We start from the raw sequence: 57004 nt of genomic DNA, 5'->3' as shown, positions 1-57004 counted from the left end.
CAGTGGGCAGTCGGCCGGCAAGTCGTCGTGGCGGCCCGCGGCAGCCGGTCGTGGCGGCGAGGGGCGCCGGCTTCCGCCCGGGAGGCCCCTGGGCTCCATGGCATGGCCCCATGGCCTTGTGCGGGGGGTTCCCGGCCGCACGCAGCGGGGCGCCCCCGGGATCTCCTCCCGGGGGCGCCCCGCTGGCGTTCCTGCCGCTGGTCAGCCGTTCTTGATGCGGTTCGTCAGCTCGGTCACCTGGTTGTAGATGGAGCGCCGCTCGGCCATCAGGGCGCGGATCTTCCGGTCGGCGTGCATGACCGTCGTGTGGTCGCGGCCGCCGAACTGCGCGCCGATCTTCGGCAGCGACAGGTCGGTCAGCTCACGGCAGAGGTACATGGCGATCTGCCGGGCGGTGACCAGCGCGCGGCCGCGCGAGGTGCCGCACAGGTCCTCCACCGTCAGACCGAAGTAGTCGGCGGTGGCCGCCATGATCGCCGGTGCCGTGATCTCCGGAGCGGAGTCCTCGCCGCCGGGGATGAGGTCCTTCAGGACGATCTCGGTCAGCCCCAGGTCCACCGGCTGCCGGTTGAGTGAGGCGAACGCGGTCACCCGGATCAGCGCGCCCTCCAGCTCACGGATGTTGCGCGAGATCCGGGAGGCGATGAACTCCAGGACCTCCGGTGGCGCGTTGAGCTGCTCCTGGACCGCCTTCTTGCGCAGGATCGCGATGCGCGTCTCCAGCTCGGGCGGCTGGACGTCGGTGATCAGGCCCCACTCGAAACGGTTCCGCAGCCGGTCCTCCAGCGTGACGAGCTGCTTGGGCGGCCGGTCGGAGGACAGCACGATCTGCTTGTTGGCGTTGTGGAGCGTGTTGAAGGTGTGGAAGAACTCCTCCTGCGTCGACTCCTTGTCCGCCAGGAACTGGATGTCGTCGACGAGCAGGATGTCCATCTCGCGGTAGCGCTTGCGGAAGCTGTCGCCCTTGCCGTCGCGGATGGAGTTGATGAACTCGTTGGTGAACTCCTCGGAGCTGACGTACCGCACCCGCGTGCCCGGGTAGAGGCTGCGCGCGTAGTGCCCGATGGCGTGCAGCAGATGCGTTTTGCCGAGCCCCGACTCCCCGTAGATGAACAGGGGGTTGTACGCCTTCGCCGGTGCCTCGGCGACGGCCACCGCGGCCGCGTGCGCGAACCGGTTGGAGGCGCCGATGACGAAGGTGTCGAAGAGGTACTTGGGGTTCAGCCGTGCCGTGGGCTCACCGGGGCCGCTCGCCGGCGCGGGCTGCGCGGCCAGCGGGCCGGGGGCACCGCCCGTACCGGCCGGCGGCAGGTCGGGGCGGACCGGGCCGCCGCGGTGCGCCGGGCCGCCGCCCGAGGGCTGATCGGGCAGCTCGCGGCGCACCGGGTCGCGCTGGTCGTAGTCGGCGCGGGGTGTGTCGTAGTCCGGGCGGTCGTAGTCCGGGCGTTCCGGGCGGTCGTACTCCGGGCGTTCCTTGCGCTCGTAGTCCTGCCGGGAGTCGTAGTCCAGGCGGTCGTAGTCGGAGCGGGGGCCGTCGTACTCGCCGCGCTGCTGCTCGTACGCGCGGCGCTCGCGGCCCGGCGCACGGTAGTCCTGCGCCGGCGGACCGTAGCCGTCCTGGGCGGGAGCGCCGTACGGGTCCTGCGGCGAGGAGGCGTAGGGGTCGCGCTCGGGAAAACCGAGCCGCGGCTGCTGCCAGCCGCCGTACTCGTCCCGTGCGGGGCGTGGCCAGGCGCCGGGCTCGGGACGCTGGTACTCGTTGGGATAGGCGGGCCGCGCGGTGGGGAGCTGGTCCGCGCGGGACGGCTGTTCGCCACCCTGCTGCGGATCCGCCGCACGGTGGCGGCCGTAGCCCTCGTACGGTCCGGAGGGCGGCTCGGGCTCGTCGTAGCGCGGCTGGGGCGTGGAGGCCGCCGGGGCCGGGGGCTCGCCCGCGGAGTCGTCGACGGTGATCGCGATGCGGATGGGACGCCCGCACTCGCGGCTGAGGGTCTCGCTCACGATCGGCGCGAGCCGGCCTTCCAGTACGCCCTTCGCGAATTCGTTCGGCACGGCGAGCAGCGCCGTGTCCGCGACCAGCGCGAGCGGCTGGCAGCGCCGGATCCAGTGCTCGTCCTTGCCCTCGACACCCTGTCCCCGGCCCTCTCCGAGGAGCTGCTCCAGTACTCGTGGCCACACTGCGGCAAGATCGGCAGGTACGTCAGCCACAGGGCACGCTCTCTCGCAGGTCCCGCGAACGCGTGGTCCGGGGACGGGTTCGGGATGAAGATCGGGTGGACGGGTGGGGCGATCCCGCACGGGCGGGGACAAAGGAACGAATCGGAGTTCCAGTCACGGTAGTCAGCGCGGCGGGTACGGTTCAAGTTGTTGTCCCCAGCCTGTGGACAGTGTCCCCCCTGGCCCGTGGTTTGACCGAATGGCGCAGTCCCACGTACCGTTACCAGGTCGAGTTGTCGATGGCTGCTGCCGCCTGCCTCCGATGGGCACAGATCACTAGCAGGTGATCGGGAAGCGGTGCACTCGGGCGTGACGCGAGCTACTCGTGGGCGCACGGTGACAGCCAGGACGGCACCCCGCCACTACCGATTCTTTTCTGGAGCCCCCGAGTGAGCAAGCGCACCTTCCAGCCGAACAACCGTCGTCGCGCGAAGACCCACGGCTTCCGGCTGCGTATGCGCACCCGTGCCGGCCGCGCGATTCTCGCGTCCCGCCGTAGCAAGGGTCGCGCCCGCCTGTCCGCCTGATCCCGATCAGGTCATGACGTCGTGCTGCCCACCGAGAACCGGCTGAGGCGGCGCGAGGACTTCGCGACCGCGGTACGACGAGGTCGCCGGGCAGGTCGCCCGACCCTCGTCGTCCACCTTCGTAGCGGTGCCACGGACCCGCACGCGCCTGGGGAGAGCGCTTCCCTGACGCGTGCGGGTTTCGTCGTGAGCAAGGCAGTGGGTGGCGCGGTCGTGCGCAACCAAGTCAAGCGCAGACTGCGCCATCTGATGCGTGACCGAGTCGCCCTTTTTCCCCCCGGTAGCCTGGTAGTCGTACGAGCGCTGCCCGGAGCGGGCGACGCAGACCACGCACAGCTGGCCCGAGACCTGGACGCCGCCATGGAGCGGCTGCTGGGAGGGGGCGCGCGATGAAGTACCCACTGCTGGCCCTGATCAAGCTGTACCAGTGGACGATCAGTCCACTCCTTGGGCCGGTGTGCAAGTACTACCCGTCGTGCTCCCACTATGGCTACACGGCCATCGACCGGCACGGTGCGATCAAGGGAACGGCACTCACCGCCTGGCGCATCCTCCGGTGCAATCCGTGGTCGCTCGGCGGTGTGGACCATGTTCCTCCGCGCAAGCGCCCGCGGTGGCACGAACTGCTGCGCAACGCTTGGCGCGCACGCAAGGGCGGAACCTCCGCCGCCGAACCGGCCACCGAGGAGAGGACTCGCTCCGAGCTTCCCTCGAGCCCGGCCGCAGAGACTTCGTCCCATGCCCAAGGAGCATGATTAGTGGACACGATTGCCAGTCTTTTCAGCTTCATCACGACACCCGTCTCGTGGGTCATCGTCCAGTTCCACACGGTTTTCGGCGCCATCTTCGGCCCCAACACCGGATGGGCCTGGGGCCTGTCGATCGTGTCCCTGGTGATCCTGATCCGCATCTGCCTGATCCCGCTCTTCGTGAAGCAGATCAAGGCGACCCGGGCCATGCAGACGCTCCAGCCCGAGATGAAGAAGATCCAGGAGCGCTACAAGAACGACAAGCAGCGTCAGTCCGAAGAGATGATGAAGCTGTACAAGGAGTCGGGTACCAACCCGCTCTCCTCGTGCCTTCCCATCCTGGCGCAGTCGCCCTTCTTCTTCGCGCTGTACCACGTGCTCAACGGCATCGCCTCGGGCCAGACCATCGGCGTCATCAACGAGTCGCTGCTGGAGAGCGCCCGTAAGGCGCACATCTTCGGCGCTCCGCTCGCGGCGAAGTTCAAGGACAGCGCCGACACGATCCACGCGCTGGGCGCCTCGGTCACCGATGTCCGCGTCGTGACCGTGGTCATGATCGTTCTGATGTCGGCCTCGCAGTTCTACACGCAGCGCCAGCTGATGACGAAGAACGTCGACACCACGGTGAAGACGCCGTTCATGCAGCAGCAGAAGATGCTGATGTACGTCTTCCCCGTCATGTTCGCCGTCTTCGGCATCAACTTCCCGGTCGGTGTCCTCATCTACTGGCTGACCACCAACGTGTGGACCATGGGCCAGCAGATGTACGTCATCCACAACAACCCGACCCCGGGTTCCAAGGCCCAGGCCTCCTACCTCGAGCGCCTGACCAAGCACGTGACCCAGCACGGCAAGGTCCGCCGGCGGAGCGAGAAGACCATCGTCAAGGCGATCGTCGCCAAGGGCCGCGACCGCAACGAGTTCGAGCGCAAGTTCATCACCGGCCTGACCAAGGCGGGCCTCGCGGCCCAGGCCGACGGCACCGTGGTGAAGAGCGAGGGCCAGGCGCCGGCACAGGCCGAGGACGGTACGGCCACCGCCGCTGCCACCGCGGCGCGACGTCAGCAGCCCAAGCGCCAGACCAAGGCTCAGCGTCAGTCCGGCACGACCAAGCAGCCGGGCGAGGGCCCCTCGCTGGAGAAGTCCGACGACGAGCCGCAGGACGTCAAGCCCGCCGCTGCCCAGCAGCCCCAGAAGCCCGGCTCCGGCACCCGCAGCAAGGCCCAGTCCGGGCAGCGCAAGGGTGGCCCGCAGCGGCCCAAGTCCCCGTCCAAGAAGTAAGAAGGAGCCCATCCCGTGACGGAAGGCACCACCACCTCCGCCGCTGCCGAGGGTGCAGACACCCTCACCCGCCTGGAGCAGGAGGGCGAGATCGCGGCGGACTACCTGGAGGGCCTGCTCGACATCGCCGACCTCGACGGCGACATCGACATGGACGTCGAGGCGGACCGCGCCTCTGTGTCGATCATCAGCGACGCCGGCAGCCGCGATCTGCAGAAGCTGGTCGGCCGGGACGGCGAGGTGCTCGAGGCACTCCAGGAGCTCACGCGCCTGGCCGTGCACCGGGAGACCGGTGACCGCAGCCGGCTGATGCTGGACATCGCGGGCTACCGAGCCAAGAAGCGCGCCGAGCTGTCCGAGCTGGGCGCCAAGGCCGCCGCCGAGGTCAAGAGCAGCGGTGAGCCCGTGAAGCTCAAGCCGATGACGCCGTTCGAGCGCAAGGTCGTGCACGACGCGGTCAAGTCCGCCGGTCTGCGCAGCGAGTCCGAGGGCGAGGAGCCCGAGCGGTTCGTCGTCGTGCTGCCCGCTTGATCGGCACCCCTCGTTTCACGGCCCCGTCTGCCCGCAGGCGGGGCCGAACTTTGTCAGCCTGGTAGTTCTGGTGGCCGGTGCGCGAAGCCCGGCGCTGTACGGAAGGACGGTCCCCGTGACGGAGGCAGCGGAGCTTCCCCCTGCGCCCGAACAGGCGCGGGAAGTGTTCGGTGAGCGCTTCGCCGACGCGGTTCGCTATGCGGAGCTGCTCGCTGAGGCGGGGGTGCAGCGCGGCCTGATCGGCCCGCGCGAGGTGCCCCGCCTGTGGGAACGGCACCTGCTGAACTGCGCGGTTCTCTCGGAGGCGGTCCCCGAGGGGGTGACGGTGTGCGATGTCGGCTCCGGAGCCGGCCTGCCGGGCATCCCGCTGGCTCTGGTCCGGGACGACCTGAACATCACTCTGCTGGAGCCGCTGCTGCGACGCACCAACTTCCTCACCGAGGTGGTCGAACTGCTGGGCCTGGACCACGTCACCGTGGTGCGGGGGCGGGCCGAGGAAGTCATGGGCAAACTGCCGCCCGTCCACGTGGTGACCGCCCGCGCCGTGGCCCCGCTGGACCGGCTGGCCACGTGGGGCATCCCTCTGCTGCGTCCCTACGGCGAGATGCTGGCGCTCAAGGGGGACACCGCCGAGGAAGAGCTGAAGTCGGCCGCCACGGCTCTCAGTAAGCTCGGCGCGGTGTCGACGTCCATCCTTCATGTCGGTGAGGGCGTGGTCGATCCCGCGTCCACCGTGGTCCGGGTGGAGGTCGGCGAGAGCCCAGGTGGCGTACGGTTCGCCGCCAAGCGCGCCAAGGCCGCCAGAGCGGGACGGGCACGACGACGTCGCTGACGGTGTTGCTCGTGCCACACGCCACAGGAGACGGCCACCCGGTCACGGGCAGGCCGTCTCCTGCTGTGTGTCTGTGTGCTCGCCCCCAGCAGTTGTGGATCTCGAAATGCGCGAGGGTTCAGGCGGTGCGAGCGCTCTGTGACGACCGGTGGGTCACACGGTGTGCTGTGAGCGAGGGATGAATGTCTCCGGCGCGAGGCCCCAACGGAGTGTCGCTCACGAAGGGGGCGGATTGTTGTCATCGTGTTTCACGTGAAACGTCGCTCACTGCTGCACGGCATCATCAGTCGGGGACGCGCTGCGGCCGAACCTCGTGACCGCAAGCCTCTCGGCTCACTCGGAAAGGCGGCGGAGTTGTCCACAGAGGTGGATTTCTCCACAGAACACCAGGCCTCACTGGTTCGCGACCCCGAAGACATGGGAGGCTCTGTTCATTGCGAGCCTGAAGTCGAGGAGAGTGAATCCTTGCGGTCCGACGCCAACATCGCGGGACCGATGACCGATCCGGTCCCCGGTCCCCGAACCGAGTCGATGGGGGCGGATGTTTCACGTGAAACACCGCCTCCGATGGACGACACTCCCATCGGTCGTGCTGCCCAGTTGGCGGTGGAAGCTCTGGGGCGGGCCGGTGAAGGCCTGCCACGACCCGAGCAGACCCGAGTCATCGTGGTCGCCAACCAGAAGGGCGGCGTCGGCAAGACGACGACGACCGTCAATCTTGCCGCTTCGCTGGCTCTGCACGGCGGCCGTGTCCTGGTGATCGACCTCGACCCACAGGGCAATGCCTCCACGGCGCTGGGGATCGACCACCACGCCGAGGTGCCGTCGATCTATGACGTCCTGGTGGAGAGCAAGCCTCTCGCCGACGTCGTCCAGCCCGTTCCGGACGTCGAGGGACTCTTCTGTGCCCCGGCCACCATCGATCTCGCCGGTGCGGAGATCGAGCTGGTTTCCCTGGTGGCCCGGGAGAGCCGGCTGCAGCGGGCGATCCAGGCGTACGAGCAGCCCTTGGACTACGTCCTCATCGACTGCCCGCCGTCGCTGGGCCTACTGACGGTCAACGCACTCGTCGCGGGTCAGGAGGTGCTGATCCCCATTCAGTGCGAGTACTACGCGCTGGAGGGACTGGGGCAGCTGTTGCGCAACGTCGACCTGGTGCGGGGCCACCTCAATCCCACCCTGCATGTGTCGACCATCCTGCTCACCATGTACGACGGCCGGACGCGTCTCGCCTCGCAGGTAGCTGAAGAGGTGCGCACTCACTTCGGTGACGAGGTGCTCCGGACGAGCATTCCCCGATCGGTCCGTATCTCCGAGGCGCCGAGCTATGGGCAGACGGTGCTGACCTACGATCCTGGATCGAGCGGCGCTCTCTCCTACCTGGAGGCCGCCCGAGAAATCGCGCTGAGAGGTATTGGCATCAGCTACGACGCGAGCCAGGCCCACCTCGGCGCCCCGAACGACCCGAACATGGTGGAGGGCATCCAGTGAGCGAGCGACGGAGAGGGCTGGGCCGTGGGCTCGGCGCACTGATCCCTGCTGCCCCGACCGAGAAGGAGCCGGCTCCGGCTGCGATGGGGAGCCAGACATCCCCAACCCCGGCCGCGGTGCCGCTGAGGTCGGACCGGGGAGTGGCCGCTGCGAAGGTGGCCACGCTGCCGCCTGTTTCACATGAAACCGAGGAGCCCCCGGCGAGCCCGGTGACCGAGGCACCCGCGCCTCCGGTCGGGGCCCACTTCGCCGAGCTCCCCCTCGACTCCATTACGCCGAACCCGCGCCAGCCGCGTGAGGTCTTCGACGAGGACGCGCTCCACGAGCTGATCACCTCCATCAAGGAAGTCGGTCTCCTCCAGCCCGTCGTGGTGCGGCAGCTCGGGCACGCCCGCTATGAGCTGATCATGGGTGAGCGGCGCTGGCGGGCCTGTCGCGAAGCCGGTCTTGAGGCCATTCCAGCGATCGTCCGGGCCACCGACGACGAGAAGCTCCTGCTTGACGCCCTGCTGGAGAACCTCCACCGAGCACAGCTCAACCCACTGGAAGAGGCCGCCGCCTACGACCAGCTCCTGAAGGACTTCAGCTGCACGCATGACCAGTTGGCCGACCGGATCGGGCGCTCGCGTCCGCAGGTCTCCAACACCCTGCGTCTGCTCCGGCTCTCACCGGCCGTGCAGAAGCGAGTGGCCGCCGGTGTCCTCTCGGCCGGCCACGCCCGCGCTCTGCTGTCCGTCGAGGACTCGGAGGAGCAGGACCGTCTCGCCCATCGCATCGTGGCGGAGGGGTTGTCCGTACGGGCCGTCGAGGAGATCGTGACCCTGATGGGTTCGCGGCCGCAGAAGGCCTCGCGATCCAAGGGCCCCCGCGCCGGAGCGCGAGTCTCTCCGGCGTTCAACGAGCTGGCGACGCGCCTCTCGGACCGCTTCGAGACGCGGGTGAAGGTGGAGCTGGGTCAGAAGAAGGGCAAGATCACCGTGGAGTTCGCCTCCCCGGAGGACCTCGAACGGATCCTGAACACGCTCGCCCCCGGTGAGCGCCTGGCCCTCCAGCAGAGCCTGCAGCAGGAGAGCACGGCCGACGGGGCCGACGGCTGATCGTCACCCCCGCACACTGAGCTGAAGAGCGGACGGCTTCCGGTTGTACCGGAACGCGGTCCGCTCTTTGCTTTGAGGCAGTATCTACCCACTCGCATCGTGGATACGATGCGAGTGGGTATGGCGCATCCACCTGGCGGATCTCTGAGTGGGGAGACAGGGGCCATGCGATCGATGAGCCGCACCGGATTGGTGAGCGCGGGCCTGGGCATCGGAATGGTCGGTGGATTCGTCGGCAGCCTGCTCAGACGACGGAGCGTCCTGACAGCAGCTCGCGACGCGGCGGGCGAAGGAAGCGAGGAACAGCCTTCATGGGGCGTCGGCTCGTACCGCTCACGCTGGACAACCTCGAGGACCTCCCCCGGCGCTGCCGCTCATGTGTCTTCTGGGAGCTGGATCCCGTCAGCGGCGAGGCCGCGGTAAAGGCCGGTACAGCCGGGCTGGAGAAGGAATCCTGGATCTCCGCAGTGCTGCTGGACTGGGGATCGTGCGGTCGGGTGGTCTACGTCGACGACGTCCCCGTCGGCTTCGTGCTCTATGCGCCACCGGCCTATGTGCCGCGCTCCACAGCGTTCCCCACGAGTCCGCTCTCACCGGATGCCGTCCAGCTCATGACGGCGTTCATCATGCCTCGCTATCAAGGGCAGGGGCTGGGCCGGGTGATGGTCCAGACGGTCGCCAAGGATCTGCTTCGCCGCGGGTTCAAAGCGATCGAGGCTTTCGGGGACGCCCGCTGGAAGGAGCCGGCCTGTCTGCTGCCCGCGGAGCACCTCCTGGCCGTGGGGTTCAAGACGGTCCGGCAGCATCCCACGCACCCCCGCCTGCGGCTGGATCTCCGCTCGACCCTCTCCTGGAAGGAGGACGTGGAGCTGGCGCTGGACCGACTTCTGGGGGCGGTACAGAAGGAACCGGCACTGCGGCCGCTGTAGACGATGAGGTCAGCGAAGCCATGTCATGCGAATGGGCCAACCCGTGACGGGTTGGCCCATTCGTGTTTCACGTGAAACATGCGCTGCCGGCTCGACGGCATTCACCGACTACTCGGCGATGAACTCCTCGAGGTCCCGCACGATGGCGGCCTTCGGCTTGGCACCCACGATCGTCTTGGCGACCTCGCCGCTCTGGTAGACGTTCAGAGTCGGGATGGACATGACGCCGTACTTGGCGGCCGTACCCGGGTTCTCGTCGATGTTGAGCTTGACGATCTCGATCTTGTCGCCGTATTCGGCGGCAATGGCCTCCAGCGACGGGGCGATCTGACGGCACGGACCGCACCAGGCGGCCCAGAAGTCCACCAGGACGGGCTTGTCGTTCTTGAGGACGTCCTGCTCGAAGGAGTCGTCGGTCACGTTCTTCAGAGTGCCGGCCACGGCGGGCTCCTTAACTTGGTCGTGCGGTGAGGCGGGAGTGGGCGGGGATCAGACGGTCGCGGTCTTCTCGGGCTCGGCCTTGTCCCCGTCCGCGAGGGAGGCGAGGAAGCGCTCGGCGTCGAGAGCGGCGGAGCAGCCGGTGCCGGCCGCGGTGATCGCCTGGCGGTAGGTGTGGTCGACCACGTCACCGGCGCCGAAGACTCCGGTCACGTTGGTGCGGGTCGACGGGGAGGCGACCTTCAGATACCCCTCCTCGTCGAGGTCCAGCTGGCCCTTGAAGAGCTCAGTGCGCGGGTCATGGCCGATCGCGATGAACAGGCCGGTCACCGGCAGCTCCGACAGCTCGCCCGTCTTGATGTTGCGCAGCTTGAGCCCGGAGAGCTTCTGGTCACCCTGGATCTCGGCGACCTCGCTGTCCCAGACGAACTTGATCTTCGGGTCGCCGAAGGCACGCTCCTGCATCGCCTTGGAGGCGCGCAGCGTGTCCCGACGGTGCACGATCGTCACCGACTTGGCGAACCGGGAGAGGAAGGTGGCCTCCTCCATCGCGGTGTCGCCACCGCCGATCACGGCGATGTCCTGGTCCTTGAAGAAGAATCCGTCACAGGTGGCACACCAGGAGACACCGCGGCCCGAGAGGGCGTCCTCGTTCGGCAGGCCGAGCTTGCGGTGCTGAGAGCCGGTCGTGACGATCACGGTCTTGGCCCGGTGGACCGTGCCGGCGGTGTCCGTGACCGTCTTGATCTCGCCGGTCAGGTCGACGGAGACGATGTCGTCCGGGATCAGCTCGGCGCCGAAGCGCTCCGCCTGGGCCCTCATGTTGTCCATCAGGTCGGGGCCCATGATGCCGTCGCGGAAGCCGGGGAAGTTCTCCACCTCGGTGGTGTTCATCAGGGCACCGCCGGCGGTGACGGCACCCTCGAACACCAGGGGCTTCAGCGACGCGCGCGCGGTGTAGAGCGCCGCCGTGTAGCCGGCGGGCCCGGAGCCGATGATGATCACGTTACGGACGTCGCTCACGGCTTGATTCCTCGTCTCTGGTCTGTGTCAGTCGACCGGTGGAGCCCTTTCGGAGCTCTCACCCCACCCAACGGATCCTAGGGGGTTCGCATTCCCGGTGTGTCCGGGCACACGGCGACGGTCCAGGGTACGAATGACCGCACGGGCGCCGAGGAATCCTCCGACGAACTCAGGCCCGGGGGAAGGACTGCTTCATCAGTACCTTGCCGACGGAGTCGGGGTGCTGATGGACGCACTCCGAGGCGACGACGTAGGCGGTGACCCGGGTGTTGTCGTCGGCGTCGGGCACCACGACGAGATAGGCGCTCTTGCCGGCGTAGACGCCGGTTTTGGAGCCCAGGACGTCGTCACGGCTGTTGATCGCCTCGCGGACGCAGTCCGGCACCGGAGGCTGGGTTTGGAGCAAGGTGTTGGCGCTCTGGGTGGACTCGGGGTTGATCTGCTCGGTCTCGACTCCCGACCGCGGTTCGACGGAGTGATGCCGCCTGGTCCTGCCAGCGGTCAGCAGGTCTTTGACCTGGCTCTGGACACTGTTGCCGGAGAAGCTGGCGGAGGACGGCGCCACCGTGCCATGAGCCGTCGTCCCGGAGCCACCGCTGCCCAGGGACTGCAGGATGAGCGACCCGGTGCCCAGGACCGCTGCGGTGAGGAGAGAACCCAGGACGACGGTCCGCCGGCGACGCCCACGCCGGGGGTCCTTGCGCCCCGGACCGGTCGCCGCAGGGGACCGTCCAGCAGGGCGGTCCGTCGTGATCGATGTTTCACGTGAAACAGGACCACGGTTCTGCGCGGAGACGGCGGGGGCGGACAGCGCCTCGGCGGCGAGAGCGGTGTCGAGGCGGCCGACGATGTCCACAGGCATAGTAGGGGCGTCCTCGAAGGTGCCCAGCAGCTCCCGGATCTCCTCCAACGAGGCCAGGACATCCGCACACGGCTCGCACGCGTCCAGGTGCCGCCGTACCTCGGCGTCCCGGTCCGGTGGGAGGATGCCTTCGGTGAGGTCGGAGATCTCCACGACGTCCGGGTGCCCGGTCGTGTCTGCCGAGGAAGTCACGCTCGCCCACCTCCGCCCTTCGCTACGGCTGAATCGCTCGGGCCCGCATCGGCGTCTGTGCCGCGAGCGCCCGCTGCAGGTGGGACGGATGTCCCCTGCACCCGGTTCCGTCCCGGAGAGGGTTCTTTTTCTTCGCCATGGGTGCTTCCGGGCCGCAGATGGCTGAGCAGCGGAAGGAGCCTGGCTCTGCCGCGAGCGCACCGGCTCTTCACTGTCCCGGTCGGCACGTCGAGAATCCGGGCGGCCTCCGCGACGGGATAGCCCTGCATGTCCACGAGAACCAGAGCCGCTCGCTGTTCGCGGGGCAGCGTGCCGAGCGCTTCCAGGAGCTGCCGGTGCAGATCGTTCCGCTCGGCCGGGGCCGAGGCGGACTCATGGGGCTCCAGGAGCTGCTCCAGCCGCTCGGTGTCGTCCACCGGGGCGGTCTTCCGGGTGGCGGCCTTCCGTGCGCGGTCGAGGCAGGCGTTCACGGTGATCCGATGCAGCCAGGTCGTGACGGCCGACTGTCCCCGGAAGGTGTGCGCGGCCCGGTAGGCGGACACCAGGGCGTCCTGGACGGCGTCAGCGGCCTCCTCACGGTCGCCCAGCGTCCGCAGCGCCACGGCCCAGAGCCGGTCCCGATGCCGTCGGACGATCTCGGCGAAGGCATCGGGGTCGCCTGCTACATGTCGGGCGAGCAGATCCTCGTCCCGTGCGTCGCCGTATCCGGCGCCATCTCCCATCGGCCCCTCCCGAGTGGAGACCTCAGCTGGTCACCTTGATGTCTGCCACTCGTCCCCGCCAGTGGCCCTGGTTGTCCGCGGGCAGCTTGGTCAACCACACGAGGAGGTACCGCGTCCTCAGGGACTTGCCGGGCTTGAGCGTCACGGTGGTGCCCGAGCCGTTGGCGACCTTCGTGTAGGCGTCGAAAGACGTCGGATCGGATTGCGTGCCCTCGTCCGCGGCACGGAGTTCGGCCGAGGTCTCGCCCACGAAGGTGACGCTCACCTGGCCGACCTGCTGGACCTTGCCGAGGTCGAGTTTGATGCCGACGCCCGACTTCAGGTTTCCGAACTCCGGACTCAGGTAGAAGTCCGTCTGCCAGTAGGACGCAGTGCTCTTGTCGTACGCCTTGTATATGTCGGCCGGCTTCTCGGAATGGTCGGTTGAGAACGGGTCGAAGTCCTTGGCCCCCGCGATGGCGATGGGCTTGCCCGTCGCGGGCTTCTTCGGGCTCTTGTCGCCACCGTCCTGCGTCTGGGTGTTGTTGGTGTCGTTCGAATTGTCGCCCCGGTCCATGAGGGCGTCCGCCAGCTGCCAGCTCCCCAGGCCCAGCGCCGCGATGAGGAGAGCGGACACCGCCCACTTCAGGACCTTGCCGGTGCGGCTCTGCAAGGGCGGCGGTGGGGCCGTGAGGGGCTGGGTGACGCCGGGGTGCGGCGCGGGCCGCCCGTAGGTGCCCTGCTGGTACGTGGTGTGCTGGTACTCCGGCGGTGCGGTGAAGGCCGGCTCCGGCGGACGGATGCGGGGCATCTCGCCGATCGCCTTGACCAGTTCCTCCGGCGTGGCGCACGCGGACTCGTGACGCGAGGCGGTCGCACCGTCGTTGACCAGCGCCCGCATGGCGAGCTCGGACAGGCCGCGGTGCACACCGGCCCGCACCTGGTCCGGCGCGATCAGGCCGATGTCCTTGGGCAGCCCGGAAAGGCCGTAGGCGTCGTTCTCGTACGGCCAGCGCTGGGTGAGCGCCGCGTACAGCAGGGCGCCGATGGACTCGGTGTCCGTACGCTGCGGGGTGTCGGAGCTGATGCCGCGCAGTGCCGCGTTCACGGCGAGACCGCGGATGCGCCACTGGCCGGTGGAGGCACGCAGGACGGCGTTCGGGTTCAGCCGTAGGTGTGCGAGGCCTTCGCGGTGGGCGGCGGCCATGGCGGCGGCGACCTGACTGACCATCTGGTAGGCGTCGTGCGGCTCCAGCGGGCCGGCCGCGAGCAGCGCGGTCAGTTCGGTGGCGTCGGGCAGCCATTCGTGCACGACGTAGACGAGGTCGTTCTCCTCGACGGCGTCGAGGACCTGGACGAAACGCGGATCCCCCAGCAGCGCCGAGGACCGCGCGGCGGCCAGTACCGACCGTGCCCGCACATGGTCCGCGGGCAGGACGTGGACGCCCACGGCACGACGGAGTTTCTCGTCGACCGCACGCCAACTGCTGAATCCGTCCAGACGGGTGACGCACTCCTCGAGACGGTAGCGTCTGGCGAGCTTGTGACCGCTGTGCAGTTCGGGCGGCGAAGCCTTCTTGCCAAGGCCCTCCGTCCCGCCGCTCCCCTGTGCCTCGTCGCTGTCCGTATCCCGCTCCGGGTTCTGGGCCACCCCGTCGGCCGTGGACTGGTCCGCCTTCGCGGTCAGCGGCTCGTCACCGCTGTTGTCTGCCACGTCGACGGCAGCCGTGCTCCGTTCCGCCACCGTCGTCCCTGCCTCCCCATCCGTTGCACGCTGTCCGACGCCGAATCCAATTGTGCCCACAGTCCGCCGCTATGCACGACACACAGCCGCGCACGATGGTTGTGCGCCTACCCCCGCCTCAGCGCCCCAGACGCCCGCGGACCATCCCCACGAGCGAGTTGAGCTCCTCGATCCGCATCTTGCGCGCGGCGACGAAGAAGACGCCGAGCAGGACCGCGCCACCGGCGATCAGCGCGGCGAACGAACCGATGACGCCCTGGCCGAGGGTATGCCCGATGCCGTAGCAGGCGGCACCACTGAGCAGAGCCGCCGGCACCGAGGCGATGCAGAGCCGGGCGTAGGTCCGCAGGACCCGGGCGCCGTCCAGGTCACCGCCGAGCCGCTTGCGCAGCCGCCGCCAGGCGACACCCACTCCGATCGCGTAGGCGAGGCCGTAAGCGGCGGCCATGCCCGCCACCGCCCAGCGGGACGGCAGCACGAAGTAGCAGAGCACGGAGACGGCCGCGTTCACCGCCGCCACGATGACGGTGTTGTAGAAGGGGGTGCGGGTGTCCTCGTACGCGTAGAAGGCGCGCAGGACGACGTACTGCACCGAGTAAGGGATCAGGCCGAGACCGAAGGCCATCAGCATGTAGCCCATGTTGGTGGCCGAGCCGATGCCCGCCGAGCCGAAGATCAGCGTGCACATCGGGACACCGAGCGCGAGGAAACCGAAGGCGATGGGCACGATGGCGACCGCGGTCGTGCGCAGCCCCTGCGAGATGTCGTCGCGGACGGCGCCGCCGTCGTCCTCGGCGGCCGAGCGCGAGATGCGCGGCAGCAGCGCCGCCATCAGGGAGACGGTGATGATGGCCTGGGGCAGACCCCAGATGAGCTGGGCGTTGGCGTAGGCGGCGAAGCCGGTCCCCTTGACCCCCGAGTCGTCGCCCGCGGCGGTGGACAGCTGGGTCACGACCATGGCGCCCAACTGGTTGGCGAGTACGAACAGGACCGTCCACTTGGCGAGCATCGCGGCCTTGCCGAGACCGTGGCCCCGCCAGTCGAAGCGCAGCCGGATCCGGAACCCGGTCTCCCGCAGGTAGGGGATCATCGCGAGCGACTGCACCACCAGGCCGAGCAGCACACCGATGCCGAGCAGCCGCTGGCCCTGCGGCGGGATGCTCTCGACGGCCAGGTGCGAGTTGGCCGCGGTGCCGTAGACCCAGATGAACATGCCGAGCGAGATGATGATGACGATGTTGTTCAGGACCGGGGTCCACATCATCGCGCCGAACCTGCCCCTGGCGTTCAGGATCTGACCCATCACCACGTGAATGCCCATGAAGAAGATGGAGGGCAGGAAGTAACGGGTGAAGGTGACCGCGACGTCGTTGGCCGCCGGGTCGTCCGCGATGGTGGGAGACAGCAGCCGCACCAGCAACGGCGCCGCGAACATCGCGAGACCGGTCAGCGCGGCCAGGGCCACCATCACGACGGTCAGCAGGCGGTTGGCGAAGGCCTCGCCGCCGTCCTCGTCCTCCTTCATGGAACGCACCAGCTGGGGCACGAAGACGGAGTTGAGGCCACCGCCGACGGTGAGGATGTAGATCATCGTGGGTAGCTGGTAGGCCACCTGGAACGAGTCGGCGAGCAGGCCGAGACCCAGCGCGGCGGCGATCAGCGCGGATCGGACGAACCCGGTGAGCCGGGAGACCATCGTGCCCGCAGCCATGACCGCGCTGGACTTCAGCAGCCCCGCTGCCTTCCCGCCCTTCTTCGGCGCGGGCGGGGCAGCGGTCGCGGTGGCGGCCGCGCCCGCGGGCTCGGGAGCCGCGGCCGGGGCCGGCACCGAAGACGGCGCGGGACCGCCGGGAGCGGCGGTTCCACCCTGGTACCGGGCGTCCGCGTACCGGTTCGGCTGCTGCGGTCCCGGAGCCTGCGGCGCGGCCGGGTAGGCGCCCGCAGGGCCCTGGCCCGAGGCCGGACCGGGTACGGAGGGGGGATCCATCGGCGCGGGTCCACCGCCCTGCTGCTGGTCCCGGAAGAGGTGCGCGAAGGCGTCCGGCTCGTGGTACTCCTCGCCGGAGTGCGTGACCAGGTCGTCCACGCCCACGAACCGGGTCGTGCGGGGATCGTCGCCGTAGGGCAGGTACGGGGCCGCGCCGTCGGGCTCAGGCGCCGGCGTCTGCGCCCAGACCCGGGGGTCCGGCGCGTGCGGCGACTGGGCCGGCGGGGCGTACAGCGGCTGCTGCTGCTCGTAGGTGCCCGGCGGCGGAGGAGGGTGCGAGGCACGGTCGTACAGCGCCTCGGCGACCGGGTCCTGGGCGGCGAGGTCCTGCGCCCGATAGGGGTCCTGGTCGTAGGCGTCCTGGAGGTACATGTCCGCCGCGTGCTGCGGCGGCACCTGGCCGGGCTCGGGCGACGGCTCGGGGTAGCCCGAGCCGGCCGCGCCCTGGCCGCGATCACCGTCGTACGGCGCGTTCATGGTTACCCCACCTCATCGTCCCGGGCCACACCGGCCACGACATCGCTCAACGGTCCACTCTCTCACCCGTCCCGGACGGGTCGGTGTTTTCCGGTGCGGTGTCCGGCGCAGGGTCACTCTGCTGCTCCGGGTCCTCTGCCCCGGACGGGGAGCCGGGCTCGTCGGAGAGACGGTCTCCAGGGACATCGGGGTTCCGGGGACCGTCGTCGGTCTCCCCGCCCTCGGTGCCGGGTCCGTCGTCGTCCGCCCTGCGGGCCGCCGCGCGCTTGCGCTGGGTGTACATCCGGAACCCGGCCAGGACGAGCAGGAGTACACCGCCGCCGATGACCAGCATCACGGTCGGGGTGACTTCGGTGACCTTCACGTCGAAGCTGACCGGGTCGCCGTACTCCTGGCCGTCCTGGGTGTAGAGCTGGGCGATGACCGTGACGCGGCCGTTGGCGTTGGCCGCCGTGGTGAACTTCACGGACTGGCTGTGGCCGCCCGACACCTCGACGGGCTGCTCGTCGTAGGCCTTGCCCCCGATCTTCAGGCGGGTCGGCATCGTCGACGTGAGCCGCAGGACCAGATGGCTCACCGGCTGCACGAGGTTGTTCTGGACGGTCACCGGGATGGTGGCGCTCCGCCCGGAGAGCTTCGTCTCGGACTTGTCGATCAGTTTGACCTGGTCGGCCAGCTCGTCGAGCCAGGCCTCGGTGTCGCCCCGGAAGCTGTCCGCCTCGGCACCGCGGCCGCGCCAGGACGTGGACATCTCACGGTTTATGGCCCGCCCGAACGGGGTGATCACCCGGGACTGGTCACTGAGGACCACCTTGAAGTTGTCGAGCTTGTCCTGCGTGCGCGCGATCTGCTCGAAGGCCGTCCTCGGCAGCTCCCGCTTGCGCAGTGCGGAGGAGTAGGCGGACGTCGACGGGATGCGGGTGGTGGCGTCCGGGTCCGGCTTGGCCTTTGCGGCCGCGGTGAGGCTCTGCGCCTGGGACCAGGTGCCGCCCTGGAGCTCCTTCACCGCCTTCGCCATCGCCTGCGCCTCGCTAGCCGACGGCATGCGCTGCGGGGCGACCACGATGCTGCGCTGGGTGTCCGTCTGCGCGTTCACCTCCAGGCTCTGCGCCAGGAACTGCTGGACGGCGAGGGTCGCCGAGCCCGCCTTGGTCAGGTCGCCCTCGAAGGCCGTGGAGAGCCGCGCGTCGGACACCACCGCCGTCGTGCCGCCGCCGACCGGGCGCGCCGCGGACGGGGTGTACGGCAGACCGGCGGTCTCCCGGAGGCTGTCGCTGCGGGCGATCACGCGGTCGGCTCCGGCGGAGGTGGCGACCTTCATGATCGACGGGTCGACGGCGCCTTCCACGGGCCAGGCGAAGTCGGTCGTCGGTGTGACGTGGAGCACCGTCTTCACGGTGGTGGCGGCGACATCGGTGGCGTCCTTGAGGTGGCTGAGTGAGCCGGTGACGCTGGTGCCGCTGTGCGCCAGGGAGGCCAGGTCCGGGTCGGCGAAGGGCAGGGCCACGACCTCCTTGCCCACGACGGCCTGCTGCAGCTTGGCCAGCCACTGCTTGGCGACCGCCTGGTCGGTGCCGGCCTTGGTGGTGCCGTCCTCGCCGCGCAGCCGGTAGCTGTCCGCCATGGCGTCCACCGAGGCCAGCAGGTCGGGGTCGATCACCCAGGTGACGTCCAGGTCCTTGCCCAGGTCCAGCATCTGCGCCAGCCGGCCGCCCGGTGCGATCTCCTTGGCCAGGTCATCGTTGAGGAAGACCGGCGTCTGCAGCTCACCCGGGCCTGTCCTGGCCGTCATGTGGGACGTGGAGATCAGCGGCCACAGGAAGGTGGTCCTGGTCTTGGTGTCCGGCTCGGACGCCTGCCACGGCAGGAACGTCCGCTGGATGCCGAGCACCTGGTCCCAGGGCCGGGAGGAGGTCTGGCCGGACAGGGCCACACCGAACTCGTAGACGCCGTCCTGGCCGAGGTCGAGCTGGTCCACCGGGACGGAGATGCTGAAGTGCTGCGCGACGCCGGGCGCGAGTTCGGCGAACTTCTCCACGTACTTGCCGCCGACCTCGGAGCCGCTGCGGGTACGGGGGTCGGCGGAGTGCCGGGAGACGGCGTCGATCGCCGAGCGCGTGTTCAGCAGGGGGCCCACCCGCAGACCGACATGCGCTTCCGTGACGTTCTGCTTGCCGGTGTTCGTCACCGTCCCGGACACGGTCACCGTGTCCCCGTCCGTGGGGGCACCGGGGCTGAGCGAGTCCAGGGAGACGGACACCGGGCTGGACGAGGCGGCCTGCGCGGGCGCCGCGGCGGGCAGCTGGAGCAACCCCGCCAGCAGCGGCACACCGGCGAGCAGCGCTCCGGTGCGCCGCAGCCACCGGCGGGCAGGTGAGGCACTGGTCCCCTGGAAGTCAGCCGCCTCGGCCACGCGCTCGCCCGTCCCTCGTCGTCGTCAGTGGTCGTCGGAATGTGCGTCCACGCATGGTAACGAGGCCCGCCGAGTGGAAGTGCCGCGGTCTGCTCCGCAAGACCGGGGAGCGGTGGCGGCACGTCCTCCATATCCAGTATCGAGGGGAGCGCGCTCGTACGCCGTAAGCACAGTGCTTGTACGGGTATGCCGGGAGGCGTCCGCGCTGCTCAATCGAGGCGACCCGGGCCGCCGGGGACACGTACCCTCTTCTGTTGTGCCGAACGCCAACGAAGACACTCCCTCCGCCCTGAGCCAGGCGCAGCACCGCGCGGTCAGCGAACTGCTGCGGGTGGCCCCCGTCGCCGACGACCTCGCCCGCCGCTTCCGGGCGGCCGGGTTCTCCCTCGCCCTGGTGGGCGGTTCGGTCCGGGACGCGCTGCTCGGCCGGCTCGGCAACGACCTGGACTTCACCACCGACGCGCGTCCCGAGGACGTACTGAAGATCGTGCGGCCGTGGGCGGACGCCGTCTGGGAGGTGGGGATCGCCTTCGGGACGGTCGGCGCACAGAAGAGCGCCCGTGTCGCGGACACCGACTGGCAGTTCCAGATCGAGATCACGACCTACCGGTCGGAGGCGTACGACCGCACCTCACGCAAGCCAGAGGTCTCCTACGGCGAATCGATCGAGGAGGACCTCGTCCGCCGTGACTTCACGGTCAACGCGATGGCCGTGGCGCTGCCGGAGAAGGAGTTCATCGACCCGCACGGTGGTCTTGAGGATCTCGCGACCCAGGTGCTGCGCACCCCCGGTACGCCCGAGGATTCGTTCTCGGACGATCCGCTGCGGATGATGCGGGCCGCCCGGTTCGCCGCCCAGCTGGACTTCGAGGTCGCTCCCGAGGTCGTCACCGCCATGAGCGAGATGGCTGGGCGGATCGAGATCGTCTCCGCCGAGCGAGTCCGGGACGAGCTGAACAAGCTGATCCTCTCCGAGCAGCCGCGCACGGGCCTGGCCCTCCTGGTCGACACCGGGCTGGCCGGCCATGTCCTGCCGGAGCTGCCGGCGCTGCGGCTGGAGAGTGACGAGCACCACCGGCACAAGGATGTCTACGAGCACACGCTGATCGTGCTGGAGCAGGCGATCGCACTGGAACAGGAGGGGCCGGACCTCACGCTCCGCCTCGCCGCGCTGCTGCACGACATCGGCAAGCCGCGTACCCGGCGCTTCGAGAAGGACGGCCGCGTCTCGTTCCACCACCATGAGATGGTCGGCGCGAAGATGACCAAGAAGCGAATGACGGCCCTGAAGTACTCGAACGAGTTGGTGAAGGATGTCTCACGACTCGTCGAGCTTCATCTTCGCTTCCACGGCTACGGCACCGGCGAGTGGACGGACTCGGCGGTGCGGCGCTACGTCCGGGACGCCGGCCCGCTGCTGGACCGCCTGCACAAGCTGACCCGGTCCGACTGCACGACGCGGAACAGGCGGAAGGCGGTCGCACTGTCGCGGGCCTATGACGGCCTGGAGGAGCGCATCGCTCAGCTCCAGGAGCAGGAGGAGCTGGACGCGATCCGTCCGGACCTCGACGGAAACCAGATCATGGAGATCCTGGGCGTGGGCCCCGGCCCCGTCATCGGCAAGGCGTACAAGCACCTGCTGGAGTTGCGCCTGGAGAACGGACCGATGGCGCACGAAGAGGCGACGGCGGCCCTCAAGGAGTGGTGGGCCGAGCAGGGCTGAGGCGTGCAGGGGGTTGATGTTTCACGTGAAACACGACCCACTGCCCTAGCGAGGGGGCGATGTTTCACGTGAAACATCGCCCCCTCGGCTGTTCCGGCCGTGCTGGCTCTCGAAGCGGGCCATGCCCACGGCCACCCCGCCGTAGATCAGTGCGACGAGAACCACCAGCGCGACCGAGCGGCCGTCCGGTGGCAGCATGAGAGCCGCGACTCCCGCCGCGCCGACGAAGGCGATGTTGAAGAGGACGTCGTACACCGCGAAGATCCGGCCCCTGAAGGCATCGTCCACCGAAGCCTGGACGACGGTGTCCGTGGCGATCTTGGTTCCCTGGGTGATCAGACCCAGTACGAACGCGGCCACCAGGAGCGGTGCGGTGGCGAACGGGAGGCCGAGCGCGGGCTCCAGCACGGTGGCTGTGCCCGCGCACACCGCGATCCAGCGGCCCGGCCCGAGCCGTCCCACCGTCCACGGTGTCACCACGGCGGCCGCGAAGAAGCCCGCACCGGACACGGCGAGGCCGAGCCCGAGCAGGCGCAGCCCTTCCTCGGGGGTCGTGGACAGGGCGTAGCGGCACAGCATGAGCAGCAGCACAAGGAGCGCTCCGTAGCAGAAGCGCATCAGCGTCATGGCGGCCAGCGACCAGACCGCCTCACGACGGCGAGGTGCGGCCAGGTGTCGGACGGCCGAGACCAGATCGCGTGCGGCGTCGAGAAGCGCGGTCCGCAGACGGGGCTGCGCGTGCTCCCGGTCGGGACCCAGGAGGGCGGGAGCCATCCTCAGGGCGGTCAGTGCCGCACACAGATAGAGGAAGGCGCCGAGCAGCACCACCGCGGCATCGGAGCCCGACGCCACCAGCCGGACCACGAAGGCGAGGCCGCCCCCGGCCGTCGCGGCGAGTGTCCCGGCCGTGGGCGACAAGGAGTTGGCGATCACCAGGCGCTCGGTGTCGACCACATGGGGCAGGGCGGCCGACAGCCCGGCCAGGACGAAACGATTGACGGCCGTGACACACAGCGCGGAGACATAGAACAGCCAGTTCGGCACATGGCTGAGCATCAGTACGGCGGTGGCTCCCGCCAGCAGGGCGCGCAGCAGGTTGCCGTACACGAAGACCTGACGGCGCCGCCAGCGGTCCAGCAGGACCCCGGCGAAGGGGCCGACCAGCGAGTAGGGCAGCAGCAGGACCGCCATCGCCGAGGCGATCGCCGCCGCCGAGGTCTGTTTCTCCGGGGAGAAGACGACGTAGGCGGCCAGTGCGATCTGGTAGACGCCGTCCGCTCCCTGCGACAGCAGGCGCACGGTCAGCAGGCGGCGGAAGTCCCGCAGGCGCAGCAGGACGCGCAGGTCGCGGACGACGGGCATGGCCTCACCCTCACATACGCGAAGGGTCCCCGGATCAAAGACCCGGGGACCCTTCGCAGCCCTGGCAGGAGCGTTCTCTTCGGCGCGCTGAACGGCCGAACCGGCGTGCTTAGCGCTCGACCTCGCCGCGGATGAACTTCTCGACGTTCTCGTAGGCCTCGTCGTCGAAGTACTGGACCGGCGGGGACTTCATGAAGTAGCTCGAGGCCGACAGGATCGGGCCACCGATGCCGCGGTCCTTGGCGATCTTCGCGGCGCGCAGCGCGTCGATGATGACGCCCGCGGAGTTCGGGGAGTCCCAGACCTCGAGCTTGTACTCCAGGTTCAGCGGAACGTCACCGAAGGCGCGACCCTCGAGGCGGACGTACGCCCACTTGCGGTCGTCGAGCCACGCGACATAGTCGGACGGGCCGATGTGGACGTTCTTCTCGCCGAGCTCCCGGTCGGGGATCTGCGAGGTGACGGCCTGCGTCTTGGAGATCTTCTTCGACTCGAGGCGGTCCCGCTCGAGCATGTTCTTGAAGTCCATGTTGCCGCCGACGTTGAGCTGCATCGTGCGCTCGAGGCGGACACCGCGGTCCTCGAACAGCTTCGCCATCACGCGGTGCGTGATGGTGGCGCCGACCTGGGACTTGATGTCGTCACCGACGATCGGCACGCCGGCGTCGGTGAACTTGTCCGCCCACTCCTTGGTGCCGGCGATGAACACCGGGAGGGCGTTGACGAAGGCGACCTTGGCGTCGATGGCGCACTGGGCGTAGAACTTCGCCGCGTCCTCGGAACCCACGGGCAGGTAGCAGACGAGAACGTCGACCTGCTTGTCCTTGAGGACCTGGACGACGTCCACGGGCTCCTCGGCGGACTCCTCGATGGTCATGCGGTAGTACTTGCCCAGACCGTCCAGGGTGTGGCCACGCTGGACCGTGACGCCCGTGTTCGGGACGTCGCAGATCTTGATGGTGTTGTTCTCGCTGGCACCGATGGCGTCCGAGAGGTCGAGGCCGACCTTCTTCGCGTCGACGTCGAACGCGGCGACGAACTCGACGTCACCGACGTGGTAGTCGCCGAACTGCACGTGCATCAGGCCGGGGACCTTGGACGCCGGGTCGGCGTCCTTGTAGTACTCGACGCCCTGCACCAGCGACGCGGCGCAGTTGCCGACGCCGACGATGGCTACGCGAACCGAACCCATTCCGGTTGCTCCCTGTGTGTACGAGTGAGGCCCTGAGTGGGACTCACGTGGCGGTGTCGCCGGGCGTATCCGTACCGAAGTGCTCCCCGGTACGGGGCAGGCCGCCCGTCGATCCAGTGGTGGTGTCCTGCTGAGCGGTCCCCCCGGAAGCAGAACCCTTGAGGTCCCGCCCGGCCCGCTCGCTCTCGATGAGCTCGTTCAGCCAGCGCACTTCGCGCTCCACGGACTCCATACCGTGGCGCTGCAGCTCAAGCGTGTAGTCGTCGAGGCGCTCCCTGGTGCGCGCCAGGGAGGCGCGCATCTTCTCCAGACGCTCCTCCAGGCGGCTGCGCCGGCCCTCCAGTACGCGCATGCGCACATCCCGCGAGGTCTGCCCGAAGAAGGCGAACCGTGCGGCGAAGTGCTCGTCCTCGTACGCGTCGGGGCCGGTCTGCGAGAGCAGTTCCTCGAAATGCTCCTTACCTTCTGCCGTCAACCGGTAGACGATCTTGGCGCGACGTCCGGTGAGCGGAGCGGCCAGGGCGTCCTCGTGGGTGCTGCCCGGTTCCTCGATCAGCCAGCCGTTGGTGACCAGCGTCTTGAGGCAGGGGTACAGGGTTCCGTAGCTGAACGCCCGGAACACACCCAGTGACGTGTTGAGTCGTTTGCGCAGCTCATAGCCGTGCATCGGGGACTCGCGCAGCAGGCCGAGGACGGCGAACTCAAGGATGCCGGAACGCCGGCTCATGATCGCCTCCTCTCGGTCCGCCACGTCTTTATCTCACGCTGATGTATCGACTCGATACATCACGACGATAGAACGGCCTTCCGTATGCGACAAGGGGGAGGATCGTGAACGGGATCACATCACCGATTCGTGGGAGGCAAGTTGCCTGATTTGGGGTGAACTTCGGGACTCGGCGGGTTTTGGTGGTGCGTAGTCTGTGCGGCATGCACATCACCGGGAACCGTGTGACGACTGGGGAGCGTCCTCGTCCCCGGAGTAGTACGGGTGAATGCGGAACCGACCACATCCGTACTTCGGGGGGACCGGAAACCAGCCGCCGCTTCCAGGCGCGCAAGGGTGCGCCTGCCCGAGGAGTAGTCGTTCGATGAGCGAGCACCGTCGCAAACCGCAGCAGCCGCAGGGAGGCGGACGTGCCGCGGCCCGACGCGGCCAGTCCGGCCCGGCCTCCGGCCACGGCGCGGCACCGCGAGGCGCCACCGGGTCCTCCGCCGGCTCCTATGGATCCAGTTCCTACGGGGGGTCGGACTCCTACGGGCCAGGGGGTGAGGACCGCGCCTACGGCGGCCGTGCCGAGGCCCGCCGGGCGGCGCAGAGAGGCGGGGGCCGCCGCAGGGGCCCCGAGCAGGCCGGCCCCGGACGCGGCAGGGGCCGCGCGGCCGCACCCACCAGGAAGCGCTTCGTCGACTACCCGCGCCACGACAAGGACGGATGGCACCGCTGGGTGCCCTCCTGGAAGCTCGTCACCGGCCTGTTCATCGGCTTTATCGGCAGCCTTGTGGCCATGGTCGGCGTGGGCTACGCGATGGTCGCCATCCCCAACGAGAACGACGCGGCCAAATCCCAGAACAACGTGTACTACTGGGCCGACGGCTCGCAGATGGTCGCGACGGGCACGGGCGTGAACCGGCAGAACGTCACGATCGACAAGATCCCCGAAGCCATGCAGTACGCGGTGATCTCGGCCGAGAACAAGAGCTTCTACCAGGACTCCGGCGTCGACCCCACGGGTATCGCGCGCGCCCTGGCCAACATGGCCCGCGGCGGTCAGACGCAGGGTGGTTCGACGATCACCCAGCAGTACGTCAAGAACACGTACCTCAGCCAGGACCAGACCATCACCCGCAAGTTCAAGGAGATGTTCATCTCCATCAAGGTGGGGACGAAGCTCAAGAAGCCCCAGATCCTCCAGGGCTACCTCAACACCTCGTACTACGGCCGTGGCGCCTACGGCATCCAGGCCGCCGCGCGGACCTACTACGACAAGGACGCCGTCGACCTCAAGCCGAGCGAGTGCGCCTTCCTCGCCACACTGCTCAAGGGCGCGACGTACTACGACCCGGCGGGCAACGAGAGCCTCGACAAGGCGGCGACGGCCAGCGCGAACCGCAAGCGGTCGGAGGAGCGGTGGTCCTGGATCCTCGGCGAGATGCACAAGGACCAGCACCTCACCGACGCCCAGTACCAGGAAGCCATCAAGAAGTACCCCATGCCCCGGGACCGCAAGGCGACCAAGGGCATGACCGGTCAGATCAGCTACCTGGCCGACACGGCGAAGAAGTACGTCCTGAACCACTCGCAGATCTCTGAGCAGGAGTTCGACCGGGGCGGATACCAGATCTACACGACCTTCAAGAAGGACAAGGTCAACGCCCTGAGCGCCGCCGTGAAGAAGATCCAGAAGGAGCGGCTCGACCCGAAGCGCGAACTCGACAAGTTCGTCCAGTTCGGAGCGGCGTCGGTGGTTCCCAAGACCGGTGCGATCGTCGCCCTCTACGGCGGCGACGGCTACGAGAACGGTCACTTCACGAACAACGCCGACACCCAGGGCGTCCCCGTCGGCTCGACGTGGAAGCCGTTCGTACTGGCCGCGGCCATGCAGTACGGCACGTACGACTCCGATGGCGAGGGCATCTCGCCGCTGAGCAAGTACAACGGCAACGACCACCTCAAGGTGAGGAAGCCGGACGGGTCCTACTACCTCACCAAGGACAACTCGTTCTTCTTCCAGAAGAACGAGAGCCCGCACCCGTGGGGCTACATCACCCTGCGCAAGGCGATGGAGCAGTCCATCAACACACCCTTCGTGCAGCTCGGCGTCGATGTCGGCATGTCACACGTCCGCGATGTCGCCCGCTCGGCCGGCATTCTCGACCAGAGCATGTCGGTGGATCTCAACCCGTCGTTCGCCATCGGTACCTCCACGCCCAGCGCGATCCGCATGGCGGACGCCTACGCGACCTTCGCCGCGTCCGGCAAGCAGGCGGACCCGTACTCGGTGACCGCCGTCAAGAAGGACGGCGTGGACCAGCCCGGCTTCGAGAAGCCCAAGGTCAAGCAGGCGATTGAGTCGAACATCGCCGACAACGTCACGGACGTCCTGCAGAACGTCATCCAGAACGGTACGGCGCAGAACGCCAAGGCTCTGGGCCGTACGGCGGCGGGCAAGACCGGTACCACCGACAAGAACAAGTCGGCCTGGTTCGTCGGCTACACCCAGCAGTTGTCGACCTCGGTGGCGATGTTCCGGGAGAACCCCAAGAACCACAAGCTGCTCTCCATGAACGGCACGGCCGGCAAGGACTCCATCCACGGTGGTGACATCCCGACGCAGGTGTGGACCGAGTACATGAAGGCCGCCCTGAAGAACGCCAACGACCCCGGCTTCCCGGACGCGAGCAGGATCGGGAAGGTGCATGACGAAGCCGGTGCGCCCTCTCCGACCCCCTCGGTCACCATCACGCCGAGGCAGACGCCGAGCGCACCGCCGAGCCCGTCGCCGAGCCTGACGTCCCCGTCTCCCTCTCCCTCGGCCAGCGAGACCTGCCAGTGGGGCTGGGGCAACAACTGCAACGGCAGCAACGGCGGCACGGACACGGGCGGAACGGACGGAGGAACGACGCCGACGCCCACGGTCACGGACACGACCGGGACCGGCACCACCAGAGGCAATGGCAACGGAGGCCTCTTCTCGGGCCAGAACGGCTAGCTCGCCGGTCTGACCGATTGGTGGTCATTCAGCCCGCCAAGCGCGTTTCACGTGAAACAGGGGCCGCCGCACCCGCCAGGTGTGGCGGCCCTCGGCGTGTCCCCGGGCTGGTACGGCAGGATGTGCCCCATGCCCAGTGCAGAGATGACGCCCGCGGGCGTGCACGAGCCCGAGCCCGTACGGTCCGTCGGCGCGGAGACGGTGCGGCCGACCCGTGAGGACGAGGTCGCCGAGGCCGGGAGCGAGCTGATCGGCGGCCCGATCGGCCGGCACGCCCTGCTCGGGACGACCTGGTGGACCCCGCTGCGGGTCATCGTCCTCGTCGCGATCGGCATGTTCGCCCTAGGCCTGGTACAGAAGGCGCCCTGCTATCAGAGCGCGTGGTTCTTCGGCGCGAGTTCGCAGTACACCCACGCCTGCTACTCGGACATCCCCCACCTGTATCAGGGGCGCGGATTCGCCGACGGGCTGGTGCCGTACTTCGACCGGCTCCCGGGCGACATGGCCTACCTCGAGTACCCGGTGCTGACCGGTTTGTTCATGGAGGTGGCCGCCTGGCTCACCCCGGGCAGCGGCGGCATCCAGCACCAGGAGCAGTGGTACTGGTTCGTCAACGCCGCAATGCTGATGGCGTGTGCGGCCGTCGTCGCCGTCTGCGTGACCCGCACCCACGCCCGACGGCCCTGGGACGGTCTGCTGGTCGCCCTGGCGCCCGCCGCGGCCCTCACCGCCACCATCAACTGGGACCTGCTCGCGGTGGCCCTGACGGCCGCGGCGATGCTGATGTGGTCGCGGGGGCGATCACTGGCCTTCGGGGTCTTCCTGGGGCTCGCCACCGCCGCCAAGCTGTACCCGGTGCTGCTGCTCGGCCCGCTGCTGGTGCTGTGCTGGCGGGCCGGGAAGTGGCGGGAGTTCTTCCGGGCCGTGGGCGGGGCGGCCGTCGCCTGGCTCGTGGTGAACCTGCCGGTGATGCTCTTCGCGTACGACGGGTGGTCGAAGTTCTACACGTTCAGCCACGACCGGGGCGTCGACTTCGGGTCGCTCTGGCTGATCTGGGCGCAGAACTCGAGCAACCCGCCCTCCACCGACTTCGTGAACAACGCCGCCGTCGTGCTGGTGGCACTGTGCGCCCTGGGTATCGCCGCGCTGACGCTCACCGCCCCGCGTCGGCCGCGTTTCGCCCAGCTCGCCTTCCTGATCGTCGCGGTATTCATCCTGACCAACAAGGTCTACTCCCCGCAGTACGTCCTGTGGCTGGTGCCGCTGGCCGTCCTGGCCCGGCCCAAGTGGCGGGACTTCCTCATCTGGCAGGCCTGCGAGGTGGCCTACTTTCTGGGGATCTGGTTCTACCTCGCCTACACGACCAGTGGGGACGCCCACAAGGGACTGCCCACGCTGGGGTACGACTGGGTGATCGCGGTGCACCTGCTCGGCACGCTCTACCTGTGCGCCGTCGTGGTGCGGGACATCCTGATGCCCGAGCGGGATGTGGTGCGACGGGCCGGTGACGACGACCCCTCGGGCGGAGTGCTCGACGGTGCCGAGGACGTCTTCGTGCTGGGCACCGCGGCCCATCCGCCGCGCCATGCCGCCCACTTCGACGAGCCTCAGGTGGACTGGGGGAGGCCCGGGCCGCCCTCGAACGGGGAGCGTTCACTCTGAGCGAACACATGCCTCGCGGCATGCCCCGGGTCGCATGAAGAAGGCCGTACACGCGCGATGCGTGTACGGCCTTCGCCGTTCGGGCCCTCCGGCCCAGCGGTCCTCCTAGCGGTCCACGATCCGGTCGAACTGGGTGGTGGTGTGCCGCAGATGGGCCACCAGCTCGTCACCCACCTGCGGCTCGGGGGCGTCCGAGGGCACGAAGAGGATCGACACCTGCATGTGCGGCGGCTCGGCGAACCAGCGCTGCTTGCCGGCCCAGACGAACGGGGCCAGGTTCCGGTTGACCGTGGCCAGGCCGGCCCGTGCGACGCCCTTGGCGCGCGGCATGACGCCGTGCAGCGCCTTCGGGGCCTCCAGGCCCACCCCGTGCGAGGTACCGCCCGCCACGACCACCAGGAAGCCGTCCGAGGCCGCCTTCTGCTGCCGGTAGCCGAAGCGGTCGCCCTTGGTCACCCGGGTGACGTCCAGGACGGCGCCGCGGTACTCGGTGGCGTCGTGGTCCCCGAGCCAGAGTCGCGTGCCGATGCGGGCGCGGAACCGGGTCTGCGGGAACTGCTGCTGCAGCCGCGCGAGTTCGTCCGCCTTGAGGTGGCTGACGAACATCGTGTGCAGCGGCAGCCGGGCCGCGCGGAGCCGGTCCATCCAGCCGATGACCTCCTCGACGGCGTCCGAGCCGTCGGTGCGGTCCAGCGGCAGGTGGATGGCGAAGCCCTCCAGCCGGACGTTCTCTATGGCGGCGTGCAGCTGGGACAGGTCCTGCTCGCTGATGCCGTGCCGCTTCATCGAGGACATCACCTCGATGACGACGCGCGCGCCCACCAGGCCGTACACGCCGTCGACCGACGACACCGAACGGATCACCCGGTCCGGCAGCGGCACGGGTTCCTCACCCCGCCGGTACGGCGTCAGCACCAGCAGGTCCCCGCTGAAGAAGTCCTTGATGCGCGCGGCCTCGTAGGTGGTGCCGACGGCGAGGATGTCCGAGCCGAGCCGGGTGGCCTCCTCGGCCAGCCGATCGTGTCCGAAGCCGTAGCCATTGCCCTTGCAGACCGGGACGAGGCCCGGGAACTGCTCCTGCACGTGCTTGTGGTGCGCCCGCCAGCGCGCGGTGTCGACGTAGAGCGTGAGCGCCATGGCCGGACCCGGACCCTTTCTCGTGGCTGCCGTGTGTCAGTGGGGTGGAGAACTGTGAAGGCTATGGAACCAAACGTCCCGCGCTCAGCGGCGCGACATGTAGATGTCGAGCGCCTTGTGGAGCAGCTTGTTCAGTGGGAAGTCCCACTCGCCGAGGTACTCGGCGGCCTGGCCGCCGGTGCCGACCTTGAACTGGATCAGGCCGAACAGATGGTCCGTCTCGTCCAGCGAGTCCGAGATGCCGCGCAGGTCGTAGACGGTGGCGCCGAGCGCGTATGCGTCGCGCAGCATCCGCCACTGCATCGCGTTCGACGGCCGGACCTCACGGCCGATGTTGTCGGAGGCGCCGTAGGAGTACCAGACGTGCCCGCCGACGATCAGCATGGTCGCGGCCGACAGGTTCACGCCGTTGTGACGGGCGAAGTACAGCCGCATGCGGTTGGGGTCCTCGGTGTTGAGGGCCGTCCACATGCGCTCGAAGTACGACAGCGGGCGGGGCCGGAAGTGGTCGCGCACGGCCGTGATCTCGTACAGCCGCTGCCACTCGGCGAGGTCCTGGTAGCCGCCCTGGACGACTTCGACACCCGCCTTCTCGGCCTTCTTGATGTTGCGGCGCCAGAGCTGGTTGAAGTTCTTGTGGACCTCTTCCAGGGAACGATTCGCCAGCGGCACCTGGAAGACGTAGCGGGGCTGTACGTCGCCGAAGCCGGCGCCGCCGTCCTCGCCCTGCTGCCAGCCCATGCGGCGCAGCTTGTCGGCCACCTCGAAGGCGCGCGGCTCGATGAAGTCGGCCTCCATGTCGCGCAGGCGCTTCACGTCCTGGCTCTGGATGCCCTTCTTGATCGTCTCCGCGTTCCAGCGGCGGATGATCACGGGCGGGCCCATCTTCACGGAGAAGGCGCCCTGCTGCTTCAGATGGGCCAGCATCGGCTGGATCCAGTCGTCCAGGTTCGGCGCGAACCAGTTGATGACCGGGCCCTCGGGGAGATAGGCGAGGTAGCGCTTGATCTTGGGCAGCTGGCGGTACAGGACCAGGCCCGCGCCGACCATGTCGCCGGTGCGCTCGTCGAACCAGCCGAGGTGCTCCGAGCGCCACTCCGCCTTGACGTCGGCCCAGGCCGGGACCTGCATGTGGCTCGCCGACGGCAGGCTCTGGATGTACGCCAGATGTTGCTCGCGGCTGATGGTCCTCAGGGTCAGGCTCATGTCGGGGCGCTCCTCGGGCTGGTGTGTCCCCATGGGTTCAGGGGCTCCGGCTCACGCGCCGAAGCCTACTGCGCCGTGCGACCACCCCGACTGGGCGCACACCACCTTCGCCCCGGCCTGTCGCGTGCCGGGGCGTTCGAGCGGTGTGCTCAGCGGGGCGTCGTTCGTGGCGGGGCCGGCGGTTCAGCCGATGAGCCCGCCGAACAGTCCGCCGTTCGCCATGCCGAGCATGAAGCCGACGCCGGAGGCGCCAAGACCCAGGATCAGGCCGAACCGTTCACGCGTCGTCACCGAGATCCACTGGCCGTAGGCCCCGATCACGATTCCCACGAGGCCGGCCCAGGAAGCGATCAGATGGAGACCGGAGAAGAAGGACGTGATGAAGGCCAGCACGCCCAGGACCAGCGTCACCGCCATGAGGGCGTCCTGGAGCGGATGGGGCCTGCCGTCCGTGGCGAAGAGGGATCCGGCGGTGTTGGGTCGCAATGCCTGCTGTGCCATGGGGCACCTCCTGCGGATCGCGGCGCACCGTAGCGCCATACACACCCGATGTGTACAGACTGACGGTGCCCACCGCCGGATTTCAACCGCAAGCCGGTGTGCAGGTAGTCTGTACCGTCTGCACCGGTGTCTGCCCAGGCCTGCCAGAAATATCTGCGGCCGCACTGCGGGATCCCCAGCGGGACCCCCTCGATTGTCAGTGGCGGCCGATACCGTTGCGTACGCATCACGACCCTCCTGCCACGGAACGACCGTGGCCGCTGAGTCCAAAGGAGGTGGGTTCCACATGCGTCACTACGAGGTGATGGTCATCCTCGACCCCGATCTCGAGGAGCGCGCTGTCTCCCCGCTGATCGAGAACTTCCTGTCCGTCGTCCGCGATGGCGGCGGCAAGGTTGAGAAGGTCGACACCTGGGGCCGTCGTCGTCTCTCGTACGAGATCAAGAAGAAGCCCGAGGGCATCTACTCGGTCATCGACCTGCAGGCCGAGCCTGCGGTCGTCAAGGAGCTCGACCGCCAGATGAACCTGAACGAGTCGGTCCTCCGGACCAAGGTCCTCCGTCCCGAGACCCACTGAGCGTCCCGCTCAGCTGATCTCGGGTTCGAGTAGCAGCAAGCAGCCAGCAGCAAACCCGCCGAGAGGTTCCCCATGGCAGGCGAGACCGTCATCACGGTCGTCGGCAATCTTGTCGACGACCCCGAGCTGCGCTTCACCCCGTCCGGTGCGGCGGTCGCGAAGTTCCGCGTCGCGTCCACTCCCCGCACCTTCGACCGCCAGACGAACGAGTGGAAGGACGGCGAGAGCCTGTTCCTGACCTGCTCGGTCTGGCGCCAGGCGGCGGAGAACGTCGCCGAGTCGCTCCAGCGAGGCATGCGCGTCATCGTGCAGGGCCGGCTGAAGCAGCGGTCCTATGAGGACCGTGAGGGCGTCAAGCGCACGGTCTACGAACTGGACGTCGAGGAAGTCGGCGCCAGCCTGCGCAATGCCACGGCGAAGGTCACCAAGACCTCCGGTGGCGCCCGCGGTGGCCAGGGCGGTTACGGCGGCGGTGGCGGCCAGGGCGGCGGCCAGGGCGGCGGCTGGGGCGGCAGCCCCGGCGGCGGTCAGCAGGGCGGTCAGCAGGGCGGCGCTCCTGCCGACGACCCGTGGGCGACCGGCGCTCCCGCCGGTGGCAACCAGGGCGGCGGCTGGGGCGGTGGCTCCGGTGGCAACCAGGGCGGCGGCTACTCGGACGAGCCCCCCTTCTAGGGCTCGTATTCCCACTTCTTGATCACACAGGAGAAACACCATGGCGAAGCCGCCTGTGCGCAAGCCTAAGAAGAAGGTCTGCGCTTTCTGCAAGGACAAGGTCACGTACGTGGACTACAAGGACACGAACATGCTGCGGAAGTTCATTTCCGACCGCGGCAAGATCCGTGCCCGCCGCGTGACCGGCAACTGCACGCAGCACCAGCGTGACGTCGCCACGGCCGTCAAGAACAGCCGTGAGATGGCGCTGCTGCCCTACACGTCCACCGCGCGCTAAGGGAAGGGTGACCGACTCATGAAGATCATCCTCACCCACGAGGTTTCCGGCCTCGGTGCCGCGGGCGACGTCGTCGACGTCAAGGACGGTTACGCTCGCAACTACCTGATCCCGCGGAGGTTCGCCATCCGCTGGACCAAGGGCGGCGAGAAGGACGTCGAGCAGATCCGCCGCGCCCGCAAGATCCACGAGATCCAGACCATCGAGCAGGCCAACGCTGTGAAGGCCCAGCTCGAGGGCGTCAAGGTTCGTCTGGCCGTTCGCTCCGGCGACGCCGGTCGTCTCTTCGGTTCCGTCACCCCGGCCGACGTCGCTTCCGCGATCAAGGCTTCCGGTGGCCCCGAGGTCGACAAGCGCCGCATCGAGCTGGGCGCGCCCATCAAGACGCTGGGCGCTCACGAGACGTCCGTGCGTCTGCACCCCGAGGTTGCCGCCAAGGTCAACATCGAGGTCGTCGCGGCCTGACGCCGCGCTCGGCCGGAACGGCTGAGAGAGGGGCCACTCCACTGGGGTGGCCCCTCTTCGCATGGGGCACGGCCCGCCGGGGCAGGCCCGGTTTCACGTGAAACAGGGCGGAAGCGGGCCGGCTGGTCCACTCAGCGGGTCGCGCCCGTCACGATCCATCGGCCCGAGCGCGTCCGCAGCCACAGGGTGATCATGCGGACCGACATCATCAGGGTCATGGCAGCCCAGAGGGCGGTGAGGCCACCGCCGAACGCGGGAACGAGAAGCGCCACCGGAGCGAAGACCGCCAGGGTCACGACCATGGCGCCGGCCAGATACGGGCCGTCTCCAGCTCCCATCAGGACACCGTCCAGGATGAACACGACTCCGCAGATGGGCTGTGAGAGGGCCACCAACAGCAGTGCGGGCAGTGCCGCGCCCTTGACCGTCGGGTCGCCGGTGAACAGCGGCAGGAACAGGGGGCGGGCGGCCACCACGAGCAGCCCGAGGCCGGCGCCGGTGGCGATGCCCCACTGGACCATGCGGCGGCAGGCCAACCGTGCGCCCTCGGAATCGTCCGCCCCGAGACAGCGGCCGATGATGGCCTGCCCGGCGATGGCGATCGCGTCGAGAGCGAAGGCCAGCAGACTCCACAGGGACAGGATGATCTGATGGGCTGCGATGTCGGCGTCGCCGAGGCGTGCGGCGACGGCTGTCGCGATCATGAGGATCGCCCGCAGCGACAGGGTACGGACGAGCAGTGGTGCTCCGGCCTGCGCCGAGGCCCGGATACCGGCCGCTTCCGGTCGCAGCGAGGCTCCGTGTCGCCGAGCCCCGCGAACGACCACGAACAAGTAGGCCAGCGCCATGCCGCACTGGGCGATCACGGTGCCCCAGGCGGATCCGGCGATGCCGAGTCCGACTCCGTAGACGAGCCCCACGTTGAGCGCGGCGTTGGCGACAAACCCCGCGATGGCGACGTAGAGAGGCGTCCTCGTGTCCTGCAGACCACGCAGGACACCGGTGGCGGCCAGGACGATCAGCATGGCCGGGATGCCGAGCGCGGCGATGCGCAGGTACGTCGTGGCGAAGGGTGCCGCGGTGGAGGAGGCGCCGAACAGATCCACGATGCCCGGGGCCAGGGGAAGGACGGCGGCGACGACCGCCGCGCCGAGGAGCAGCGCCAGCCAGACGCCGTCCATGCCCTGACGGATGGCCGCCTGGAGATCACCGGCGCCGACCCGCCGGGCCACGGCGGCCGTGGTGGCGTAGGCGAGGAAGACGAAGACGCTCACTGCGGTGGTGAGGAGGGCCGATGCCACCCCCAGACCGGCGAGCTGGGCGGTTCCCAGGTGTCCGACGATCGCGCTGTCGGCCATCACGAACAGGGGCTCGGCGACCAGCGCCCCGAACGCCGGGACGGCCAGCGCGATGATCTCCTGGTCGTGCCGACGGCGGGTGGCCTTGGGGATCGCGGGAGCCTGTGTCATGAGCACCAATCTAATCGTCCACAGGTAAGAGATGCAATTGCCCTTTGATCCTTACTTAGAAGCGTCGGCCGCACGGCCGTGCGCACCGTCCGCAGCGATCTTGAGCCGAGTGGGGAAGTTTTTCTTCTACACAGCCGGTGGACGGTAAAGGTGCAGTTCAAAGGGGTGGCGTCTACCACAGGGAGGGCTTGTTCACAGGGCTGTCCACCGGGTCGTGCACAGGTTTGGGGAAGTTCTCCACAGCATCTGGGCCGTCGTCCACATGGCCTGTGGATAACCAGATTGGCTGATGCTGCCGACAGGCCTAACGTTGTCCGGCGCCCGCTCCTTCCTCCGACCCGGGAAACGTCACAAAACAGACCCGTGGGAACCGGAGTTGGGCCTCTTATTTGTCAGTGTCGTGCCGTACAACAGAGGGCACGGCTAGGTCCGCCGTGCGGACGGGAGGAGGTGGCTCGGTGAGCATTTCCGAGCCCTTGGACGATCCGTGGGCCGAGGCCGGGCCCAGTGATCGTCTGCCGGCCTCCCGTCGGCGCGGTGACGGCGGCCGGAGCCGTGACGAACAGCACGACCGGGGCCGCGAGAACGGCGGCTGGGACGGCGGGGGCTCCACCTTCGAGCGGCTGCCGCCGCAGGACCTGGACGCCGAGCAGTCCGTCCTCGGTGGCATGCTCCTGTCCAAGGACGCCATCGCCGACGTCGTGGAGATCCTCAAGGGCCACGACTTCTACAAGCCCGCGCACGAGACGATCTACCAGGCGATCCTCGACGTCTACGCCAAGGGCGAGCCGGCCGACCCGATCACCATCGCCGCCGAACTCACCAAGCGCGGTGAGATCAACAAGGTGGGCGGAGCGTCGTATCTGCACACCCTCGTGCAGACCGTGCCGACGGCGGCGAACGCCGAGTACTACGCGGAGATCGTGCACGAGCGCGCGGTCCTGCGCCGCCTGGTCGAGGCCGGCACCCGCATCACGCAGATGGGATACGCCGCGGACGACGACGTGGACGAGATCGTCAACCGCGCCCAGGCAGAGATCTACGCCGTCACCGAGCAGCGCACCAGTGAGGACTACCTCCCGCTGGGCGACATCATGGAGGGCGCGCTCGACGAGATCGAGGCGATCGGCTCGCGCAGCGGTGAGATGACCGGCGTACCCACAGGGTTCACGGACTTCGACTCGCTGACCAACGGCCTGCACCCGGGCCAGATGATCGTGATCGCGGCCCGTCCCGCCATGGGTAAGTCGACTCTCGCGCTGGACTTCGCCCGGGCCGCCTCCATCAAGAACAACCTCCCCAGCGTCATCTTCTCTCTCGAGATGGGACGCAACGAGATCGCGATGCGCCTGCTGTCGGCGGAGGCCCGCGTGGCCCTGCACCACATGCGGTCCGGCACGATGACGGACGAGGACTGGACCCGGCTCGCCCGGCGTATGCCGGACGTGTCCGCCGCCCCGCTCTACATCGACGACTCCCCGAACCTGTCCATGATGGAGATCCGCGCGAAGTGCCGGCGGCTCAAGCAGCGCAACGACCTGAAGCTGGTGGTCATCGACTACCTCCAGCTGATGCAGTCCGGCGGTTCCAAGCGCGCCGAGAGCCGTCAGCAGGAGGTCTCGGACATGTCCCGGAACCTCAAGCTGCTCGCCAAGGAGCTGGAGGTCCCGGTCATCGCGCTCTCCCAGCTGAACCGTGGCCCCGAGCAGCGCACCGACAAGAAGCCGATGGTCTCCGACCTGCGTGAGTCCGGCTCCATCGAGCAGGACGCCGACATGGTCATCCTGCTGCACCGTGAGGACGCCTACGAGAAGGAGTCCCCGCGCGCCGGTGAGGCCGACCTGATCGTGGCCAAGCACCGAAACGGCCCCACGGCGACGATCACGGTCGCCTTCCAGGGCCACTACTCACGCTTCGTGGACATGGCCCAGACCTGACCGTGTGCCCGCGGAGTGCGGCCATGGTCCGCGGGGCCGGCGAAATGGACTCGACGTGCGTCGGCACAGCCGCTGAACTGGGGGCATGACGACATCCCCGGAAGAACTGCTCCCCGGCACACGGCGGGCGTTGCTGCACCGCATCGCCCTCGCCCAGACCGAGGGGCGGACACCCTCGCTGGTCGCCGCGGTCGTGCGGGACGGTCGGACCGTGTGGCACGGCGCGCGGTCCGCGGTCGACGGGTCCACGCCGGACGAGAACGTGCAGTACAGGATCGGCTCGATCACCAAGACCTTCACCGCGGTCCTGGTGCTGCGGCTGCGCGACGAGGGGATGATCGACCTCAACGACCCGCTGGAGAAGCATCTGCCGGGCACCGGCGCGGGGGAGGCGACCATCGCCCAACTGCTCGCGCACACCAGTGGTCTCGCGGCGGAGTCGCCGGCGCCCTGGTGGGAGCGGACGCCGGGTTCGCTGCGTCCCGAACTGGGCGACGTCCTGGGAGAGCGGCCGGTGCTGCATCCCGTGGGCCGGCGGCACCACTATTCCAACCCCGGCTACACCCTGCTCGGCGCGCTGGTCGAGCGACTGCGCGGTGCCGCCTGGACGGACGTGCTCGGCAGGGAGGTGCTGGAGCCCTTGGGGCTGACCCGTACCAGTGCGCAGCCGCGGGCGCCCCACGCGGGCGGCTGGGCTGTCCATCCCTGGGCCGACGTGTTGCTGCCCGAGCCGTTGGAGGACCTGGGCCGGATGGCGCCGGCCGGGCAGCTCTGGTCCACCACGGGCGATCTGGCGCGCTTCGCCGCCTTTCTGGCCGGGGGAGACGACCGGGTTCTGAGTGCGGAGTCCGTCCGGGAGATGCGCACACCGGCGGCCCCCGCGGAATCCTCGGACGTCGTCGACGGCGCCGCCTATGGTCTCGGCATGCAGATCCAACAGCACGGGGGCCGGCTGATCGTGGGGCACTCCGGCTCGCTGCCGGGGTTCCTCGCGAACCTCAGCATCAGCGTGGAGGAGGGTGTGGCCGCCGTGGTGCTCACCAACTGCACGTCCGGCCCGGTGGTGTCAGCGGTGGGCGCCGACCTCGTCGGCATCGTCGCGGACGCCGAGCCCCGGATTCCCGAACCTTGGCGGCCGATGAGTGAAGTCGACCCGGCCGTGGTGGAGTTGGCGGGACAGTGGTACTGGGGAACGCATGCCTTCGCCCTCCGGGTGACGGCGGACGGCCTGGTCTCCCTGGGGCCGATGTCCGGCGCCGGGCGACGCGCGCGCTTCCGGCCCAACGGCGACGGCACCTGGACCGGACTGGAGGGCTACTACGCGGGAGAGGCCCTGCGTGCCGTGCGGCGCGCGGACGGGTCCGTGAGTCATCTGGACCTCGGGTCGTTCGTGTTCACGCGGCAGCCCTACGAAGAGGGTGCCGGGGTGCCCGGCGGAGTGGATCCGGCGGGCTGGCGAGGGATCGCGGACTGAATGAACGACGCGGCCGTTGGTGGGCGTTTCACGTGAAACGCCCACCAACGGCCCTTTTCACAGCTGCAGCTTGAAGCCGACGTGGGAGGCGGTGAAACCGAGGCGCTCATAGAAGCGGTGGGCTTCCGTGCGACTGTTGTCGGAGGTCAGTTGCACCAAGTGGCAGCCCTGGCGCGCGGATTCCTCGACAGCCCACTGGATGAGCTGTGATCCCAGACCGCTGCCGCGTTCGTCGGCATGGACGCGGACGCCTTCGATGATCGAGCGGGTGGCCCCCTTGCGGGAGAGGCCGGGAACGATCGTGAGTTGGAGCGTGCCGACGACACGGGTCTCACGCACCGCGACGACGATCCGCTGGTTCCGGTCCGCGGTCAGTCGCTCCAGGGCCGTCAGGTACGGCGACAGGTCGTCCGGCGACTCGCGCCGGGACCCGAGTGGATCGTCGGCGAGCATGGCCACGATCGCGGGCAGGTCGGATTCGGCCGCCCCGCGTATCTCAAGATCTCCCATGCCGGCACCCTACGCGGGCACGTTCAGGGACTCCACGACCTTTACCAGCGGGAGCAGTTCGGGAGTCCTGGCCGCCTCGTCCAGGGCTTCGCGAAGAGCGGCGTCGTTGGTGGGGCGCGCCTCGTCCAACAGCCGTAGCCCCGCCGCGGTGACGTTGGTGTAGATGCCGCGACGGTCAGTGGGGCAGAGGTAGCGCTCCAGGAGACCGCGGTCCTCCAGGCGGGTCACCAGTCGTGTGGTGGCGCTCTGGCTGAGGACGACCGCGTCGGCGACCTGCTTCATCTGCAGATGGCCGCCCTCGCCCTCGTGCTGGCGGCTGAGCACGTCGAGCAGGGAGTACTCGCGCACGCTCAGGTCGTGCTTCGCCTGCAGTGCGCGCTCGATGTGCGCCTCGATCCTCCCGTGCAGCAGGGAGAGGGCGCACCAGCCCTGGGCGAGTGCGGTGAGCGCGGGGTCCGTCGCTGTCATGGGTGTCTTCCTCCGTCCCGGAGCGGCTGGAACCAGGGTAGAGCACTGTCGCAATAGTCGGCGCTTGCATATAGCCCGCGTCTGCAATTATTGTGAGCGAGTGCAAAGTGCTCCTGCAATCATTTGGGAAGGTGTATCCCCACATGCCTCTCGCGCTTCTGGCCCTCGCGATCGGGGCCTTCGGAATCGGCACGACCGAGTTCGTGATCATGGGCTTGCTGCCCGAGGTCGCGGGTGACTTCGGGGTGTCCATCCCCACGGCCGGCCTGCTCGTGACCGGATACGCCCTCGGCGTGGTGATCGGCGCACCGCTGATGACCGTGCTCGGCACCAAGGTGCCGCGCAAGCGGATGCTGATGCTCCTCATGGGGCTCTTCATCGTCGGCAACCTGCTCTCCGCGGCGGCTCCGGCCTTCACGGTCATGCTCATCGGACGAGTGATCGCGTCCCTCGCCCATGGCGCCTTCTTCGGCATCGGCTCGGTCGTCGCGGCCGAACTGGTGGCCGCGGACAAGAGGGCCGGAGCCATCGCCATGATGTTCACCGGTCTGACCGTCGCCAATGTCGTGGGCGTTCCGCTGGGGACGCTGATCGGCCAGGACGTCGGCTGGCGCGCCACCTTCGGCATCGTCGCCGCCCTGGGCGTCGTCGGTCTGGCGGGCATCGCGCGGCTGGTGCCGGACCTGCCGCGGCCGCAGGGCGTCCACCTGCGCCATGAGTTGGGCGCCTTCAGGAACGCCCAGGTGCTGCTCGCCATGGCGATGACCGTCCTCGGCTTCGGTGGGGTCTTCGCGGCCATCACCTACATCGCGCCGATGATGACGCACGTCGCGGGCTTCGCCGACGGCTCGGTCACCTGGCTGCTGGTGCTGTTCGGCCTCGGCATGGTCGGCGGCAACCTCGTCGGCGGCAAGTTCGCCGACCGCGCGCTGATGCCGATGCTCTACGTCTCCCTGGGCGCGCTGGCCGTCGTCCTCGCGCTCTTCACGCTCACGGCCCACAACAAGATCGCCGCCGCGTCGACCATCGCCCTGATCGGAGCCCTCGGCTTCGCGACCGTCCCGCCGCTGCAGAAGCGCGTCCTCGACCAGGCGCACGGCGCCCCGACGCTCGCGTCGGCGGTCAACATCGGTGCCTTCAACCTGGGCAACGCCCTCTCCGCCTGGCTCGGCGGCCTCGTGATCACGGCAGGCCTCGGCTACACAGCGCCCAACTGGGTCGGTGCGGCCCTCGCCGCGAGCGCCCTGGCCGTGGCCGTGCTCTCGGCCACCCTCGAGCGCCGCCACGGAACGCGGGGCACGGTGGTCGCCTCGGCGGTGCCCACCGAGCAGCGGACCCCGGTGCACCACTGAGCCCGCTTCGGGTGGTCTGCCCGTCCGCCGGGACGGCCGGCTGATCGGCGCTATCGGTGTCGGCGGCGGACGCCCGAACAGGACCACGATGTCGCCACCGCGGCGGTCGCGGCACTCGGCTGCGGGCTCAGCCGCCCGGCGGCATCGGTCCCCGCTCCACCGCGGGGGCCGACGCTCAGCCCGCGGCCACCGTCAGGGGCGCGAACCGACGCCGCCAGTCCCCCGGCAGGTCCGTGATGCCGTAGGTCATGACGGCATTGACGGTCACGGGGGCCAGCCCACGTGCCTTGGCCCAGGTCAGCAGCTCCTCGTGCCGCATGTCGATGTCGGTGCGCAGCGGGCGGCGCGTGTGGACGGCGAGCGAGGTGATGAGAGCCTTGGCCGTCTCCGTGTCCCGCGCGATCAGCGGGCCGACGACATGGGTGTCCATGTTGGGCCACACGGCCGTGTAGCCGATGATCCGGCCGTCCTCCTCGGCCACGCGAAGCTGGTCGGCGAAGGAGGGGAGACGGGTGACGAGGGGAGTGCGGTCGGTGCCGAAGACCTCCTCGTCGAGCCGGAGGATGGAAGACAGGTCCTCGGCGACGGCCGGCCGCGTCGCGACACAGGACTCCGGTCCGCCGGGTGCGAAGTACCCCCTCAGCATCTCTGACCGGCCCGTGACCTTGAAGCCCAGCTCCTCGTAGAGCGGGCGCCCGAAGGGCGTGGCGTACAGGGTCAGCGGGGTGGTGTCCATGAGTGACACGACATGCCGCATCAGCCGGCGTCCGACCCCCTGGCGGGCATGGCGTCCGGCCACGAGGACCATGCCGATGGCACCGAGGGGCGAGCGCTTCCAGGAGCCGTATTCGGTGACGACGCATGCGGCGACGAGGCCGCCGTCGGGGTCGTCGATGCCGTAGCCCGTGCCGGCCGTGAGGAGGAAGCCCCACTTGTGTTCTTCACGTGGCCACCCCCGGTCCTCGGACAGGTCGGCACAGGCGGCGAGATCGTGGAGTGTCAGACGCCGGATGGGCAAGGAGGTGAGTGAAGGAGTCGGCACGCAGGTCAGGCTGTCCGACCGACCCTCCCTGCGTCCACCTGTTTCGATGGGGACGTGAGGCTTTCGGTCACGCCGTGGCCCGTTCACCAGGGGGACCCGAGCGAAGCGCTCGGGTTTCACGCGGAACACCGATGGGCCACAGCCGCGTGCCTGCGGTGGCGCGTTCGGACGTGCCCTGCGGCCTATCCGAGGTCGGGTGCGTGCATGGCGCGTACGCCCTCGATATTGCCGTCCAGGTAGTGCCGGAGGGACAACGGCACGAGGTGGACGGAGGCGATGCCGACCCGGGTGAAGGGAATGCGGACGATCTCGTACTCGCCCAGCGGTTCATCCACTTCGGGGCCGTGGCGCAGCGACGGGTCCATGGACTCCAGCCGGCAGACGAAGAAGTGCTGCACCTTCACGCCGGTCGCGCCGCCGTCCTCGCCGATGTGCTCGACGGTGTCCACGAAGCACGGCACGACGTCGGTGATCTTGGCGCCGAGTTCCTCGTACACCTCTCGGTGCAGGGCGTCGACGACGGTCGGGTCCGCGGCCTCCACTCCGCCACCGGGGGTGACCCAGTAGGGATCGACGCCGGGCTTGGTGCGCTTGATCAGGATCAGGTCGTCACCGTCGAGCAGAACGGCGCGGGCGGTGCGCTTGACCACGGGTCGGACGGTCATGGAGGAAATGTGGCCCGGCTCGTTCCACGTGAAACATCCCGTCCTCTCCATCGCTCGGGTGCGAGCCGTGAAGTCGGGCCGACTGCCTCAACTCCAGTCGTTCGCGGCCCGCAGGAGCCACTCGTGCGCCCGGGCGATGTGCGGCATGGCGAGGGAGCCGGTGCGCGCGGTCAGGAAGTAGGTGCGCAGGGGCGGCACCGCGGGCTCGTACAGTGCCGTGATCTCGCCGCGGGCAAGGGCGGAGGCGCTCAGATAGCGGGGAAGGACCGCGAGTCCGGCGCCTGCGATCGCACAGGAGAGCACGGCGCGCAGATCGGGGACGACGACGGTGCCCGAGGCGGCCGGACGGGAGTCGAAGACGGAGGCCCAGTAGCGCGAGACGAACGGCAGGGACTCGTGGACCTCCACGACGGGCAGGTTCTCCAGGAGCACCGGTCCCTTGAGCCGGAGGGTTCCAGGGCTGATCCGCTCGGCCCACTGGGGTGCGGCGACCAGTACGTGCTCCTCGTCGCAGAGCGGGGTCGCGGTCAGCAGGGGGCCGCGCGGTCGGGCGGTGCTGATGGCCAGGTCATGGTGCCCGGCGGCCAGTCCCTCCAGTCCCTCCTCCGCGGTGCCGAAGGAGGCGCGCAGTGCGAAGCCCTTTCCGTCCTCCCCGGTCAATCGGGTCAGGGCGGGAAGGGCGCGCTCGGCGGTGAACTCCGGTGGGCCCACGAGGTGCAGCGTCCGTAACGAGGAGCCGTCGTCCGGGGCGCCCTCGGCTATCTCGACCAGGGCGTCGAGGTGCGGTGCGGCCTTGTGGGCGAGTTCGTCCCCGATGGTCGTCGGGGTCACCCCGCGGGCCTGTCTCAGGAACAAGGGACGGCCGAGCTGCCGCTCCAGAGTCCGGATCTGGGAGGTGACGGCCGGCTGGGAGAGACCCAGCAGGGCCGCGGCGCGAGTGAAGGAACCGGCCCGGTGCACGGTGACGAACGTGCGCAGCAAGGCCAGGTCCATGGCGTCCCCTCCCCTTTCGCTGCCCTTTTCCGGCCCTCCGGGCAGGACCCAACTATAAATAAGTCGATAGGTCTCTGTCGCTACCGTGATTGGACACTGACAGAGAGTCAACTAGCCTTGTTCGCGCGGTTCTTCGCGCGCGGAACCGAGGACGGTCCGAGCCACGAGGGGGGAGGCTCGGACCGTCCGCCGACGGTGATCGCCGCCGCTGCCGGGCTCACTCGGCCGACGCGTCGAGCGCGCGCAGCACGTCCGCCACCAGGTCCTCAGGATCCTCCGCGCCGACGGACAGGCGGATGAAGCCCTCGGGAACCGCGTCCCCGCCCCATCGCCGGCGGCGCTCGGCCGTGGACCGCACCCCGCCGAAGCTCGTCGCGTCCTCGACCAGGTGCAGCACCTCCAGGAACCGCTCGGCCCGCGCGCGCGTGGGCAGTGTGAAGGAGACCACGCAGCCGTAGCGGCGCATCTGCCGCGAGGCGACCTGGTGCGAGGGGTCGTCGGGCAGTCCCGGATAGCGCAGCCCGGAGATCTCCGGCCGCTGCCGCAGGGCCTCGGCGACCGCGAGCGCGGTGGCGTTCTGCCGGTCGACCCGCAGGTGCAGCGTGGCGATGGAGCGGTGGGCGAGCCAGGCCTCCATCGGCCCGGAGACGGCCCCGACGATCTTGCGCCACCGGCGTACGGCGGTCATCGCCTCACCGTCGCGCCCGGTCACGTAGCCCAGCAGAAGGTCTCCGTGACCGGTCAGCTGCTTGGTCCCGCTGGCCACGGAGAAGTCGGCACCCAGCTCCAGCGGACGCTGACCGAGCGGGGTGGCGAGCGTGTTGTCGACCGCGACCAGGGCGCCCCGCGCGTGCGCGGCCTCCACCAGCCGCCGGATGTCGCACACGTCGAGCCCCGGGTTCGACGGCGACTCGATCCACAGCAGCCGCGCGCCGTCGAGGACGTCGAGCTGGGCGTCCCCACCCGTGGGCGCGGAGCGCACCTCGACGCCGTAGGCCTCCAACTGGGCGCGGACCAGTGGCAGCACCTGATAGCCGTCGGAGGGCAGGACGACCGCGTCGCCCGCGCGGAGCTGGGAGAACAGCACCGCCGAGATGGCGGCCATGCCCGATGCGAACACCAGCGTCCCGACGTCGTCCCGCCCCGGTGCCTCCAGCTCGCCGATGGCCCGCTCCAGGTGGGTCCAGGTGGGGTTGTCGTCACGGCCGTAGGAGTACGGTCCCGTCACCTCACCCGGCAGGTGGAAGTGCGCGGCGAACACGGGCCCCGGCAGCGTCGGCTCGTGCTTGACCGGCTCGGGCAGCCCGGCTCGTACCGCACGCGTGCCGTCCCCGGTGCGATCGGCACCCGCGGTGGATCCGCTCATCCGATCCGTCCCTCCAGTTGTTCCCGTACGGCGGCGAGCAGACCGGTGCTCGCCTTCTCCACCATCTCAAGGCACTCCTGGAAGCCGTCCGCGCCCCCGTAGTACGGGTCCGGCACGTCGAGGTCGGCGCAGGTGTCCTCGGGAGCGCCGGGCGTGGCGCGCAGGTCGGACGCCGGGCGGGTGTAGGAGCGCAGCAGGCGGACCTTGCGGGCGTCCTCCTCGGTGGGCGCGAGGCGGCGCAGGGCCTTGAGATGGCCGGTGTCCAGGGCGACCACCAGGTCGAGGCGGGCGAACCAGCCGGGCTGGAACTGCCGTGCCACGTGCTCGCTGCGGTAGCCGTGCTCGTCGAGGACCGTGACGGTGCGCGGGTCGGCGGCGTCGCCCTCGTGCCAGCCGCCGGTGCCGGCGCTGTCGATCTCCACCCGGCCCTCGAGTCCCGCCTCCTGCACACGCGCGCGGAAGACGGACTCGGCCATCGGGGAGCGGCAGATGTTGCCGGTGCACACGAAACAGACGCGGTAGGTCATGGCGAACTCACTCCTCGTCGGGCAGGACGAGGTTCAGCGCCCAGGAGACGACGGAGATGATCAGCCCGCCGAGCACGGCGGTCCAGAAGCCCTCCACGTGGAAGCTCAGGTCGAGCTTGCCGCACACCCAGGACGTCAGCAGTAGCATCAGCGCGTTGACCACCAGGGTGATCAGCCCCAGTGTCAGCAGGAACAGCGGGAAGGTGAGCACCTTCACGATCGGCTTGACCAGGAAGTTGACCAGGCCGAAGATCAGCGCGACGACGATCAGAGTGCCGGCCTTCTTGCCCGTGCTGTCGCCCGTGAGAGTGATCTTGTCGAGCAGCCACACGGCGATTGCGAGAGCGGCCGCGTTGGCGATCGTCTTGACTACGAAATTCTTCATGTGTCTGATCGTGGCAGACGGGATCAGGACCGAGCAGGGGCGAGGGCGGTACAACGGCGATGAAGGCATTCCGGCTGGACGAACTGGAGGCGGAGCGCGCCGCCAACGAGGGGGCCTACCTTCAGTTCCTGCGGGAGCGGAACATGTCGGTCGGCCTGTACGCCCTCGACGCGGGCGAGCACGACCCGCAGAAGCCGCACAACCAGGACGAGGTGTACTTCGTCGTCAGCGGCCGCGCGTCGATCACGGTCGGCCTGGAGACCACCCAGGTGGCGCGGGGCAGCGTGGTGTACGTGCCGGCGGGCGTCGCCCACAGGTTCCACCACATCAGCGAGGACCTGAGGGTACTGGTCGTCTTCTCTCCACCCGAGGCCTGAGCACCGGGCTCGGGGTTCCCTAGGGGGCGGGTCAGGGGAGGACAAGGGATGCGAGGCGCCCGCGGCACCCTCGGCGGCTCTAGCATCGATGGCAGACATCGGGACTGCGTCCAGGACAGAGCGCAGGACGTCGTGGACGCAACGGAACGCAAAGGACGAGGGCAATGCGAGAGATCTTCGCGGGGCTGCCGTGGTGGGTGAAGTGGGTCGCGGTGCCGGTCATCGCCCTGGTCGTGTTCGGCAGCCTGATAGCGACCGTCATCGGCTTCGTGATCGGCCTGCTCTTCAAGGCGCTGGTCTTCGTCGCCCTGGTCGGCGGACTGATCTACATCGTGCGCAAGTTCATGTCGAACTCCTCCTCGCGCAGCGACTGGTGAGGGACGTGGGAGCCGGGGGCCGGTAACGGAAGCCGCCGGTTCCCTCGGGCGGGGGAAGTTTCCCGGCAGGCCGTCCGCACGCGAGGGCGGACGGTTAGGTTCGGAACCCACGCGGGGCCGGGCCCCGCGCGCGGCACACATCCCCACCCGTGTTCCACCGCACGGGCCGCCCCACCTCGCGCTCCCGGAGTGACCCTTGGCCAAGGTTGACACCACACCGGCAGGATCCCCCGCACCTCCCGCTCCACCACCGCGGTCCTGCGTGCCCCAGGTGCAGCGGGCGCGTGCGGCCGCCGTCCCGGGACAACCGCGTCCCGTGACCGGCCCCGGGCGGGCGCGGCCGCCGGAGCTTCCGGAGCAACCGCAGGCGGCGACCCTCATCGGCTCCGTCCAGCGGGCGATGCGTCTGCTGGAGACCGTCGCGGTCCACCAGTACGGCGCCCCCGCCAAACAGCTCGCCCGGGAGACCGGCCTCGCCCTGCCCACTGCCTATCACCTCCTGCGCACCCTGGTGCACGAGGGCTATCTGCGCCGCGACAAGGGGCTGTTCTTCCTCGGTGACGCGGCCGAGCGGCTGAGCAGCAGCGGAGCGCAGCAGAAACGTCGCAGCGCAGTGGCCGACGCCCTCGCGTACTGCCGTGAATCCGTCGGGGCTCCGGTCTACTACGCCCTGTACCGGGCCGGCGAGATCGAGGTCATGTGCGTCTCCGACTCGCGGGAGACACCCGCCGTCGAGGAGTGGGCCGACTTCCGCGAGACCGGGCACGCGCACGCGATCGGGCAGTGCCTGCTCTCCCAGCTCGACGAGGAGGCCCGTCGGGACCACCTGAGCCGCTATCCGGCGCGGTCCCTCACGCCGTACTCGGTACGGGACAACCACGCCCTCCTGCGCCGGCTGTCGAGGACGCCGCGCATGGAGCCGGTGGTGGAGCGGCAGGAGTACGCGCTCGGGACGGTCTGCGCGGCGATCCCCATCACGGTCGGGACGACGGCGGCCACGATGGCCATCTCACTCCCCGTACATCAGAGCGAATACCTGCTGCCCGCCGCCCTGCGTCTGCAGGCCGGGATCGGGCGGCACCTGGGCGCGCTGTCGTTCTCTATCAGTATCTGAAAACTCACTCCTTGTGATCTGTTGTGCACGTTGAGCAAGATTTGATGCACAGTCGAGGGGGATCATTCCCGGCCAGTCGACGTCATATGACGGGGTAGGCGATGCGCGAATCCGTACAGGCAGAAGTCATGATGAGTTTTCTCGTGTCCGAGGAGCTCTCCTTCCGCATCCCGGTGGAGTTGCGCTACGAGACCTGTGATCCCTACGCCGTGCGGCTCACCTTTCATCTGCCCGGTGACGCCCCGGTGACCTGGGCTTTCGGCCGGGAGCTGCTGATCGACGGGGTCGGGCGGCCGTGCGGGGAGGGTGATGTGCACATCGCACCCGCCGACACCGAGGTGCTGGGCGAGGTGCTGATCCGGCTTCAGGTGGGCAGCGACCAGGCCCTGTTCCGTTCCTCGACGCCGCCGCTCGTGGCCTTCCTCGACCGCACGGACAAGCTGGTGCCGCTCGGTCAGGAGGGCGCGCTGGCCGACTTCGACGCCCACCTCGACGAGGCTCTGGACCGCATTCTGGCCGAGGAGCAGAGCGCCGGCTGAGGGTGTTCGCGGCGTGCGGGGCGCCGCGTGCTCGCACATGGCCGCCCCGGGGCACCGCAGGAACGCTTCTTCGACGCGTCCCGAGCGGATGCCCCCGCTCAGCGCTTCCGCCGCCGTCCCCGGCCGCCGCGCGCCGGAACGGGCCGCGTCCCGGAGTCCACGGCGACGGCCGCCGGCCCGGGACGGTCGGCCGACACCACGAGGGCGGCGAGGGCGGTGGTGACCGGGACCGAGGCGACCAGGCCGATCGAGCCCACGAGCGTGCGCACGATCTCCTCGGCCACCAGCTCGCTGTTGGCCACCGTTCCCACGCTGCTCTGCGCGATCGAGAACAGCAGCAGCAGCGGCAGGGCGGCACCGGCGTAGGCGAGGACAAGGGTGTTGACGACCGAGGCGATGTGGTCACGGCCGATCCGGATGCCCGCCCGGTACAGGTCGCGCCGGCCCATGGTCGGATTCGCCTCGTGCAGCTCCCAGACCGCGGACGTCTGGGTCACCGTCACATCGTCCAGGACACCCAGCGAACCGATGATGACCCCGGCCAGCAGCAGACCGCTCATGTCTATCGACGGGAACAGCCCGTGGATCAGGCCCGTGCTGTCGTCCGTGTTGCCGGTCAGCGCGGCCCAGCCGATGAACCCGGAACCGAGAACGCCGATCAGCAGCAGGGAGGCCAGGGTGCCGAGCACGGCGACCGATGTACGCGCCGACAGCCCGTGGCACATGTAGAGCGCGATGAGCATGATGGCGCTCGCCCCGACGACGGCCACCAGCAGCGGATTCGAGCCCTGCAGGATCGCGGGCAGGATGAAGAACGTCAGCACCAGGAAGCTCACGGCCAGCGCGACCAGGGCCATGACTCCGCGCAGCCGGCCCACCACCACCACGGCGAGTGCGAAGACGCCCGCGAGGAGCGCCATGGGGGCCTTCCGGTTCACATCGGTCACCGAGTACTGCAGTTCCTTCGGCGCCGACGGCTCGTACGCGACCACGACCTTCTCGCCCTGGTGCAACTGCCGTGACTGGTCGGGCTGGACGATCTCGGTGAAGGTCCGACCCTCGTCCCCGCCGGTGTCGACCCGGATCGTCGCCTTCCTGCAGATGCCCTTCTGCGCGAGCTGTCCCGAGCCGTCTCCCGGAGCGGCGGTGCCGCCCGCGGCCGTACCGCCCGATCCGGTGACCGACTTGCAGCTCAGCTCGACCACGTGGGTGACCGTCGCCTGCTGCGTCTGTCGGTCGAAGCCGACACCGGTGCGCTCGTGGGGCGGCGCTCCTCCGGGCCACAGGATCACCAGGCCGACCACGACGGCCGCGGCGAACGGGACCAGGATCGCCGCGATGACCTTCCGCAGATGCTTCGAGACGGGCGCGGCGGGCCCATGGCTGTGGCTGTGGCCGTGTGCGTGGTGATGACCGTGGCCGGGTTCCGAACCGCCCTGGCGCGTCGGCTCGGAGGGCGGGTGAGGGTGCTGCTCCGTCGTGGTCACCGCCCGATCATCGCAAGAACGAAGGGGGCCCTCTGTTCACCGCGCCCGAGTTGACGCTAGCGTGGAGGCACCTTTGCACACGCGGGAGCTCGGAGCACCGGGCTGAGAGGGCGCTGACCTCCGCATACGCGATGTTTCACGTGGAACGTGTTTTCCCGGGAGGCATCCGAAGTCGGAAACCGCTGCGTCGACCGCCGAACCTGTTACCGGGTAATGCCGGCGTAGGGAGTAGGTCTCATGACCAACAAGGACGCACGCACGCCTGCCTCCGTTCGGGACGAGAAGTCCCAGGAGGCCGGAGAGTCCATCGGCTGGCACAAGGCGTACGTCGAGGGTTCCCGCCCCGACCTGTGCGTGCCGGTCCGTCAGGTGCATCTCACCAACGGACAGTCGGTCACGCTGTACGACACGTCGGGCCCGTACACCGACCCACTCGTCGACACCGATGTCCGCAGGGGGCTGTCACCGCTGCGGGAGAACTGGATCGTCGCCCGGGGCGACACCGAGGAGTACGCGGGCCGCCCCGTCCGCCCGGAGGACGACGGGATCAAGCACACCTCGCCCCGTGGCGGGCTGCGCAACCTGGACGCGGTGTTCCCCGGGCGCCCGCGTCAGCCGCGCCGGGGCCGGGCCGGCCGTGCCGTCACCCAGCTCGCCTACGCACGCGCGGGCGAGATCACGCCCGAGATGGAGTACGTGGCCATCCGGGAGAACGTCTCTCCCGAGGTGGTCCGTGAGGAGATCGCGGCGGGCCGCGCGGTGCTGCCGGCCAACGTCAACCACCCGGAGATCGAGCCGATGATCATCGGCAAGCGCTTCCTGGTGAAGGTCAACGCCAACATCGGCAACTCCGCTGTCACCTCCTCGATCGAGGAGGAGGTCGAGAAGATGACCTGGGCGACCCGCTGGGGCGCCGACACGGTCATGGACCTCTCCACCGGCCGCAACATCCACACCACGCGTGAGTGGGTGCTGCGCAACTCCCCCGTGCCCATCGGTACCGTGCCGCTCTACCAGGCGCTGGAGAAGGTCGACGGCAGGGCCGAGGAGCTGACCTGGGAGATCTACAAGGACACCGTCATCGAGCAGGCCGAGCAGGGCGTGGACTACATGACCGTCCACGCAGGCGTGCGCCTGCCGTATGTGCCGCTCACCGCCAACCGCAAGACCGGCATCGTCTCGCGGGGCGGCTCGATCATGGCCGCGTGGTGCCTGGCGCACCACAAGGAGTCGTTCCTGTACGAGAACTTCGAGGAGCTCTGCGAGATCCTCGCCGCCTACGACGTCACGTACTCGCTGGGCGACGGTCTGCGGCCCGGCTCGATCGCGGACGCCAACGACGAGGCGCAGTTCGCGGAGTTGCGCACGCTCGGGGAGCTCAACCGGATCGCCAGGCGTTTCGACGTGCAGACCATGATCGAGGGCCCGGGCCACGTACCGATGCACAAGATCAAGGAGAACATCGATCTTCAGCAGGAGATCTGCGATGAGGCCCCGTTCTATACGCTCGGCCCGCTCACCACGGACATCGCACCGGCGTACGACCACATCACCTCCGGTATCGGCGCTGCGATGATCGCCTGGTGGGGCACGGCGATGCTCTGCTACGTCACACCCAAGGAGCATCTCGGCCTGCCCAACCGCGACGACGTCAAGACCGGCGTCATCACCTACAAGATCGCCGCTCACGCGGCGGATCTCGCCAAGGGGCACCCGGGCGCGCAGGAGTGGGACGACGCGCTGTCGGACGCCCGCTTCGAGTTCCGGTGGGAGGACCAGTTCAACCTGGCTCTGGACCCGGACACGGCACGGGAGTTCCACGACGAGACCCTGCCGGCCGAACCCGCCAAGACGGCACACTTCTGCTCCATGTGCGGGCCGAAGTTCTGCAGCATGAAGATCTCCCAGGACATCCGCCGGGAACACGGTGGCACCCGGGCCGAGGTCGAGGAGGGCATGGCCCAGAAGTCGAAGGAGTTCGCGGCGTCGGGCAACCGGGTGTACCTGCCGATCGCCGACTGATTCCGCCGCGCCGGGCACCGGGCTCCGGGCACCGGGCTCCGGGGCGTGCCGGGCCCCGGCTGCTCGGATGACGCGGTGGGATCGCCACCGTGCCCGCCCGCCGGCACGGTGGCGGCCGGCCGCCACCGTGCCGGCGGGCGTTCGGCGGGAGCCGGCGGGCGTTCGGCACGCAGGGGCGCGGGCCGGCTATTCCGGCAGGTGTTCGGGGCCGCCGAACTCGGGGCTGGTGTAGTCGGGGCTGCTGAAGCTCGGACGGTCGGAGACGGAGCCGTCGTCCGGGCTGCTGAAGCCGGGGCGGCCGTAGCCGAGGCGCGGCATGCGGCTTGTCGGGGCCGACGGAGCCGTGGGGCGCACTGGGGCCGCGCCGGGCTGGGCCAGCGCGTCCCGCAGGAACGGCAGGACGCCGCGTTCCAGCAGGGCCTCCCGCCAGGCCTCTCTGGCCCTGGCCACCTCCGCGTCGGCCGCGTGATGCGCTCCGGCCTCCGCCGCGGCGCTGTTGCGCAGGGCGGTGAGCAGCAGCCCGGCACCGGCGACCAGGATCGCGGCGGCGGTCACGGCGCCGAACACCCAGCCGGCGGTGAGCATGGTCCGGGCGAAGGCCTGCCCGGGGGCCAGCATCCTCAGGATGTATCCGACGAGCAGGAAGATCGCCGCGGCGGTCCCGGCGAGGACGGGAGCCAGTACCGCGATCACGGCGACGGCGCCCGCGCCGGTGGTCTCGGCGGCCTCGCCGAGGGCGGTGGCGAGGCCCACGGGGTTCGCGCCCGGCCCCTCCGAGCCGCTGTCGCCGGGGGCCGAGCCGATGGACGGCGCAGGGCGGCGCACTTCCTCACGGACCTTCACGTAGTGCTGGTACTCGGCCGCCGCGGCCGCCGTGATCAGCGCGGTGGCGTTGAGCGCCATGGTGCGCAGTTGTTCCGGGTTGAGCCGTTGTCCGACAGCGGCCAGTTCGGGTCGCTGGGGTGCGGAGCGCAGCGCCTCATCGAGGACCCGCTCGAATTCCTGGCGGTCCTCGCTCAGCAGGTGCTGCGGAACGCTGTTCATGTGCATCCCCCGATGCTCCGTAGGGCTTGGGGCTCGCACGCCGGCGAGCCGTCGGGCAGAAACGGAGGGGAGCCTGCTACGGATAAGCCGATGGTAGAGCCGCGACGCCACGCGGTGACAGGGGGTTGCCGGAAATTGGGTGCCGACCCGGGTGGATCCGGTCGGACTCGATCAGCCCGGCGAACGCTCAGCCGCTCAGGGGCAGTTGCTGGACCAGCAGCTTGCCGGCCATGGTCACGCCGCCGTCCATGGCGATGGCGAGCCCGTCGGCGTAGATGTGCGGTCCCTCCACCGAGGGGCCGTCGTCCTCCTCGGAGTCCTCGGATCCCACTTCGCCGAGCAGGTAGGGGATGGGGCTGTGACCGTGCACGACGCGGGTGCCGCCGTACGTGTCCAGCAGGGAGCGCACGGCTTCCGCGCCGCCCTCGTCACGGAAGGAGAACCGCTTGGTGAACTTGCGGAACAGGTCCCAGACCTCGTCCGCGTCGTTGCGGGTGATGGTCTCGCGGACGGTGTCGTTGACCGCCTCGATCGAGTCGCCGTAGTCGAGGTAGGCGGTGGTGTCGGAGTGGATGAGCAGATGCCCGTCGACCTCCTCCACGGCGTCGAGGCGGGACATCCACTGCAGGTGGTGGTCCTGGAGGCGGTCCATGTCGGTCTTCTGCCCGCCGTTGAGCAGCCAGGCCGCCTGGAAGGTGGCGGTGCCCGCGCCGGAGTGGACCGGGGTGTCGCCGAACCGCTTCGCGCCGAGCAGCAGCAGCTCGTGGTTGCCCATGAGGGCCTTGCAGTAGCCGCCGGCCGCGGCCGCCTCGGCGCTCAGCCGCATGACCAGGTCGATGACCCCGATGCCGTCGGGGCCGCGGTCGGTGAAGTCACCGAGGAACCACAGCCGGGCGGTGCCCGCGCTCCACTGCCCGTCGGCGTCGACCAGCCCCTTCTCCCGCAGGGCGGAGAGCAGTTCGTCCAGGTAGCCGTGGACGTCACCGACGACGTACAGCGGGCCCGGGCCGGCGGCCGGCTGCGGGTCCGCGGGGGCCGGCTCGACGGTCACCTGCAGCGTGTCGCCGCGCTTGATGACGGGAAGGTCGCGCTGGGTGGGTGTGTAGCCCTCGGGGTAGGCCTCGTCCATGGGTGGCACGGTGTCACCGGGGTGGGTTCGGGTGTACGGACCGGTCTCGTTGACGTACGCGGGCACCCGGAAGTCGCGCAACGTCGCCGTCCGCTCCACCTCGGGTCCCCGACCGGCCCCCTGAGTCATCAGACCCCTCCACCATCACGCCGCAGCTGCACCGCTTCGGACTGCCTGGTCGCAGCGGCCCGCGGTGTCGTGGGCCCATCATAGGAATGCGCGTCGTTCCGTGTGATGACCCAGGGGTGGTGAATCGGAGCGAGACTCCAGTTCATCGCGGCTTTCATCCCGTTTGAGCGCTGTTTCGACCGGTTGACCGGCGGCGGGCGGGCCCTACGGCGCACTCGCCGGTGGCCCCGGACCGTGGCGGACGGCGCTGCGGGAGGCGGGCCGGGCGGGTGCTGCGGCGCCGGCCCCGCCGTCGTGGCCCCTCGCGCCCCGGTCGTGGCCCCTCGAGCCCCGCTGCCCGGCGGTCACCGCGCGCTCTTCGGTCACCGTGCGGGCGGCGGCCCGTCCGCTACCCCCTCTCCGGGGTCCTCGGCGGGCTGATCGTCGTGCGCGGAGGGCGCCGCTGGGACGAGGTGCGCACGATCAGCTCGGTCGGTATCACCTGTTCCACGGGGTGGTCCGACTCGACGCCCTCGATGGCGTCGATGAGGAGTTGCACGACGGCGGTCCCGATCCGGCGCGGCTTCAGGGAGAGCGTGGTGATGGGCGGCTCGGTGTTGGCGTAGACCGCGGACTCGCTGCAGCACACCAGCAGCAGGTCGTCGGGGACGCGCAGGCCGTAGCGGCGGGCGGCGGCGAGGAGATCGGTGCCGTTGGGGTCGAAGAGGCCGTACACGGCGTCGGGCCGGTCGGGCCGGGCGAGCAGCCGGTCGGCCGCGACGGTGCCCGCGCAGGGGTCGTGCGCGGGGTAGGCCTCGTAGACCGGGTCCTGGCCCACCCGCTTGCACCAGCGCAGGTAGGCGGTGGTGGACAGATGGGTGTAGGTGTCCGTCGTGGTGCCGGTGAGCAGGCCGATGCGGCGGGCGCCGGCGTCGGCGAGGTGGTCGAGGATGCCGAGGACGGCGGCCTCGTGGTCGTTGTCGACCCAGGCGGTGACCGGGAGCGAGCCGGCCGGGCGGCCGTCGGACACGACCGGCAGCCCCTGCCGGACCAGCTCGCTGACCACCGGGTCCTGGTCGGAGGGGTCGATGACGACCGTGCCGTCCAGGGCGACGTTGGACCACACGTCGTGGCGGGAGGTCGCGGGCAGGATGACCAGGGCGTAGCCGCGGGCGAGCGCGGCGGAGGTGGCGGCCCGGGCCATCTCGGCGAAGTAGGCGAACTCGGTGAAGGTGAAAGGTTCATCCCCGTACGTCGTCACGGTCAGGCCGATCAGGCCCGACTTGCCGGTACGGAGGGTGCGGGCGGCGGCCGAGGGGCGGTACCCCAGTCGGTCGGCGACCTCGCGGACGTGGCGCCGGGTGGCGTCCGGGAGCCGGCCCTTGCCGTTGAGGGCGTCGGACACGGTCGTGATGGAGACTCCGGCGGCGGCGGCCACGTCTCTGATGCCCGCCCGGCCCGGCCGGCTGCCTCGACGTGAGGTTTCCGCGCGGCTCACCTGGTGCTTCCCTGCTGCTGTCATGGCGAGCCGATAGTAGGGCTCATGCGGTGGGGTAGTGCGGACGCATATGCATGCATTGACAGGCACGTTTCTGCATGGCCGAAAGCATCTAACGGCCTTGGAAAGCAAGGTAGTTGGACGTTTCAGTGATAGGACGTGGCCTGCCGAAGGGTGTGGGCCTGCCAAGGCGCCGATGTCTCGAAGAGGTCTCAACTCACCTTCACGGGTGATGCGCGCCAGGGCGTGAGCCACCGGCGCGTAGATATATGTATGGGGCGCCCCCTGGTACGCACTCCTTCGTACGGTGATGCCCCTGATGCCTGTGCTACGGAAGAGGCTGGACTCCCGTCGTCCCCACCTGTACGCAGCGGGGCCGAATCCTCATAGGGTGTGGAGCATTGGAAGCCGGCGGCGTCGACGGGCCGCCGGTGGTCGCGAGGAGGACTGCGGTGAGCGAGACGAGCCCCAAGCTGCGCGCCGAGCTGGAGGGTATCCCCACCTACAAGCCGGGCAGGCCGGCCGCGGCCGGCGGGCCGGTCGCCTACAAGCTGTCCTCCAACGAGAACCCGTATCCCCCGCTCCCCGGCGTGATGGAGAGCGTGACCGCGGCCGCCCGCAACTTCAACCGCTACCCCGACATGGCCTGCAGCGGGCTGATGGAGGAGCTGTCGGAGCGGTTCGCCGTCCCGCTCGCCCACCTCGCCACCGGCACCGGCTCGGTCGGCGTCGCCCAGCAGCTCGTCCAGGCGACCAGCGGGCCCGGTGACGAGGTGATGTACGCCTGGCGCTCCTTCGAGGCGTACCCGATCATCACCCAGGTCAGCGGGGCACGCTCGGTCCAGGTGCCGCTCACCCCCGGCGACGTCCACGACCTGGACGCCATGGCCGACGCGATCACCGGGCGGACGCGGCTGATCTTCGTCTGCAACCCCAACAACCCGACCGGCACGGTGGTGCGGCGGGCCGAGCTGGAACGGTTCCTCGACCGGGTGCCCAAGGACGTGCTGGTGGTCCTGGACGAGGCCTACCGCGAGTTCATCCGCGACCCCGAGGTGCCCGACGGCGTCGAGCTGTACCGGGATCGGCCCAACGTCTGCGTGCTGCGTACCTTCTCCAAGGCCTACGGCCTCGCCGGGCTGC

Annotated in this window: 52 protein-coding genes and 1 pseudogene (1 of these 53 running past the window's edge); 26 read left to right on the top strand and 27 right to left on the bottom strand. The window is 69.3% G+C overall.

What is annotated here, in order from left to right; translation table 11 throughout:
* Positions 1-201 precede the first annotated feature (201 nt).
* The gene (gene dnaA / locus MXD57_RS04765) at positions 202-2208 is read right to left on the bottom strand and encodes a chromosomal replication initiator protein DnaA (protein ID WP_308290653.1); all 2007 of its coding nucleotides are present in this window, start codon (positions 2206-2208) and stop codon (positions 202-204) included.
* Positions 2209-2606: 398 nt separating this feature from the next.
* Between dnaA and rpmH the strand changes: the two genes are divergently transcribed.
* From rpmH to MXD57_RS04720, 9 genes are all read left to right on the top strand, one after another.
* Positions 2607-2744: a 50S ribosomal protein L34 gene (gene rpmH / locus MXD57_RS04760; protein ID WP_003956500.1), complete on the top strand. Its 138-nt coding sequence runs from the start codon at positions 2607-2609 to the stop codon at positions 2742-2744.
* A 21-nt stretch (positions 2745-2765) separates the two neighbouring features.
* Positions 2766-3137: a ribonuclease P protein component gene (rnpA, locus tag MXD57_RS04755; RefSeq protein WP_250399997.1), complete on the top strand. Its 372-nt coding sequence runs from the start codon at positions 2766-2768 to the stop codon at positions 3135-3137.
* The gene (yidD, locus tag MXD57_RS04750; protein ID WP_250399996.1) at positions 3134-3499 is read left to right on the top strand and encodes a membrane protein insertion efficiency factor YidD; all 366 of its coding nucleotides are present in this window, start codon (positions 3134-3136) and stop codon (positions 3497-3499) included. Before rnpA ends, yidD begins: the two co-directional genes overlap by 4 nt.
* A gap of 3 nt (positions 3500-3502) precedes the next feature.
* Positions 3503-4774, top strand: a complete 1272-nt coding sequence (yidC, locus tag MXD57_RS04745) for a membrane protein insertase YidC (protein WP_250399995.1) — start codon at positions 3503-3505, stop codon at positions 4772-4774.
* A gap of 15 nt (positions 4775-4789) precedes the next feature.
* Positions 4790-5305 carry a Jag family protein gene (locus MXD57_RS04740; protein ID WP_250399994.1) on the top strand — a complete coding sequence of 172 codons (516 nt, stop codon included), beginning with the start codon at positions 4790-4792 and terminating at the stop codon, positions 5303-5305.
* Between the two features lie 115 nt (positions 5306-5420).
* On the top strand, positions 5421-6137 hold the full coding sequence (gene rsmG, locus MXD57_RS04735; RefSeq protein WP_250399993.1) for a 16S rRNA (guanine(527)-N(7))-methyltransferase RsmG: 717 nt from the start codon (positions 5421-5423) through the stop codon (positions 6135-6137).
* A 417-nt stretch (positions 6138-6554) separates the two neighbouring features.
* Positions 6555-7628 carry a ParA family protein gene (locus MXD57_RS04730; RefSeq protein ID WP_284505113.1) on the top strand — a complete coding sequence of 358 codons (1074 nt, stop codon included), beginning with the start codon at positions 6555-6557 and terminating at the stop codon, positions 7626-7628.
* The gene (locus MXD57_RS04725) at positions 7625-8725 is read left to right on the top strand and encodes a ParB/RepB/Spo0J family partition protein (RefSeq protein ID WP_250399992.1); all 1101 of its coding nucleotides are present in this window, start codon (positions 7625-7627) and stop codon (positions 8723-8725) included. The genes MXD57_RS04730 and MXD57_RS04725 overlap by 4 nt, the downstream gene beginning before the upstream one ends.
* A 311-nt stretch (positions 8726-9036) precedes the next feature.
* Positions 9037-9654, top strand: a complete 618-nt coding sequence (locus MXD57_RS04720) for a GNAT family N-acetyltransferase (RefSeq protein WP_250399991.1) — start codon at positions 9037-9039, stop codon at positions 9652-9654.
* Between the two features lie 108 nt (positions 9655-9762).
* Here the strand turns inward: MXD57_RS04720 and trxA are convergent, their stop codons facing one another.
* The 7 genes from trxA to MXD57_RS04685 form a co-directional block, all read right to left on the bottom strand.
* The gene (gene trxA / locus MXD57_RS04715) at positions 9763-10095 is read right to left on the bottom strand and encodes a thioredoxin (protein ID WP_199211225.1); all 333 of its coding nucleotides are present in this window, start codon (positions 10093-10095) and stop codon (positions 9763-9765) included.
* Between the two features lie 48 nt (positions 10096-10143).
* Positions 10144-11115 (bottom strand): thioredoxin-disulfide reductase, encoded by a 972-nt coding sequence (trxB, locus tag MXD57_RS04710; RefSeq protein WP_250399990.1) that lies wholly within the window; start codon positions 11113-11115, stop codon positions 10144-10146.
* 169 nt (positions 11116-11284) lie between these two features.
* Entirely contained in the window at positions 11285-12169 is an 885-nt protein-coding gene (locus tag MXD57_RS04705) for an anti-sigma factor family protein (RefSeq protein WP_250399989.1), read from the bottom strand.
* Positions 12166-12891, bottom strand: coding sequence for an RNA polymerase sigma factor SigM (gene sigM, locus MXD57_RS04700; protein ID WP_250399988.1), 726 nt, complete (start codon positions 12889-12891; stop codon positions 12166-12168). The genes MXD57_RS04705 and sigM overlap by 4 nt, the downstream gene beginning before the upstream one ends.
* Positions 12892-12913: 22 nt before the next feature.
* Positions 12914-14614, bottom strand: a complete 1701-nt coding sequence (locus MXD57_RS04695; protein ID WP_250399987.1) for a protein kinase family protein — start codon at positions 14612-14614, stop codon at positions 12914-12916.
* Between the two features lie 118 nt (positions 14615-14732).
* Positions 14733-17078: a murein biosynthesis integral membrane protein MurJ gene (gene murJ / locus MXD57_RS04690; RefSeq protein ID WP_250399986.1), complete on the bottom strand. Its 2346-nt coding sequence runs from the start codon at positions 17076-17078 to the stop codon at positions 14733-14735.
* A 46-nt stretch (positions 17079-17124) separates the two neighbouring features.
* Positions 17125-19491, bottom strand: coding sequence for a DUF6049 family protein (locus tag MXD57_RS04685; RefSeq protein ID WP_250399985.1), 2367 nt, complete (start codon positions 19489-19491; stop codon positions 17125-17127).
* 256 nt (positions 19492-19747) lie between these two features.
* Here MXD57_RS04685 and MXD57_RS04680 point away from each other — a divergent pair, with 256 nt between their 5' ends.
* Positions 19748-21214, top strand: a complete 1467-nt coding sequence (locus MXD57_RS04680) for a CCA tRNA nucleotidyltransferase (RefSeq protein WP_250399984.1) — start codon at positions 19748-19750, stop codon at positions 21212-21214.
* A 45-nt stretch (positions 21215-21259) separates the two neighbouring features.
* On the opposite strand, the gene MXD57_RS04675 is transcribed toward MXD57_RS04680, so the two are convergent.
* The 3 genes from MXD57_RS04675 to MXD57_RS04665 form a co-directional block, all read right to left on the bottom strand.
* Positions 21260-22576, bottom strand: a complete 1317-nt coding sequence (locus MXD57_RS04675; protein ID WP_250399983.1) for an MFS transporter — start codon at positions 22574-22576, stop codon at positions 21260-21262.
* 109 nt (positions 22577-22685) lie between these two features.
* Positions 22686-23768, bottom strand: coding sequence for an inositol-3-phosphate synthase (locus tag MXD57_RS04670; protein WP_250399982.1), 1083 nt, complete (start codon positions 23766-23768; stop codon positions 22686-22688).
* Positions 23769-23811: 43 nt separating this feature from the next.
* Positions 23812-24495, bottom strand: a complete 684-nt coding sequence (locus MXD57_RS04665) for a PadR family transcriptional regulator (RefSeq protein ID WP_250399981.1) — start codon at positions 24493-24495, stop codon at positions 23812-23814.
* A 364-nt stretch (positions 24496-24859) separates the two neighbouring features.
* Between MXD57_RS04665 and MXD57_RS04660 the strand changes: the two genes are divergently transcribed.
* Both MXD57_RS04660 and MXD57_RS04655 read left to right on the top strand, forming a co-directional pair.
* Positions 24860-27481, top strand: coding sequence for a transglycosylase domain-containing protein (locus tag MXD57_RS04660; protein ID WP_250399980.1), 2622 nt, complete (start codon positions 24860-24862; stop codon positions 27479-27481).
* 129 nt (positions 27482-27610) lie between these two features.
* Positions 27611-29143, top strand: a complete 1533-nt coding sequence (locus tag MXD57_RS04655) for a glycosyltransferase family 87 protein (protein ID WP_250399979.1) — start codon at positions 27611-27613, stop codon at positions 29141-29143.
* Positions 29144-29248: 105 nt separating this feature from the next.
* On the opposite strand, the gene MXD57_RS04650 is transcribed toward MXD57_RS04655, so the two are convergent.
* The 3 genes from MXD57_RS04650 to MXD57_RS04640 form a co-directional block, all read right to left on the bottom strand.
* On the bottom strand, positions 29249-30280 hold the full coding sequence (locus tag MXD57_RS04650; RefSeq protein WP_250399978.1) for an alanine racemase: 1032 nt from the start codon (positions 30278-30280) through the stop codon (positions 29249-29251).
* A gap of 84 nt (positions 30281-30364) precedes the next feature.
* Positions 30365-31486, bottom strand: coding sequence for a lipid II:glycine glycyltransferase FemX (locus tag MXD57_RS04645; RefSeq protein ID WP_250399977.1), 1122 nt, complete (start codon positions 31484-31486; stop codon positions 30365-30367).
* Between the two features lie 183 nt (positions 31487-31669).
* On the bottom strand, positions 31670-31987 hold the full coding sequence (locus MXD57_RS04640) for a hypothetical protein (RefSeq protein ID WP_250399976.1): 318 nt from the start codon (positions 31985-31987) through the stop codon (positions 31670-31672).
* A 286-nt stretch (positions 31988-32273) separates the two neighbouring features.
* Between MXD57_RS04640 and rpsF the strand changes: the two genes are divergently transcribed.
* The 4 genes from rpsF to rplI all read left to right on the top strand — a co-directional run bounded on the left by rpsF (position 32274) and on the right by rplI (position 33978).
* Positions 32274-32564: a 30S ribosomal protein S6 gene (rpsF, locus tag MXD57_RS04635; RefSeq protein ID WP_004985983.1), complete on the top strand. Its 291-nt coding sequence runs from the start codon at positions 32274-32276 to the stop codon at positions 32562-32564.
* Positions 32565-32636: 72 nt separating this feature from the next.
* On the top strand, positions 32637-33236 hold the full coding sequence (locus MXD57_RS04630; protein ID WP_250399975.1) for a single-stranded DNA-binding protein: 600 nt from the start codon (positions 32637-32639) through the stop codon (positions 33234-33236).
* Positions 33237-33276: 40 nt separating this feature from the next.
* Positions 33277-33513, top strand: coding sequence for a 30S ribosomal protein S18 (gene rpsR / locus MXD57_RS04625; protein ID WP_003949403.1), 237 nt, complete (start codon positions 33277-33279; stop codon positions 33511-33513).
* 18 nt (positions 33514-33531) lie between these two features.
* A complete protein-coding gene (gene rplI / locus MXD57_RS04620) occupies positions 33532-33978 on the top strand; it encodes a 50S ribosomal protein L9 (protein ID WP_250399974.1) in 447 nt (148 codons plus the stop codon).
* Between the two features lie 131 nt (positions 33979-34109).
* Here rplI and MXD57_RS04615 read toward each other — a convergent pair whose 3' ends face one another.
* Entirely contained in the window at positions 34110-35447 is a 1338-nt protein-coding gene (locus MXD57_RS04615; RefSeq protein ID WP_250399973.1) for an MATE family efflux transporter, read from the bottom strand.
* Between the two features lie 458 nt (positions 35448-35905).
* Here MXD57_RS04615 and dnaB point away from each other — a divergent pair, with 458 nt between their 5' ends.
* Positions 35906-37384, top strand: a complete 1479-nt coding sequence (dnaB, locus tag MXD57_RS04610) for a replicative DNA helicase (protein ID WP_250399972.1) — start codon at positions 35906-35908, stop codon at positions 37382-37384.
* A gap of 85 nt (positions 37385-37469) precedes the next feature.
* Complete coding sequence (locus MXD57_RS04605) at positions 37470-38858, top strand: serine hydrolase domain-containing protein (protein WP_250399971.1); 1389 nt, start codon at positions 37470-37472, stop codon at positions 38856-38858.
* A gap of 57 nt (positions 38859-38915) precedes the next feature.
* On the opposite strand, the gene MXD57_RS04600 is transcribed toward MXD57_RS04605, so the two are convergent.
* Together MXD57_RS04600 and MXD57_RS04595 are read right to left on the bottom strand one after the other, a co-directional pair.
* Entirely contained in the window at positions 38916-39368 is a 453-nt protein-coding gene (locus MXD57_RS04600) for a GNAT family N-acetyltransferase (protein ID WP_250399970.1), read from the bottom strand.
* A 9-nt stretch (positions 39369-39377) separates the two neighbouring features.
* On the bottom strand, positions 39378-39836 hold the full coding sequence (locus tag MXD57_RS04595) for a MarR family winged helix-turn-helix transcriptional regulator (RefSeq protein ID WP_250399969.1): 459 nt from the start codon (positions 39834-39836) through the stop codon (positions 39378-39380).
* 143 nt (positions 39837-39979) lie between these two features.
* On the opposite strand from MXD57_RS04595, the gene MXD57_RS04590 reads away from it, so the two are divergent.
* A complete protein-coding gene (locus tag MXD57_RS04590) occupies positions 39980-41188 on the top strand; it encodes an MFS transporter (protein ID WP_250399968.1) in 1209 nt (402 codons plus the stop codon).
* A gap of 7 nt (positions 41189-41195) precedes the next feature.
* Positions 41196-41305, top strand: a pseudogene (locus tag MXD57_RS04585) (heme-binding protein); the annotation flags it as partial.
* A 58-nt stretch (positions 41306-41363) separates the two neighbouring features.
* Here MXD57_RS04585 and MXD57_RS04580 read toward each other — a convergent pair.
* From MXD57_RS04580 to MXD57_RS04555, 6 genes are all read right to left on the bottom strand, one after another.
* Complete coding sequence (locus MXD57_RS04580) at positions 41364-42230, bottom strand: GNAT family N-acetyltransferase (RefSeq protein ID WP_250399967.1); 867 nt, start codon at positions 42228-42230, stop codon at positions 41364-41366.
* 182 nt (positions 42231-42412) lie between these two features.
* On the bottom strand, positions 42413-42895 hold the full coding sequence (locus MXD57_RS04575; RefSeq protein WP_250399966.1) for an NUDIX domain-containing protein: 483 nt from the start codon (positions 42893-42895) through the stop codon (positions 42413-42415).
* Positions 42896-42982: 87 nt separating this feature from the next.
* Complete coding sequence (locus MXD57_RS04570; RefSeq protein ID WP_250399965.1) at positions 42983-43888, bottom strand: LysR family transcriptional regulator; 906 nt, start codon at positions 43886-43888, stop codon at positions 42983-42985.
* A gap of 217 nt (positions 43889-44105) precedes the next feature.
* On the bottom strand, positions 44106-45254 hold the full coding sequence (locus MXD57_RS04565; protein ID WP_250399964.1) for a cystathionine gamma-lyase: 1149 nt from the start codon (positions 45252-45254) through the stop codon (positions 44106-44108).
* Entirely contained in the window at positions 45251-45781 is a 531-nt protein-coding gene (locus tag MXD57_RS04560) for a low molecular weight protein-tyrosine-phosphatase (protein WP_250399963.1), read from the bottom strand. Before MXD57_RS04560 ends, MXD57_RS04565 begins: the two co-directional genes overlap by 4 nt.
* Positions 45782-45788: 7 nt before the next feature.
* Positions 45789-46166 carry a phage holin family protein gene (locus MXD57_RS04555; RefSeq protein WP_250399962.1) on the bottom strand — a complete coding sequence of 126 codons (378 nt, stop codon included), beginning with the start codon at positions 46164-46166 and terminating at the stop codon, positions 45789-45791.
* Between the two features lie 59 nt (positions 46167-46225).
* Between MXD57_RS04555 and MXD57_RS04550 the strand changes: the two genes are divergently transcribed.
* The 4 genes from MXD57_RS04550 to MXD57_RS04535 all read left to right on the top strand — a co-directional run bounded on the left by MXD57_RS04550 (position 46226) and on the right by MXD57_RS04535 (position 48573).
* Positions 46226-46543: a cupin domain-containing protein gene (locus tag MXD57_RS04550; protein WP_250399961.1), complete on the top strand. Its 318-nt coding sequence runs from the start codon at positions 46226-46228 to the stop codon at positions 46541-46543.
* A 164-nt stretch (positions 46544-46707) separates the two neighbouring features.
* On the top strand, positions 46708-46920 hold the full coding sequence (locus MXD57_RS04545; RefSeq protein ID WP_199211200.1) for a DUF5326 family protein: 213 nt from the start codon (positions 46708-46710) through the stop codon (positions 46918-46920).
* A gap of 400 nt (positions 46921-47320) precedes the next feature.
* Entirely contained in the window at positions 47321-48034 is a 714-nt protein-coding gene (locus tag MXD57_RS04540; RefSeq protein WP_250400072.1) for an IclR family transcriptional regulator, read from the top strand.
* 101 nt (positions 48035-48135) lie between these two features.
* A complete protein-coding gene (locus MXD57_RS04535; protein ID WP_143630291.1) occupies positions 48136-48573 on the top strand; it encodes an SsgA family sporulation/cell division regulator in 438 nt (145 codons plus the stop codon).
* A gap of 98 nt (positions 48574-48671) precedes the next feature.
* On the opposite strand, the gene MXD57_RS04530 is transcribed toward MXD57_RS04535, so the two are convergent.
* Complete coding sequence (locus tag MXD57_RS04530; protein WP_250399960.1) at positions 48672-50060, bottom strand: YibE/F family protein; 1389 nt, start codon at positions 50058-50060, stop codon at positions 48672-48674.
* A 237-nt stretch (positions 50061-50297) separates the two neighbouring features.
* On the opposite strand from MXD57_RS04530, the gene thiC reads away from it, so the two are divergent.
* Positions 50298-52082 (top strand): phosphomethylpyrimidine synthase ThiC, encoded by a 1785-nt coding sequence (gene thiC / locus MXD57_RS04525; RefSeq protein WP_250399959.1) that lies wholly within the window; start codon positions 50298-50300, stop codon positions 52080-52082.
* 186 nt (positions 52083-52268) lie between these two features.
* On the opposite strand, the gene MXD57_RS04520 is transcribed toward thiC, so the two are convergent.
* The 3 genes from MXD57_RS04520 to MXD57_RS04510 all read right to left on the bottom strand — a co-directional run bounded on the left by MXD57_RS04520 (position 52269) and on the right by MXD57_RS04510 (position 55885).
* Positions 52269-53132: a hypothetical protein gene (locus tag MXD57_RS04520; RefSeq protein ID WP_250399958.1), complete on the bottom strand. Its 864-nt coding sequence runs from the start codon at positions 53130-53132 to the stop codon at positions 52269-52271.
* Between the two features lie 181 nt (positions 53133-53313).
* Positions 53314-54384 (bottom strand): metallophosphoesterase, encoded by a 1071-nt coding sequence (locus MXD57_RS04515; RefSeq protein ID WP_250399957.1) that lies wholly within the window; start codon positions 54382-54384, stop codon positions 53314-53316.
* Between the two features lie 388 nt (positions 54385-54772).
* Positions 54773-55885, bottom strand: a complete 1113-nt coding sequence (locus MXD57_RS04510; protein ID WP_250399956.1) for a LacI family DNA-binding transcriptional regulator — start codon at positions 55883-55885, stop codon at positions 54773-54775.
* 428 nt (positions 55886-56313) lie between these two features.
* On the opposite strand from MXD57_RS04510, the gene hisC reads away from it, so the two are divergent.
* A protein-coding gene (gene hisC, locus MXD57_RS04505; protein ID WP_250399955.1) for a histidinol-phosphate transaminase crosses the window boundary here: on the top strand, positions 56314-57004 show its 5' portion. It continues 389 nt past the right edge of the window; only the first 691 of its 1080 coding nucleotides appear in the window; its start codon is at positions 56314-56316; its stop codon lies beyond the right edge, outside the window.

This window comes from Streptomyces cellostaticus, from assembly GCF_023630175.1.
GTDB classification, from domain to species: domain Bacteria; phylum Actinomycetota; class Actinomycetes; order Streptomycetales; family Streptomycetaceae; genus Streptomyces; species Streptomyces cellostaticus_A.
Note: the sequence above shows the minus strand (reverse complement) of the source record. Positions and strands in the feature narration are given on the sequence as shown.

What these genes read in the sequence shown, in the direction of transcription:
- yidD (WP_250399996.1), top strand. Translation starts at nt 3,134, where the DNA reads ATGAAGTACCCACTGCTGGCCCTGATCAAGCTGTACCAGTGGACGATC.
- MXD57_RS04730 (WP_284505113.1), top strand. Translation starts at nt 6,555, where the DNA reads ATGGGAGGCTCTGTTCATTGCGAGCCTGAAGTCGAGGAGAGTGAATCC.
- MXD57_RS04720 (WP_250399991.1), top strand. Translation starts at nt 9,037, where the DNA reads ATGGGGCGTCGGCTCGTACCGCTCACGCTGGACAACCTCGAGGACCTC.
- sigM (WP_250399988.1), bottom strand. Translation starts at nt 12,891, where the DNA reads ATGGGAGATGGCGCCGGATACGGCGACGCACGGGACGAGGATCTGCTC.
- murJ (WP_250399986.1), bottom strand. Translation starts at nt 17,078, where the DNA reads ATGAACGCGCCGTACGACGGTGATCGCGGCCAGGGCGCGGCCGGCTCG.
- MXD57_RS04675 (WP_250399983.1), bottom strand. Translation starts at nt 22,576, where the DNA reads ATGCCCGTCGTCCGCGACCTGCGCGTCCTGCTGCGCCTGCGGGACTTC.
- MXD57_RS04670 (WP_250399982.1), bottom strand. Translation starts at nt 23,768, where the DNA reads ATGGGTTCGGTTCGCGTAGCCATCGTCGGCGTCGGCAACTGCGCCGCG.
- MXD57_RS04665 (WP_250399981.1), bottom strand. Translation starts at nt 24,495, where the DNA reads ATGAGCCGGCGTTCCGGCATCCTTGAGTTCGCCGTCCTCGGCCTGCTG.
- MXD57_RS04660 (WP_250399980.1), top strand. Translation starts at nt 24,860, where the DNA reads ATGAGCGAGCACCGTCGCAAACCGCAGCAGCCGCAGGGAGGCGGACGT.
- MXD57_RS04655 (WP_250399979.1), top strand. Translation starts at nt 27,611, where the DNA reads ATGCCCAGTGCAGAGATGACGCCCGCGGGCGTGCACGAGCCCGAGCCC.
- MXD57_RS04650 (WP_250399978.1), bottom strand. Translation starts at nt 30,280, where the DNA reads ATGGCGCTCACGCTCTACGTCGACACCGCGCGCTGGCGGGCGCACCAC.
- MXD57_RS04645 (WP_250399977.1), bottom strand. Translation starts at nt 31,486, where the DNA reads ATGAGCCTGACCCTGAGGACCATCAGCCGCGAGCAACATCTGGCGTAC.
- MXD57_RS04640 (WP_250399976.1), bottom strand. Translation starts at nt 31,987, where the DNA reads ATGGCACAGCAGGCATTGCGACCCAACACCGCCGGATCCCTCTTCGCC.
- rpsF (WP_004985983.1), top strand. Translation starts at nt 32,274, where the DNA reads ATGCGTCACTACGAGGTGATGGTCATCCTCGACCCCGATCTCGAGGAG.
- MXD57_RS04630 (WP_250399975.1), top strand. Translation starts at nt 32,637, where the DNA reads ATGGCAGGCGAGACCGTCATCACGGTCGTCGGCAATCTTGTCGACGAC.
- rpsR (WP_003949403.1), top strand. Translation starts at nt 33,277, where the DNA reads ATGGCGAAGCCGCCTGTGCGCAAGCCTAAGAAGAAGGTCTGCGCTTTC.
- rplI (WP_250399974.1), top strand. Translation starts at nt 33,532, where the DNA reads ATGAAGATCATCCTCACCCACGAGGTTTCCGGCCTCGGTGCCGCGGGC.
- MXD57_RS04615 (WP_250399973.1), bottom strand. Translation starts at nt 35,447, where the DNA reads ATGACACAGGCTCCCGCGATCCCCAAGGCCACCCGCCGTCGGCACGAC.
- MXD57_RS04605 (WP_250399971.1), top strand. Translation starts at nt 37,470, where the DNA reads ATGACGACATCCCCGGAAGAACTGCTCCCCGGCACACGGCGGGCGTTG.
- MXD57_RS04600 (WP_250399970.1), bottom strand. Translation starts at nt 39,368, where the DNA reads ATGGGAGATCTTGAGATACGCGGGGCGGCCGAATCCGACCTGCCCGCG.
- MXD57_RS04595 (WP_250399969.1), bottom strand. Translation starts at nt 39,836, where the DNA reads ATGACAGCGACGGACCCCGCGCTCACCGCACTCGCCCAGGGCTGGTGC.
- MXD57_RS04590 (WP_250399968.1), top strand. Translation starts at nt 39,980, where the DNA reads ATGCCTCTCGCGCTTCTGGCCCTCGCGATCGGGGCCTTCGGAATCGGC.
- MXD57_RS04575 (WP_250399966.1), bottom strand. Translation starts at nt 42,895, where the DNA reads ATGACCGTCCGACCCGTGGTCAAGCGCACCGCCCGCGCCGTTCTGCTC.
- MXD57_RS04570 (WP_250399965.1), bottom strand. Translation starts at nt 43,888, where the DNA reads ATGGACCTGGCCTTGCTGCGCACGTTCGTCACCGTGCACCGGGCCGGT.
- MXD57_RS04565 (WP_250399964.1), bottom strand. Translation starts at nt 45,254, where the DNA reads ATGAGCGGATCCACCGCGGGTGCCGATCGCACCGGGGACGGCACGCGT.
- MXD57_RS04560 (WP_250399963.1), bottom strand. Translation starts at nt 45,781, where the DNA reads ATGACCTACCGCGTCTGTTTCGTGTGCACCGGCAACATCTGCCGCTCC.
- MXD57_RS04555 (WP_250399962.1), bottom strand. Translation starts at nt 46,166, where the DNA reads ATGAAGAATTTCGTAGTCAAGACGATCGCCAACGCGGCCGCTCTCGCA.
- MXD57_RS04550 (WP_250399961.1), top strand. Translation starts at nt 46,226, where the DNA reads ATGAAGGCATTCCGGCTGGACGAACTGGAGGCGGAGCGCGCCGCCAAC.
- MXD57_RS04545 (WP_199211200.1), top strand. Translation starts at nt 46,708, where the DNA reads ATGCGAGAGATCTTCGCGGGGCTGCCGTGGTGGGTGAAGTGGGTCGCG.
- MXD57_RS04540 (WP_250400072.1), top strand. Translation starts at nt 47,321, where the DNA reads ATGCGTCTGCTGGAGACCGTCGCGGTCCACCAGTACGGCGCCCCCGCC.
- MXD57_RS04535 (WP_143630291.1), top strand. Translation starts at nt 48,136, where the DNA reads ATGCGCGAATCCGTACAGGCAGAAGTCATGATGAGTTTTCTCGTGTCC.
- thiC (WP_250399959.1), top strand. Translation starts at nt 50,298, where the DNA reads ATGACCAACAAGGACGCACGCACGCCTGCCTCCGTTCGGGACGAGAAG.
- MXD57_RS04520 (WP_250399958.1), bottom strand. Translation starts at nt 53,132, where the DNA reads ATGCACATGAACAGCGTTCCGCAGCACCTGCTGAGCGAGGACCGCCAG.
- MXD57_RS04515 (WP_250399957.1), bottom strand. Translation starts at nt 54,384, where the DNA reads ATGACTCAGGGGGCCGGTCGGGGACCCGAGGTGGAGCGGACGGCGACG.
- MXD57_RS04510 (WP_250399956.1), bottom strand. Translation starts at nt 55,885, where the DNA reads ATGACAGCAGCAGGGAAGCACCAGGTGAGCCGCGCGGAAACCTCACGT.